This window comes from Paeniglutamicibacter selenitireducens, assembly GCF_051550675.1.
Classification (GTDB): domain Bacteria; phylum Actinomycetota; class Actinomycetes; order Actinomycetales; family Micrococcaceae; genus Paeniglutamicibacter.
Window position 1 is genome coordinate 1 of sequence record NZ_JBPULF010000001.1, and the last position, 57671, is coordinate 57671.

At 67.1% G+C, this 57671-nt stretch carries 43 protein-coding genes and 5 riboswitches (1 of these 48 running past the window's edge); of the genes, 22 read left to right on the forward strand and 21 right to left on the reverse strand.

What is annotated here, in order from left to right; all coding sequences use genetic code 11:
- Positions 1-173: 173 nt before the first annotated feature.
- The 3 genes from ACSYDW_RS00005 to ACSYDW_RS00015 all read right to left on the reverse strand — a co-directional run bounded on the left by ACSYDW_RS00005 (position 174) and on the right by ACSYDW_RS00015 (position 3038).
- Positions 174-671 (reverse strand): CoA-binding protein, encoded by a 498-nt coding sequence (locus ACSYDW_RS00005; protein ID WP_438336649.1) that lies wholly within the window; start codon positions 669-671, stop codon positions 174-176.
- Entirely contained in the window at positions 671-2044 is a 1374-nt protein-coding gene (locus tag ACSYDW_RS00010) for an O-acetylhomoserine aminocarboxypropyltransferase/cysteine synthase family protein (RefSeq protein WP_438336650.1), read from the reverse strand. Before ACSYDW_RS00010 ends, ACSYDW_RS00005 begins: the two co-directional genes overlap by 1 nt.
- A gap of 159 nt (positions 2045-2203) precedes the next feature.
- Positions 2204-2299: riboswitch (SAM riboswitch) on the reverse strand.
- 190 nt (positions 2300-2489) lie between these two features.
- Positions 2490-3038 carry a DinB family protein gene (locus ACSYDW_RS00015; protein ID WP_438336651.1) on the reverse strand — a complete coding sequence of 183 codons (549 nt, stop codon included), beginning with the start codon at positions 3036-3038 and terminating at the stop codon, positions 2490-2492.
- A gap of 90 nt (positions 3039-3128) precedes the next feature.
- Between ACSYDW_RS00015 and ACSYDW_RS00020 the strand changes: the two genes are divergently transcribed.
- From ACSYDW_RS00020 to ACSYDW_RS00030, 3 genes are read left to right on the forward strand one after another with little or no spacing between them, the layout of a single operon-like run.
- Positions 3129-4130: a helix-turn-helix transcriptional regulator gene (locus ACSYDW_RS00020; protein WP_438336652.1), complete on the forward strand. Its 1002-nt coding sequence runs from the start codon at positions 3129-3131 to the stop codon at positions 4128-4130.
- Positions 4123-4674: a histidine phosphatase family protein gene (locus tag ACSYDW_RS00025; RefSeq protein ID WP_438336653.1), complete on the forward strand. Its 552-nt coding sequence runs from the start codon at positions 4123-4125 to the stop codon at positions 4672-4674. The genes ACSYDW_RS00020 and ACSYDW_RS00025 overlap by 8 nt, the downstream gene beginning before the upstream one ends.
- A gap of 33 nt (positions 4675-4707) precedes the next feature.
- On the forward strand, positions 4708-5355 hold the full coding sequence (locus tag ACSYDW_RS00030) for a class I SAM-dependent methyltransferase (RefSeq protein WP_438336654.1): 648 nt from the start codon (positions 4708-4710) through the stop codon (positions 5353-5355).
- An 87-nt stretch (positions 5356-5442) separates the two neighbouring features.
- Here ACSYDW_RS00030 and katG read toward each other — a convergent pair whose 3' ends face one another.
- The 9 genes from katG to ACSYDW_RS00075 all read right to left on the reverse strand — a co-directional run bounded on the left by katG (position 5443) and on the right by ACSYDW_RS00075 (position 15715).
- Positions 5443-7620, reverse strand: a complete 2178-nt coding sequence (gene katG / locus ACSYDW_RS00035; protein WP_438336655.1) for a catalase/peroxidase HPI — start codon at positions 7618-7620, stop codon at positions 5443-5445.
- A 74-nt stretch (positions 7621-7694) separates the two neighbouring features.
- Positions 7695-8123: a Fur family transcriptional regulator gene (locus ACSYDW_RS00040; RefSeq protein ID WP_438336656.1), complete on the reverse strand. Its 429-nt coding sequence runs from the start codon at positions 8121-8123 to the stop codon at positions 7695-7697.
- 180 nt (positions 8124-8303) lie between these two features.
- The gene (acs, locus tag ACSYDW_RS00045) at positions 8304-10283 is read right to left on the reverse strand and encodes an acetate--CoA ligase (protein WP_438336657.1); all 1980 of its coding nucleotides are present in this window, start codon (positions 10281-10283) and stop codon (positions 8304-8306) included.
- Positions 10284-10288: 5 nt separating this feature from the next.
- Positions 10289-10378: riboswitch (SAM riboswitch) on the reverse strand.
- 14 nt (positions 10379-10392) lie between these two features.
- The gene (locus ACSYDW_RS00050) at positions 10393-11214 is read right to left on the reverse strand and encodes an ABC transporter permease (protein ID WP_438336658.1); all 822 of its coding nucleotides are present in this window, start codon (positions 11212-11214) and stop codon (positions 10393-10395) included.
- A complete protein-coding gene (locus tag ACSYDW_RS00055) occupies positions 11214-12242 on the reverse strand; it encodes an aliphatic sulfonate ABC transporter substrate-binding protein (RefSeq protein ID WP_438336659.1) in 1029 nt (342 codons plus the stop codon). The genes ACSYDW_RS00050 and ACSYDW_RS00055 overlap by 1 nt, the downstream gene beginning before the upstream one ends.
- Before the next feature lie 83 nt (positions 12243-12325).
- A complete protein-coding gene (locus tag ACSYDW_RS00060; RefSeq protein ID WP_438336660.1) occupies positions 12326-13150 on the reverse strand; it encodes an ABC transporter ATP-binding protein in 825 nt (274 codons plus the stop codon).
- A gap of 4 nt (positions 13151-13154) precedes the next feature.
- A riboswitch (SAM riboswitch) is annotated at positions 13155-13244 on the reverse strand.
- Positions 13245-13438: 194 nt separating this feature from the next.
- Positions 13439-14695: a formamidase gene (fmdA, locus tag ACSYDW_RS00065; protein WP_438336661.1), complete on the reverse strand. Its 1257-nt coding sequence runs from the start codon at positions 14693-14695 to the stop codon at positions 13439-13441.
- A 53-nt stretch (positions 14696-14748) separates the two neighbouring features.
- The gene (locus ACSYDW_RS00070) at positions 14749-15033 is read right to left on the reverse strand and encodes an FmdB family zinc ribbon protein (protein WP_438336662.1); all 285 of its coding nucleotides are present in this window, start codon (positions 15031-15033) and stop codon (positions 14749-14751) included.
- Between the two features lie 43 nt (positions 15034-15076).
- Positions 15077-15715 (reverse strand): AmiS/UreI family transporter, encoded by a 639-nt coding sequence (locus tag ACSYDW_RS00075; RefSeq protein WP_438336663.1) that lies wholly within the window; start codon positions 15713-15715, stop codon positions 15077-15079.
- 199 nt (positions 15716-15914) lie between these two features.
- Positions 15915-16011: riboswitch (SAM riboswitch) on the forward strand.
- Positions 16012-16018: 7 nt separating this feature from the next.
- On the opposite strand from ACSYDW_RS00075, the gene ACSYDW_RS00080 reads away from it, so the two are divergent.
- Both ACSYDW_RS00080 and ACSYDW_RS00085 read left to right on the forward strand, forming a co-directional pair.
- Positions 16019-17356, forward strand: coding sequence for an acyl-CoA dehydrogenase family protein (locus tag ACSYDW_RS00080; RefSeq protein ID WP_438336664.1), 1338 nt, complete (start codon positions 16019-16021; stop codon positions 17354-17356).
- A gap of 78 nt (positions 17357-17434) precedes the next feature.
- Positions 17435-18838 carry an LLM class flavin-dependent oxidoreductase gene (locus ACSYDW_RS00085; protein WP_438336665.1) on the forward strand — a complete coding sequence of 468 codons (1404 nt, stop codon included), beginning with the start codon at positions 17435-17437 and terminating at the stop codon, positions 18836-18838.
- Positions 18839-18895: 57 nt separating this feature from the next.
- Here ACSYDW_RS00085 and ACSYDW_RS00090 read toward each other — a convergent pair whose 3' ends face one another.
- Positions 18896-19546, reverse strand: a complete 651-nt coding sequence (locus ACSYDW_RS00090) for a DUF1345 domain-containing protein (RefSeq protein ID WP_438336666.1) — start codon at positions 19544-19546, stop codon at positions 18896-18898.
- A 251-nt stretch (positions 19547-19797) separates the two neighbouring features.
- A riboswitch (SAM riboswitch) is annotated at positions 19798-19890 on the forward strand.
- A gap of 102 nt (positions 19891-19992) precedes the next feature.
- On the opposite strand from ACSYDW_RS00090, the gene ACSYDW_RS00095 reads away from it, so the two are divergent.
- From ACSYDW_RS00095 to ACSYDW_RS00150, 12 genes are all read left to right on the forward strand, one after another.
- Positions 19993-21657 carry an ABC transporter substrate-binding protein gene (locus ACSYDW_RS00095; RefSeq protein WP_438336667.1) on the forward strand — a complete coding sequence of 555 codons (1665 nt, stop codon included), beginning with the start codon at positions 19993-19995 and terminating at the stop codon, positions 21655-21657.
- A gap of 6 nt (positions 21658-21663) precedes the next feature.
- Positions 21664-22623, forward strand: coding sequence for an ABC transporter permease (locus ACSYDW_RS00100; RefSeq protein WP_438336668.1), 960 nt, complete (start codon positions 21664-21666; stop codon positions 22621-22623).
- Positions 22624-22643: 20 nt separating this feature from the next.
- Entirely contained in the window at positions 22644-23552 is a 909-nt protein-coding gene (locus ACSYDW_RS00105; RefSeq protein ID WP_438336669.1) for an ABC transporter permease, read from the forward strand.
- A 12-nt stretch (positions 23553-23564) separates the two neighbouring features.
- Positions 23565-25205, forward strand: coding sequence for a dipeptide ABC transporter ATP-binding protein (locus ACSYDW_RS00110; protein WP_438336670.1), 1641 nt, complete (start codon positions 23565-23567; stop codon positions 25203-25205).
- A 50-nt stretch (positions 25206-25255) separates the two neighbouring features.
- Positions 25256-26491 (forward strand): acyl-CoA dehydrogenase family protein, encoded by a 1236-nt coding sequence (locus ACSYDW_RS00115; protein WP_438336671.1) that lies wholly within the window; start codon positions 25256-25258, stop codon positions 26489-26491.
- A 1-nt stretch (position 26492) separates the two neighbouring features.
- Positions 26493-27911, forward strand: coding sequence for an NtaA/DmoA family FMN-dependent monooxygenase (locus tag ACSYDW_RS00120; RefSeq protein ID WP_438336672.1), 1419 nt, complete (start codon positions 26493-26495; stop codon positions 27909-27911).
- Positions 27912-28034: 123 nt separating this feature from the next.
- Positions 28035-28463 carry a CoA-binding protein gene (locus ACSYDW_RS00125; protein ID WP_438336673.1) on the forward strand — a complete coding sequence of 143 codons (429 nt, stop codon included), beginning with the start codon at positions 28035-28037 and terminating at the stop codon, positions 28461-28463.
- Between the two features lie 316 nt (positions 28464-28779).
- Positions 28780-32967 carry a DUF5979 domain-containing protein gene (locus ACSYDW_RS00130; RefSeq protein WP_438336674.1) on the forward strand — a complete coding sequence of 1396 codons (4188 nt, stop codon included), beginning with the start codon at positions 28780-28782 and terminating at the stop codon, positions 32965-32967.
- Between the two features lie 627 nt (positions 32968-33594).
- Positions 33595-42006: a DUF7927 domain-containing protein gene (locus ACSYDW_RS00135; RefSeq protein ID WP_438336675.1), complete on the forward strand. Its 8412-nt coding sequence runs from the start codon at positions 33595-33597 to the stop codon at positions 42004-42006.
- A gap of 144 nt (positions 42007-42150) precedes the next feature.
- Positions 42151-42546 carry an MmcQ/YjbR family DNA-binding protein gene (locus ACSYDW_RS00140; protein WP_438336676.1) on the forward strand — a complete coding sequence of 132 codons (396 nt, stop codon included), beginning with the start codon at positions 42151-42153 and terminating at the stop codon, positions 42544-42546.
- Between the two features lie 23 nt (positions 42547-42569).
- Positions 42570-42893, forward strand: coding sequence for a putative quinol monooxygenase (locus tag ACSYDW_RS00145; RefSeq protein WP_438336677.1), 324 nt, complete (start codon positions 42570-42572; stop codon positions 42891-42893).
- A gap of 8 nt (positions 42894-42901) precedes the next feature.
- Positions 42902-44308: a DUF1990 family protein gene (locus ACSYDW_RS00150; protein WP_438336678.1), complete on the forward strand. Its 1407-nt coding sequence runs from the start codon at positions 42902-42904 to the stop codon at positions 44306-44308.
- Positions 44309-44357: 49 nt separating this feature from the next.
- On the opposite strand, the gene ACSYDW_RS00155 is transcribed toward ACSYDW_RS00150, so the two are convergent.
- Entirely contained in the window at positions 44358-46118 is a 1761-nt protein-coding gene (locus ACSYDW_RS00155) for a lipase family protein (protein ID WP_438336679.1), read from the reverse strand.
- A gap of 167 nt (positions 46119-46285) precedes the next feature.
- On the opposite strand from ACSYDW_RS00155, the gene ACSYDW_RS00160 reads away from it, so the two are divergent.
- Complete coding sequence (locus ACSYDW_RS00160) at positions 46286-46912, forward strand: dihydrofolate reductase family protein (RefSeq protein ID WP_438336680.1); 627 nt, start codon at positions 46286-46288, stop codon at positions 46910-46912.
- An 86-nt stretch (positions 46913-46998) separates the two neighbouring features.
- Here ACSYDW_RS00160 and purL read toward each other — a convergent pair whose 3' ends face one another.
- Genes purL through purS form a run of 3 tightly spaced genes read right to left on the reverse strand, consistent with a single transcriptional unit; the run spans position 46999 to position 50329 of the window.
- Positions 46999-49284, reverse strand: coding sequence for a phosphoribosylformylglycinamidine synthase subunit PurL (gene purL / locus ACSYDW_RS00165; protein WP_438337309.1), 2286 nt, complete (start codon positions 49282-49284; stop codon positions 46999-47001).
- Positions 49285-49322: 38 nt separating this feature from the next.
- Positions 49323-50078 (reverse strand): phosphoribosylformylglycinamidine synthase subunit PurQ, encoded by a 756-nt coding sequence (gene purQ / locus ACSYDW_RS00170; protein WP_438336681.1) that lies wholly within the window; start codon positions 50076-50078, stop codon positions 49323-49325.
- Complete coding sequence (purS, locus tag ACSYDW_RS00175; protein ID WP_210002491.1) at positions 50078-50329, reverse strand: phosphoribosylformylglycinamidine synthase subunit PurS; 252 nt, start codon at positions 50327-50329, stop codon at positions 50078-50080. Before purS ends, purQ begins: the two co-directional genes overlap by 1 nt.
- Positions 50330-50529: 200 nt before the next feature.
- Here purS and ACSYDW_RS00180 point away from each other — a divergent pair, with 200 nt between their 5' ends.
- The 3 genes from ACSYDW_RS00180 (at position 50530) to ACSYDW_RS00190 (ending at position 53645) form a co-directional block, all read left to right on the forward strand.
- Positions 50530-50931: a YchJ family protein gene (locus tag ACSYDW_RS00180; protein ID WP_438336682.1), complete on the forward strand. Its 402-nt coding sequence runs from the start codon at positions 50530-50532 to the stop codon at positions 50929-50931.
- A 112-nt stretch (positions 50932-51043) separates the two neighbouring features.
- The gene (locus tag ACSYDW_RS00185) at positions 51044-51970 is read left to right on the forward strand and encodes an NADP-dependent oxidoreductase (protein ID WP_438337310.1); all 927 of its coding nucleotides are present in this window, start codon (positions 51044-51046) and stop codon (positions 51968-51970) included.
- Positions 51971-52121: 151 nt separating this feature from the next.
- A complete protein-coding gene (locus ACSYDW_RS00190) occupies positions 52122-53645 on the forward strand; it encodes a bifunctional phosphatase PAP2/diacylglycerol kinase family protein (RefSeq protein ID WP_438336683.1) in 1524 nt (507 codons plus the stop codon).
- 59 nt (positions 53646-53704) lie between these two features.
- Here the strand turns inward: ACSYDW_RS00190 and ACSYDW_RS00195 are convergent, their stop codons facing one another.
- From ACSYDW_RS00195 to ACSYDW_RS00210, 4 genes are read right to left on the reverse strand one after another with little or no spacing between them, the layout of a single operon-like run.
- Positions 53705-54751 carry a sulfate/molybdate ABC transporter ATP-binding protein gene (locus tag ACSYDW_RS00195; RefSeq protein WP_438336684.1) on the reverse strand — a complete coding sequence of 349 codons (1047 nt, stop codon included), beginning with the start codon at positions 54749-54751 and terminating at the stop codon, positions 53705-53707.
- Positions 54748-55599: an ABC transporter permease gene (locus tag ACSYDW_RS00200; protein ID WP_438336685.1), complete on the reverse strand. Its 852-nt coding sequence runs from the start codon at positions 55597-55599 to the stop codon at positions 54748-54750. The genes ACSYDW_RS00195 and ACSYDW_RS00200 overlap by 4 nt, the downstream gene beginning before the upstream one ends.
- Complete coding sequence (modA, locus tag ACSYDW_RS00205) at positions 55577-56386, reverse strand: molybdate ABC transporter substrate-binding protein (RefSeq protein ID WP_438336686.1); 810 nt, start codon at positions 56384-56386, stop codon at positions 55577-55579. Before modA ends, ACSYDW_RS00200 begins: the two co-directional genes overlap by 23 nt.
- On the reverse strand, positions 56383-56793 hold the full coding sequence (locus ACSYDW_RS00210) for a TOBE domain-containing protein (protein ID WP_438336687.1): 411 nt from the start codon (positions 56791-56793) through the stop codon (positions 56383-56385). The genes modA and ACSYDW_RS00210 overlap by 4 nt, the downstream gene beginning before the upstream one ends.
- 231 nt (positions 56794-57024) lie before the next feature.
- Here ACSYDW_RS00210 and ACSYDW_RS00215 point away from each other — a divergent pair, with 231 nt between their 5' ends.
- Positions 57025-57671, forward strand: partial view of an HNH endonuclease gene (locus ACSYDW_RS00215; RefSeq protein ID WP_438336688.1) — the 5' portion only. The gene runs 352 nt beyond the window's last position; 647 of the gene's 999 nt are visible here — the first part of the coding sequence; its start codon is at positions 57025-57027; its stop codon lies off the right edge, out of view.

Here is a 57671-nt window from a genome sequence, read left to right on the forward strand (position 1 = left end):
GGGGGGGGGGGGGGGGGGGGGGGGGGGGGGGGGGGGGGGGGGGGGGGGGGGGGGGGGGGGGGGGCGGGGGGGGGGGGGGGGGGGGGGGGGGGGGGGGGTGGGTGGTGGTGGGGGGGGGGGGGGGGCGCCGGGGGGGGGGGGGGGGGGCCCCACCCCCGCGGAATCGCTTGCGGCTACGCCAGCAGCTGGCGCTTGGAGGAGATGACGCCGGTGTTGAAGCCGGCCAGGCGCAGGCCGCCGTGGAAGCGGGCGTGCTCGATCTTCACGCAGCGGTCCATGACCACATCCAGGCCGTTGGCCTCGGCCCGAGCCGCAACCTCCTCGTGCCAGGAGCCGAGCTGCAGCCACAGGGTCTTGGCGCCGGCGGCGATCGCCTCGTCCAGCACCCCGGGCAGGTCGTCGTGCTTGCGGAAGACCTCCACCAGGTCCGGCGCCTCCGGCAGGTCGGCCAGCGACTTGTACACCGGCTGGCCCAGGATCTCGTCGAGCACCGGGTTCACGAAGTAGACCTTGTACTTGGAGGAGGACAGCAGGTAGGTCGCCACGAAGTAGCTGGCGCGCGAGGGCTTGTTGGAGGCGCCGACGATCGCGATCGAGGTGGTCTTGCGCAGGATCTCCAGGCGCTCGGCCGCGTTCGGGCCTTCCCAGGTGCGGGTTTCGGTGGCGGTCATTACTTGGCTCCCGTCGTGGCTGCGGCGCGTGCCGCGTCGATGGAGCACGCGGCCCCGTCGTAAATTTCCTCGGCCGGCGCGGCAAGCACCTGCTGGGATGCGGTCAGGGCCTGGTCGAGGTCCCAGAGGATGTCCTCGAGGTCTTCCAGCCCCACGGAGAAGCGGATCAGGTCCTCCGGCACGCCGGCGGCAACCAGCTGCTCGGCGGTGAGCTGCTGGTGGGTGGTGGAGGCGGGGTGCAGCACCAGGGTGCGCACGTCGCCGATGTTGGCCAGGTGGCTGGCCAGCTGCAGCGCCTCGATGAAAGCGGCGCCGGCGGCGCGGCCGCCGTTGATGCCGAAGCTGAACACAGACCCGACACCCAGCGGGAGCAGCTCCCTGGCGCGCTCGTGGTGCGGGTGTGAGGGCAGGCCGGCGTAGTTCACGTAGGCGACGCGCGGGTCGGCCTCCAGCCATTCGGCCACGGCCTTGGCGTTGGCAAGGTGCGCGTCCATGCGCTGCGGCAGCGTCTCGACGCCCTGCAGGAGCTGGAACGCCGACTGCGCCGGAAGCGCCGGGCCGATGTCGCGCAGCTGCTCGCTGCGCAGCTTGGTCAGGAATCCGTACTCGCCGAAGTTGTCCCACCAGGAGACGTTGCCGTAGGAGGCGACGGGCTCGGTCATCGACGGGAACTTGCCGTTGCCCCAGTTGAACGTGCCGGCCTCCACGACGACGCCGCCGAGGGTGGTTCCGTGGCCGCCGAGGAACTTGGTGGCCGAGTGGATCACGATGTCCGCGCCGTGCTCGATGGGGCGCAACAGGTACGGCGGCGTCAGCGTGGAGTCCACGACCAGCGGCAGGCCGGCGGCGTGGGCTACCTCGGCCAGGCCCCGGAGGTCGGCGATGTCGCCGGAGGGGTTCGCGACGACCTCGGTGTAGACGGCCTTGGTGTTTTCCCGGATGGCCGCGGCGAACGCGGCCGGGTCGGTGGAGTCCACGAACGTGGTCTCCACGCCGAAGCGGCGCAGTGTCACGTCGAGCTGCGTGATGGTTCCGCCGTAGAGCTTGGAGGAGGCGACGATGTGGTCGCCGGCGCCCGCGAGGGCGGCAAAGGTGATGAACTCTGCGGCCATGCCCGAGCCGGTGGCGACGGCGCCGATGCCGCCCTCGAGCGAGGCGATGCGCTCCTCGAACGCGGCGACCGTCGGGTTGCCGATGCGCGAATAGATGTTGCCGTACTTCTGCAGGGCAAACAGGTTGGCGGCGTCGTCGGAATCCTTGAAGACGAACGAGGTGCTCTGGTAGATCGGGACGGCACGGGAACCGTGCTCTGCGTCCGGGGTGCCGCCGGCGTGCAGTGCGCGCGTGCGGAATCCAAACTGGTGTTCGGCCATGAGGGGGCTGGCTCCTTGCGTAGGAGGCGCGTGCGATCCGGGGGGCGGACTGCACGCGCCGGTGGGGCGGTGCGGCGCTTCTCCCGGGTCAATGAGGTGCCCTGCCCCTGGGATCGTTGTGGATCCCGCAGGGGCCGGCACCAAAGATTGCTTGCGCGCTCTCCATCGTTTCTGGCGGTAGCACCTTGTCCACCGGAGTGTGGAAGGTTGCTGCGGCGTCATGGAACCAGATCTCTCGGCCGCTCGGGATGGGGTCTTGCTCCATTGTGGCAAAAATCCGGCCGTCGTCCAAAGAATGTGAGCCCAGATTGCGTCCGGGGTGTCCCGAATCGAAGAATCTGCACCGTGCTCGGGTGGCCCGGGAGCTGCCGCACGTGGAGTCCTGCGTGGAGCTTCGCGCGCCCCCGGGCCACGCGGGCGTCGGGGTGTCCCGCCGTGGCGCCGGCTACCCCATGGACTTCTGGCCGTCCAGGGTTTCGCGGATGATGTCCGCGTGCCCGGAGTGCTGGATCGTTTCGGCAATGATGTGCAGCAGCGTGCGGCGCACCGACCAGTGGGTGTCCACGAACCACGGGGCCTGGGGCAGCTCGTGCACGGTATCCAGGTCGATCCCTTCCAACAGTGCGTCGGTCTGCTCCGCGATGTGCGCGTACTTCTCCAACAGGCCTTCGAGGTGTTCGCCGGGCTGCATGCTGAACTCGGCGGTGAAGGCCTCAAGCGCCTCGGGCGGCATGTTGTAGAAATCCACGTCACCCCAGTCCATGGCGGCCTTGCCCTTGACCATGAACTGCTGCCACTGCAGTTCGACGGCGCTTACGTGCTTGATCAGCCCGCCGACGGTCAGCTCGCTGGCGGTGGAGCGGGTCGAGGCCTGCTCGTCGGTCAGGTTTTGGGCGGTGAAGCGCAGGAAGTGGCGGGCGTTGGCCAGGGCCTGGTGCAGGTCGGCGCGTTCCCCGGTCAGCGTGGTGTTGGTGGCCTTCATGGTGGTGCTCACGGTGTTGCTCCTCGTTCTTGGTGGGCTGGTAAAACCACGATAGGAGCCATAAGTGACAGATTTTGTCCTAAATAGCGGGAGAATGTTCTTGTGAGTACAAGCCAACGATCGCTGCGCCTTCTGTCGCTGCTGCAGACCCGGCGCTACTGGGCCGGCGAGGAGCTGGCGAAGCGCCTGGGGGTGTCGCTGCGCACGCTGCGCCGGGACGTGGACCAGCTGCGCGAGCTGGGCTATCCGGTGCAGGCCGAACGCGGCGTGGGTGGCGGCTACCAGCTGGCCGCCGGTGCTGCGCTGCCGCCGCTGGTGCTCGACGACGAGGAAGCTGTGGCCCTGGTCATCGGTCTGCAGTCGACAATCCACGGTGGCGAGGACTCGCTGGCCGACGCGGGGCTGCGCGCCCTGTCCAAGGTGGTTCCGGTCCTTCCGGAACGTCTGCGGCAGCGGGCGCAGGCGCTGACCGCCAGCACCGTGCCGCTGGACTCGCGGCATTCCGCACCGGATCCGGTGGATCCGCAGGTGCTGGTGGTGTTCGCCCAGGGATGCCGCGACCGCGAGCGCGTGGCCTTCGAGTACCGCGATGCCCGGGGTGCCGCCAGTTCGCGTCGGGTGGAGCCCGCCAAGCTGGTCAACGTGGGCAACCGCTACTACCTGGTGGCCTACGACCTGGACCGCGCCGATTGGCGCAGCTTCCGGGTGGACCGGGCCGAGAACGCCCGGCCCCGGGCGCTGCGCTTCGCGCCGCGGGAGATCCCCGGCGGAGACGCGGCGCAGTTCGTCCGCACCGGGCTGCACGGTTCCGGGCAGCAACAGGCCAGCGCCCGGGTGCACGCCGGCGCCGAAGAGCTCACCTCGCGCATCGGCAGGTGGTTTGAGATCCAGCCGTTTGACGGGCACAGCTGCGTGGTGCGCACCGACGGCACCGATCTGCGCTGGGCGGCGTTCGGGCTGGCGCTGAGCGGGGCGGAGGTCAGCGACGTGAAACCTGAGGAACTGCGCGAGCTGCTCTCGTCGTGGTCCTCAAAGCTGGCACCGGGTGGTGGGCCGCCGGCGGGGGAGCGGGATCAGGCCGGGCTAGGCTTGGGGCATGAATGAAACACTGGTTCTGGTCCGCCACGGCGAGACTGACTGGAACGCCGAGGGGCGCCTCCAGGGGCAGACCGATATCCCGCTGAACGACGCCGGCCACGAACAGGCCCGGGCTGCGGGCCTGGAACTGGCCGGATCCCCCTGGGACGTGCTGGTGTCCTCGACGCTGGGCCGGGCCGTGGAAACCGCGCGGCACATTGGCAGGGCCGTCGACCTGGGGCCGGGCGAGGAAATCGACGGGCTGTGCGAGCGCCACTACGGAAACGCCGAAGGCAGGGTCGTCCGGGACCTGCCGCGGGAGGAGATCGACGTGCTGCTGCGCTCGGCCGAACCCGAGGACGCCGTGGCGGGGCGCGGGATCGCGGCGCTCAACGACCTGCTGCTGCGGCACGAGGGCAAGAACATCATTGCCGTCGCCCACGGGACGCTGATCCGGCTGGTCCTCGATGCGCTGGGCCCAGGACGGCGCACGCCGCTGCTGCGCAACGGGCAGGTCGTCGAGGTCGACGTCGCGGCCCTGCGGCGCCACCTGGCGGCCGCCGGGCGCTAGCGCGCACGCGGTTCCGGGCGGCACGATGGTTCGGTGAGCGAAAACTTCTTCGGGAAGCCCGGGTTCTACGACCGCCGGGCCAGGGCCTACGACGCGATGCTGGGTTCCCCCGCCTACAACAGGATCTGCTGGGGAACGCACCCGGAGCAGTACGCGGCCTTTGCCGCGCGGGCGATCGGCTCGGCCGGGGGCCCGCTGCTCGAGGTGGCTGCCGGGACGGCGCGGGCCACGGCGCTGCTGCACGTTGCGGGGCGCCGGCCCACGACGCTGGTGGACCTGAGTGCGCCGATGCTGGGGCTGGCCCGCGAGTCGATCCGGCGGGCCGCCGGCGGCGAGGTGCCGGGGCGGATCACCCTTGAATGCCGGGACATGCTGGCCCCGGTGGACGGGCGGCGCTACGAAACCATCCTGGGCCTTGGCCTGCTGCACCTCGTCCCGGACCTGGCACCGCTGTTCGCCGGGCTGGGTGCGCAGCTGGGGGAGCGCGGGTCGCTGCACCTGGCCTCGCTGGTGCGCGGCCCGGCCCGCTCCAACGCCTACCTGAAAGTGCTGAAATCCCACGGGGACATCGCAGCGATCCGCACGGCCGGCCAACTGCGCGAGGCAGCGCTTGCCGCGGGGATCGGCGAGGTCACTGTGGACCGCGAGGGCGCCATGGCCTACCTGGTGGTGTCGCGGTAGGGGCGTCAGCCGGAAAGGGCGGACCCCTGTTAACGGCGCATGCGGCCGCCCCCGAAGGGGACGGCCGCATGCAGCTTCAGGCGGTGGCTACTTCTTGAGCTCGAAGCGGTCGGCATCCATGAGCTTGGCCCAGGCTGCGGCGAAGTCCTTCACGAACTTCTCCTTGGCGTCGTCCGAGGCGTATACCTCGGCCAGCGCGCGCAGCTCGGAGTTCGAGCCGAAGACCAGGTCCACGCGGCTGCCGTTCCAGCGGCCGTCGGTGGTGGAGTAGGTCTTTTCCTCGGCGTCCGGGGTCCATTCCAGGCCCAGTTCCATGAGGTTCGCGAAGAAGTCGTTGGTCAGCGCGCCCGGGGTGTCGGTGAAGACGCCCAGGTTCGACCCGTCCCAGTTGTTGCCCAGCACGCGCAGGCCGCCGAGCAGCACCGTCATCTCCGGGGCGGAGAGGCCCAGCAGGTTGGCGCGGTCCAGCAGCAGGTACTCGCTCGGGATGTCCAGGAAGCCCGAGTCGTAGTTGCGGAAGGCGTCGGCAACCGGCTCAAGCCATGCGAACTGGTCGACGTCGGTCTGCTCCTGGGTGGCATCCACGCGGCCCGGGGTGAACGGCACGGTGATGTCCTGGCCGGCGGCCAGGGCAGCCTGCTCCACGCCCACGTTGCCCGCAAGGACCACGACGTCGGCGAAGGAGGCCTTCACGGCCGAGGTGGCGTTGAACCCGTCAACGATTTCCTCGAGCTTGGCGATGACCGGCTTGAGCTGCTCCGGCTGGTTGACCTTCCACGAAACCTGCGGTTCCAGGCGGATGCGGCCGCCGTTGACGCCGCCGCGCTTGTCCGAGGAGCGGAAGGACGCTGCGGCCTTCCATGCGGTGGAGACCAGCTGCTGGACGCTCAGGCCCGATTCGGCGATGAGGTTCTTCAGCGCCGCGGTTTCCGCCTCGCCCAGGGTCTGGGCCGGGGCTGCCGGCAGCGGATCCTGCCAGATGAGGTCCTCGGCCGGGACCTCGGTGCCGAGGTAGCGGGCCTTCGGGCCCATGTCGCGGTGGGTCAGCTTGAACCACGCGCGGGCGTAGGCGTCGGCGAACTTTTCCGGGTTGTTCTTGAAGTCCAGCGAGATCGCGCCGTAGGCCGGGTCGAAGCGCAGGGCCAGGTCGCTGGTGAGCATGCGCGGTTCGCGGGTCTCTTCCGGGTTGTGTGCCATCGGGACAAGGCCCGCGCCGGCACCGTTGACCGGGCGCCACTGCTGGGCGCCGGCCGCGGAGTGGAACAGTTCCCACTCGTAGGCGAAGAGGATGTGGAAGAACTCGTTGTCCCAGCGGGTCGGGTGGTAGGTCCAGGTGACCTCCAGGCCGGAGCCGATGGTGTCATCGCCGTGGCCGGTTCCGTAGCCGGACTTCCAGCCCAGGCCCTGCATTTCCAGCGGGGCGGCTTCCGGCTCGGCACCCTTGTGCAGCTCTTCGCTGGCACCGTGGGTCTTGCCGAAGGTGTGGCCGCCGGCGATCAGGGCGACGGTTTCCTCGTCGTTCATGCCCATGCGGCGGAAGGTTTCGCGGATGTCCACGGCCGAGGCCAGCGGATCGGCGACGCCCTCCGGGCCTTCCGGGTTCACGTAGATCAGGCCCATCTGGACGGCTGCCAGCGGTGCTTCCAGGTTGCGGGCGCCGGTGTAGCGTTCGCTTTCCAGCCACACCTTTTCCGGGCCCCAGTAGACGTCGTCGTCTGCTTCCCAGACATCCGGGCGGCCGCCGGCGAAGCCGAAGGTCTTGAAGCCCATGGTCTCCATGGCGACGTTGCCGGCGAGGATCATGAGGTCGGCCCAGGAGATGGACTGGCCGTACTTCTTCTTGACCGGCCACAGCAGGCGGCGGGCCTTGTCAAGGTTGACGTTGTCCGGCCAGGAGTTCAGCGGGGCGAAGCGCTGCTGGCCGGCGCCGCCGCCGCCGCGGCCGTCGTGGCTGCGGTAGGTGCCGGCCGAGTGCCAGGCCATGCGGATGAAGAACGGGCCGTAGTGGCCGAAGTCGGCGGGCCACCAGTCGTAGGACTTGGTCATGGTCTCGGCGAGGTCGGCCTTCACGGCCTCCAGGTCCAGGGCCTCGAAGGCCTTGGTGTAGTCGAAGTCCTCATCCAGCGGGTTGGAAACCGCGGTGTTCTTGGCCAGGATCTTCAGGTTCAGCTTGCTTGGCCACCACTCGGTGTTCGCGCTGCCGCTGGTGGGGTGGGTGCGGCCACCGTGCATTACGGGGCATTTGCCTGTCGAGGTCTCGGACATGGCTTCCTTTCAAGAGTGGGTTGGGTGCTTCTTGGTTTGGTGAAATCGGGGAGGGGCGTTGCGGGGCGCCGGGGTCAGGATTCCGCGGATCGGCAGGCGGTGCACAGGCCCCAGTAGATGACCTCCGCCTCGTCGATGGTGAATCCGTGGTCGTTCGAGGCATGCAGGCACGGCGAGCTGCCGACCGAGCAGTCGACATCCAGCACCGTGCCGCAGGAGCGGCAGACCAGGTGGTGGTGGTTGTCTCCCACGCGGGTTTCGTAGCGCGCGTTGTGCCCGTGGGGCTGGATCTTGCGCAGGACGCCAAGGCGGGTCAGCACCTTCAGGGAGTCGTACACCGCCTGGTGGGACACCGCGGGGTGCTCGGAGCGCACCGCCGCAAGGATGGCGTCGGTGTCGGCGTGCGGGTTGGCGGTGACAGCGGTGAGCACGGCGAGGCGCGGGAGCGTGACGCGCATCGACGCGTCGCGCAGCAGCTGTTCGAGCTCCACCGGGTTTGTCATGCTAAAAGTCTGCCCGCTTATCTTGAACTAGTCAAGATAGCCTCGGAAATGTTGCGGGATCCCGAGGGGCGCCCGTGAATACGCAGGTCAGGCCGGGGAACGCGAAGACCCGCCCGGCGCGGGCGGCAAGCGCCGCCGCGCCGGACGGGCCCCTGGGCATGCCCCCGGTTCCGCCCCGGCCTAAGCCTGGCCCGCGCAGATCTCCTTGATTTGCGCGATGCACGGCTCGTTCTGCAGGCTGGTGGTGTCCCCGAGCGTGCTTCCCTCGAAGAGCTGGGTCAGCAGCCGCCGCATGATCTTGCCCGAGCGGGTCTTGGGCACGTCCGGCACGAAGACGATGTCGCGCGGCTTGGCGATCGGACCGATCTGCCTCGCGACGTGGTGGCGCAGCTCGGCCAGCAGCGAGTGCTGCCGGGCCTGCGCCTCGTAGGGAAGGGAGGTCCCGATGAGGCTCTTGTCGAAGGGCACCACGAAGGCGGTTGCCGCATGCCCGGTCTTCGCGTCGACGGTGGGGCACACCCCGGCCTCCACGACGGCCGGGTGCGTGACAAGCGCGGACTCGATCTCGATGGTGGAGAGACGGTGCCCGGAAATGTTTATCACGTCGTCGGTGCGCCCGAGGATCCAGATGTCCCCGTCGTCGTCGAAGCGCGCGCCGTCACCGGCCAGGAACCAGCCCCGCTGCGCGTACTTTTCCCAGTAGGAGGTGTAGTAGCGCTCCGGGTTGCCCCACACGGTGCGGGCCATGGCCGGGCCGGTGCGGGTCAGCACGATGTTGCCCTGCACGTTCGGTGCCACGGCGGCGCCCTGCTCGTCGACGATGTCCACGGCGACCCCGGGCAGCGCCCGGGTGCCGCAGCCGGGCTTGAACGCGGCGTCGTCCTGCCGCGGGGAGAGGATCGTGGCGCCGGTTTCCGACTGCCACCAGGTGTCCACCATCGGGATGCCGGCGGGGGTGTCGCGGCCGACCTGGGCGCGCAGCCAGCGCCAGGCCTCCGGGTTCACGGCCTCGCCGACGGTTCCGGCCAGCCGGATGGAGGAGAGGTCGTGCGTCGCCGGGATCCCGTCCGGGAACCAGCCCATCAGCGAGCGCACCAGGGTGGGCGCCGTGTAGTAGCTGGTGACCCCGTAGCGTTCGATGATCTCGAAGTGCCGCCCCGGGTGCGGGGCATTGGGGACGCCCTCATAGATCACCTGGGTGACGCCGTTGGACAGCGGGCCGTAGATCTCGTAGGTGTGCGCGGTGACCCAGGCCAGGTCCGCGGTGCACCAGTGGACGTCGTTCGCGCGCTGCGCCGGGTCCGGGTGGGAGAAGAGGAACTCGTGGCTCCACGAGGCCTGCGTCAGGTAGCCGCCCGTGGTGTGGACCAGCCCCTTGGGCTGCCCCGTGGTGCCGGAGGTGTACATGATGAACAGCGGGGTTTCCGCGTCGAACGCCTCGGGGGTGTGCTCGGTGCTGGCGGTGTCGACCGTCTCGTGCCACCACAGGTCCCGGCCCTCCGTCCAGGGGATCTCGCTGCCGGTGCGGCGCAGCACCAGCACGTGTTCGATGCTGTTCTCCCCGGCCACCGCGGCGTCGGCGTTCTTCTTCACGGGCACGGCTGTGCCGCGGCGGAACTGCCCGTCCGTTGTGACAAGGAGCTTCGCGCCGGTGTCCTCCACCCGGAAGCGCAGCGCCTCGGCGGAGAAGCCTCCGAAGACCAGGGAGTGCACCGCCCCGATGCGCGCGCAGGCCAGGGTGATGACGACGGTCTCCACGAGGACGGGCAGGTAGATGACCACGCGGTCGCCCGTGCCGATGCCGAGCGCGAGAAGCGCGTTGGCGGCCCGGGAGACCCGGTCCTGCAGGTCCTTGTAGGTGACGGTGGTGCGGTCCCCGGGCTCGCCCTCGAAGTGCAGCGCCACCTTCTCCCCGCGCCCGGCCTCCACGTGGCGGTCCACGCAGTTGTAGGCGGCATTGAGTTTTCCGCCCTCGAACCAGCGCAGCTCGGGTCCGCGGCGCGCGGCCGGGTCCACGCCGGTGCTGCGGTGGACGGTGTGCCAGTCCGCGGCCCAGTCCAGGCGCCGGGCCGCGGCATCCCAGAAGGCCAGGCGTTCGTCCTCGTTCCACGGGTCTTCGGCGGGCAGGGTGGTCGCGGCGGGGGAAAGTGTTGCAGACATGTGGTTCTCCATCGGTCCTGGCGGTGGCACCGGCCTCGGCGAGGTGGTTGCTGCGGCGTCGTGGAGCCAGGTCTCTCGGCCGCTCTGGATGGGTGGTTGGTGCGGTGCCTCAGGCCCAGCGGTTGATGGCCTTGCGCTCGGCCAGCCCCAGCAGGGCGTCGGTGGTCTTGCCCAGCACCGCCAGCAGGATGATGGCAAGGACCAGGCGGTCGATCCGGCCGTTGTTCTGCGAATCCAGCAGCAGGAAGCCCAGCCCCATGGATGAGGCGATGAGTTCGGCGGCCACCAGGAACAGCCACGACTGGGCCAGGGCCAACCGCAGGCCGGAGAAGATCGCCGGGACCACTGCGGGCAGCTGCACGGTGGCCAGCAGCCTGGTTCCCTTGAGCCCGAAGGCCCGTGCCGCCTCGATCAGGTTCCTGTCCACGTGGCGCAAGGCCAGGTAGACGGTGGTGAAGACGGGGAAGAACGCGCCGATGACGATCAGTGTCACCTTGGAGTCCTCGCCGATCTTCATCCACAGGATCAGCAGCGGCACCCACGCGAGCGAGGGCACGGCTCGGATGGCCCCGATGAACGGCCCGAGCAGGGCGTCGGCGAGGTCGGACAGCCCGACGAGCGCGCCGACCGCCAGGCCCAGCAGGGAGCCGATGGCGAAGCCGACCAGCACGCGCTGGGTGGATATCGCCACGTGCTGTGCGAGCGTCCCGCCGTCGAGCAGTTCAAGGGCCGCTTCGAGCACCGACCCGGGGGTCGGCAGCTGGGAGGTGCTGACCCAGCCAAGCGTCGTGGACGCCTGCCAGAGCCCAAGCAGGACCACCGGGAGAAGGGATCCCAGGAAGATGCGCCCCGCACGGGTCGCCAGCAACGGGTTGCGCGGCCGCCCGGAGGCCCGGGCGACTGCGGGTGAAAGGTCGGAAGGGGCTGGCATTACGGCGTCTTGACCTTCGTGGCGTCCGCCTTCCGGGCGAAGCTGTCATCCACGAGCGAGCCGAGCGCGGTGTCGACGTCGGACTGGGCCTTGACGTCGTGTGATTCCACGAAGATGGGGCCGACCTTGGCGAGGACCTTGGTGAAGGCTTCCCCCGGCACGGCATCCACGCCGAGGTTCGAGCGCTCGGTGATCACCTTGGTGGCGACCGCGGCATCCAGGCCGGCGACTCCCGCGAGGATCTCCGCGGTTTCCTTCTGGTTCGCAGCGGCCCATTCGCGGGCCTTTTCGTAGGAGTCGACGACGGTCTGGGCGACCTCGGGCGACTTCTCGAGGAAGGACTCGGTGGCGTTCAGCGCGCCGTAGGTGTTGAAATCGAGGTTGCGGTAGATCAGCTTCGCGCCGTTCTGCTCGGCCCCGGCCATGATGGGATCCAGTCCGCTCCAGGCGTCAACGGAAGCGTTTTCCAGTGCGGTGCGGCCGTCGGCGTGCTGCAGGTTCTGGACCGTGACGTCCGAGGACTTCAGGCCGTTGGCCTCGAGGGACTGCAGCAGGAAGAAGTACGGGTCGGTGCCCTTGGTGGCTGCGACCTGCTTGCCCTTGAGGTCCGCCACGGAGGATATGGGTGAATCCTTGGCAACGACCAGGGCCGCCCACTCCGGCTGCGAGTACAGGGCGATGGTCTTGATGGGCGAGCCGTTGGATCGGGCCAGGAGCGCCGCCGAACCGGCGGTCGAACCCACATCGACGGCGCCGGCGCGGAGTGCCTCGTTGGCCTTGTTGGAACCTGCGGACTGCACCCAGTTGACGGTGATGCCCTGCTCCTTCAACGAGGCCTCAAGCCAGCCCTTTTCCTTGAGGACGAGGCTCAGCGGGTTGTATGTCGCAAAGTCGATGTTCAGGGTCTTGGCCTCGGCGGCGCTCGCGCCGCCGGAACCCTCGCCGGCGCAGCCGGTCAGGAGCGCCGCTGCGGTTGCGAAGACGGTTGCGGTCAGGACGAATCGGCGTGAAACGGGAGTTTTTGGCATTGGAAAGTTCCTTAAACGGGTGGAAAAGGGCGAACGTGAATGGCCGTCCGTGCGGACGGCGGGAAAGACGGGGCCTTGGCGGGCTAGTGGCGGTGGGGGTCGACGCCCAGCGAGGCCAGCAGGGAGCTGCGCATTCGGGTGACGTCGTCGTTGTTCCGGCCGCGCGGACGTGCGCCGGGAACCTCGAGGAGCTGGGTGACGGTTGCCGCATCGTCGCCCGGTTCCCGCCCCAGCACGACGATGCGGTCCGCGAGCTGCAGGGCCTCGTCGACGTCGTGGGTGACCAGGAGCACCGTGGTGGGGTAGGCCTTGTGGATGTCCAGCAGGAGGTCCTGCATCTTCAGCCGGGTGAGCGCGTCGAGTGCGCCGAAGGGCTCGTCCAGCAGCAGGACACCGGGCCGGCGGGCCAGGGCCCGGGCCAGCGACGCGCGCTGGGCCATCCCGCCGGAAATCTCTCGCGGCCGCAGGTTGCTGTGGCCGTCGAGTTCGACCAGGCGCAGGAGCTCGGCAACGCGGTCCTGGCGTTCGGTGCGCCCGGTTCCCTGCGGCAGGCCCAGCGCGACGTTCTTTTCGACCGATTGCCAGGGCAGCAGGCGCGGTTCCTGGAAGGCAAAGGAGCAACGCGGGTCCAGCCCGTCCACGGCCGTTCCGTCGATAAGGATGCTTCCCGTGCTCGGGGCGTCGAGGCCGGATACCGCCCGCAGCAGCGTCGACTTCCCGCAACCGCTGGGGCCGAGGATCGCAAGGACCTCGCCGGGTTCAACGACCAGGTCGACGTCCCGCAGGACCTGCCGCCGGTGCTTTCCGTCGCCGAAGCTGCGGCCGACGCCGCGGAAGGCCACGCCGAGTGCGGAGCCCGCAGCGACCGCCGCCGGGGCGGTGGGCGGACGCTCAAGTGTCGAAGTCATGTTCTCTCCATCGTTCCTGGCGGTAGCACCGGCCTCGGGGAGGTGGTTGCTGCGGCGTCATGGAGCCAGATCTCTCGGCCGCTCGGGATGGTTGTGTACCCAATCTACGGCGATCGGCCGTCACATGGCCAAACGTGGCGTAATGTGACGGAACGTTCGATGTAACCTGCCCAATGGCGCAAGTCGTCGAAGAATCTGCATTTGGGGCATGGTGGGTGCGCACGCGCGAAGGGCGCCCGCGGCACTGCGCGGACGCCCTTCTGTTGGTTGGAAACGGGTCGGAACGGGTTACTTGTTCGCCGCCATCGGCGCCCCCATCCCAGGGTTGATCTGGTGCGGTCCGCTGGCCGAGGGGCGCACGTCGAAGTCGAACATCGCCGTGGGCAGGTAGACGGTCGAGCAGGAGTTCGGGATGTCCACGACGCCCGAGAGCCGGCCCTCGATGGGGGCCGCCCCCAGCAGCAGGTAGGCCTGCTCGCGGGAGTACCCGAACTTCGTCAGGTAGTCGATCGCGTGGAGGCAGGCGCGCTGGTAGGACAGGTGCGAATCCAGGTAGCGCTGCTCGCCCTCGAGCGTGACCGAGGTGCCGGAGAATGCGATCCACTCGCTGAACTGCGGGTCGACGCGGCCCGGCATGAAGATGGCGTTCTCGGAAACCCCGTAGGTGTCCATGCCGCCACGGATGATGTCCACCCGCAGGTCGATGAAGCCGCCCATTTCGATGGCGCCGCAGAACGTGATCTCGCCGTCGCCCTGGGAGAAGTGCAGGTCGCCCAGTGACAGGTTCGCGCCGTCGACGAAGACGGGGTAGAAGATCCGCGAGCCCTTGGACAGGTTCTTGATGTCCTGGTTGCCGCCGTTCTCACGCGGGGGTGCGGTGCGGGCGGCCTCGGCGCCGACCCGTCCCCATTCGCTGGCCGGTACCCCGCCCAGCACCGCGTGCTCGGCCTCCGGCGGCAAGGCCAGCGGCGGGACGCGCAGGGGGTCGGTGGCAATGAGGTCGCCTTCGCGCTTGTTCCACTTGGCCAGCAGGGCCGCCGAAGGGGCGGTTCCCATCAGGCCGGGGTGGATGAGCCCCTCGAAAGAGACCTCGGGAACGTGCCTTGAGGTGGCGACCTGTCCGGTGAAGTCCCAGATGGCCTTGTAGGCGTCGGGGAACTGGTCCGTGAGGAAGCCGCCGCCGTTGTTCTTCGAGAAGATGCCCGTGTAGCCCCACCCCTGGCCGGCCAGGGGCCCGCTGTCTTCCTGGGGAATCGGTCCGACATCCAGGATGTCCACGACCAGCAAGTCGCCGGGCTTCGCACCCTCGATGGCGAAGGGTCCCGAGAGCTTGTGGACGCTCAGCAGCGGTGCATCGAGGATGTCCTGAGCCGAGTCGTCGTTCTTGATCGCCCCGTCGAACCACTCGCGGCAGTCGACCCGGAAAACGTCTCCGGGCTTGACCGTTGCCACGGGCGGAATCTCCGGGTGCCAGCGGTTGTGTCCTAGCTTCTCCTGGTCCTCAAACTTCTTGGTCGAATCGAGCGGAAATATCACTTCAGGCATGGGTGCTTCTCCTTAAACGATGTCGTACTTGGGTGGGTGGACCCGGCACCTGCTTAGGGGCGCGGGAGTTTCTGGTGCAGGGGGTTGCTGGTGTACCTCGTTGGTTTCTTGGCCGCCCCGGGAAGCCCCGAGACGACGGCTGGTTCGTGGGCGCTGCGCTTTGTCGAGTCCACGAGTTTGTAGGCGGCGGTGTTGGCGATCGACAGGCGCGGGGCACTCATTTGGCGCCGCGCCGGTTGCCGGCACTCCGGGCACTCGAGGGCATCCGGTACGTCCATCATCGGGAATGTTGACTCGAAGACAGTTCCTTCGGGGCAACGGAAATCATAGAGCGGCATGCTGCATCCTTTCGGTGCGGAGTGCGGAGTGCGGGGTGTGGGCTTAGGCGCGGGGAGCCACCGGGAGCTCGCCGGGGGCGGGGACCGTGGATCCACTGTTCCGCCGGGACAATGCGTAGGCGACCACAATGGCGACGACGCCCAGGACGGCCATGATGCCGGCCTCGAGGCTCGTGCTGGTGTAGCTGCCGCTGAGCAGCAGCAGCGCGGGGATCGTGCCTGTCAGGTGGGCGACAATGACGGTGAACCACCCGGTGAAGTCGTTCAGGGACGATTTGCCCAACGCCAGCAGAAGGAAGAAGAGCGTCCACAACAGTGCCCAAATGAACCAGATGACACCGAAGAGCGGGTCTCCGACCTGGGTGAACTGAAGGACCCCGAAGACCACGGCAACGCCGGCCACGAAGAGCGAGAACCAGCCGAGTCCTTCTCCCGGGAGGTCGAAGATCTGGTTCAGCCCCACGTACAGGTAGGTGAACCCGAAGAGGTACAGGCCGGAGGCGCCGAACACGACAGCGGGGTCCCCGTTGGACTGGATCAGGATGATGGTAGGGAACACCACCTGCATGATGCCCACCGCGAAGTTCAGGATTGCTGCCGACTTGCCGGGCACCTTTCCCAGGAGCATGAGACCGTTGATGAACAGCACGGCACCGACATAAAGCAATCCGACACTTGCCACAGCGTTTCCTTTCAGCGCACCGCAATTAGGCGAAAGCGCACGCTCCGCAGAACGGATTTTTGGCTTCTCACCTGACAATTTTGCTTAGGCTATCGTCGAAGGATGACGCAAGCAAGGGGTAGGACATGCCCTTCAGAAGAACAATTGTGACGGCGTTCGTTTGCGCCACATGACGCGGCTCTTGTAGAAATGTCATCAACAACCATCCAGAGCGGCCGAGAGATCTGGCTCCATGACGCCGCAGCAACCCCTCCCCTTCATTGGGCGGTAGGTGCTCACGCCAGAGTCGATGGAGATCAAATCATGGCTGCCGAGTCACCCCTGCACACCTTCGATGTCGAAACCGACCCCAACATCTTCGGGTCCGTCTCGCTGGAAGCGCTGGCAAGCAACGCGCCGGCCCGGCACCTGCTCAAGCTCACCCCCGGGGTTCCCGCCAACGGCCACTACGACGAACTCGCCGCAGTGTTCCGTCCCGTGTTCGCCCGGATTGCCGAGGGTGCCAGCCAGCGGGATGCCACCCGTACCCTGCCGTACGAGCAGGTCGGATGGCTCAACCGCGAGCGCTTCGGTGCCCTGCGCATCCCCGTCAGCGAAGGCGGCTACGGGGCAAGCCTGAGCGACCTCTTCCGCCTGCTCATCGAACTCGCCGAAGCCGACTCCCAGGTGGCCCACCTGTGGCGTGCGCACATCGCCTTCGTCGAATCCGCGCTCACCCTCCGGGACCCCGCGGTGCGCAGCCGCTGGACCGAACGGATCGCCGCTGGCCAGATCGTTGGCAACGCCTACACCGAACGCGGCGGAAACCCCCTGGGCTCGCTCAACACCACGCTCGAGCAGCGCGGCGACCACTGGTTCGTGACGGGCGAAAAGTACTACTGCACCGGCACCATCTACGCCGACTGGGTTGCCGTTGCGGCGTCCCACCCCACGTTGGCCGGCCGCCAGATCGCGCTCGTCTCCACGCAGCGTTCCGGCGTCAAGATCTACGACGACTGGGACGGCTTCGGCCAGCAGCTCACAGGCACCGGCTCCACGACGTTCCAGGATGTTCCTGTCGACACCCTGCTGCCCGAGGAGCAGCAGGTCAACGACCCGGAGTCCGCGATCTTCCAGCTGGTGCTGCTGGCTGTGCAGGGCGGAATCACCCGTGCGGCGCTGAACGACGTGCGCTCCGCGGTGCAGGCGCGAACCCGCACCTTCAGCACCGGCACCGGTGTCCCGCTGCGCAACGAGCCGCAGGTTCTGCAGCTTGTCGGCGAAATCTCGGCCACGGCCTTCGCCACGGATTCCATCGTGCTGTCCGCCGTCGCGGAGATCGAGGTGGCGCTCGCCGACGATTCGCTCAGCAACGCCGAACGCTTCGCGGTGTGTGAACTTGCCGCCAACCGGGCGCAAACCATCGTCCAGCCGCTGGTGCTGTCCGCCGCCACGAAGCTCTTCGACGGGCTGGGGGCATCCTCGACGGCAACCGGCTGCAACCTGGACCGGCACTGGCGCAACGCGCGCACCGTCGCCACCCACAACCCCGCGATCTACAAGGCGCGCATCGTCGGCGACTACGAGGTCAACGGGACGGCCCCCAAGCGCCTGAACGCCGTGGGCGACCTCGGCTCGAACACCTCGGCGCCCGGCCGCTAGGCCTTCCCGACCACCTGAACCTTCCCGGCAGGGTTGCCTCGGCAACCCTCGATGACCCCTATCCCGCAAAGGAATACCATGAGCACGACTCCTGCACCACGCCAGATCCGGTTCAACGCCTTTGACATGAATTGCGTGGGCCACCAGTCGCCGGGCCTGTGGCGCCACCCCGAAGACCAGTCCGCACGCTACAAGGACCTGACCTACTGGACCGAACTGGCCAAGACCCTCGAAAAGGGCAAGTTCGACGGCATCTTCATCGCCGACGTGCTCGGCACCTACGACGTTTTCGGCGGCACCAACGAAGTCCCGCTGCGCACGGCCGCGCAGGTCCCGGTCAACGACCCGTTCATGTTCGTCTCCGCCATGGCCGCCGTCACCGAGAACCTCGGCTTCGGCGTCACAGCCGGCACCGCCTACGAACACCCGTACCCGTTCGCCCGCCGCCTGGCCACCCTCGACCACCTGACCCAGGGACGCATCGGCTGGAACGTCGTCACCGGCTACCTGCCCTCCGCGGCACGGAACATGGGCCAGGAGGACCAGCTGGAACACGACGAGCGCTACAACCACGCCGACGAGTACCTGGAAGTCATCTACAAGCTGCTTGAGGGCTCGTGGGAGGAAGACGCGGTGGTCCGCGACGCCGCGCGCGGCGTGTTCACCGACCCGTCCAAGGTCCACGAGATCAACCACGAGGGCAAGTACTTCAAGGTCCCGGGCATCGCCATCACCGAGCCCAGCCCGCAGCGCACCCCCGTGATCTTCCAGGCCGGAGCCTCCCCACGCGGCCTGAAGTTCGCCTCCGAGAACGCCGAGGCAGTGTTCGTCACCGCCCCGACCAAGGAACTGCTCAAGGCCACGGTGTCCAGGATCCGCGACGAGGTCGAGGCCGCAGGCCGCGACCGCTACGACGTGCGCATCTACACCATGCAGACCATCATCACCGGCCCGGACAGCGCCGCGGCGCAGGCCAAGTTCGAGGACTACAAGTCCTACGCGGACATCGACGGGGCGCTCGCGCTGATCTCGGGCTGGATGGGCATCGACCTCTCCACCTACGCCCCGGACGACGTCATCGGCGACAACGTGAAGTCCAACGCGATCCAGTCGTCCGTGGCGACGTTCCAGAAGGCCAGCGGCGACGAGGGCAACCCGTGGACCATCCGCCAGCTCGCCGAGTGGGTCGGGGTCGGCGGTTTCGGCCCGATCACCGTCGGCTCCCCGTCCGAGGTCGCGGACCAGCTCATCGAATGGGTGGAGGAGACCGACGTCGACGGCTTCAACCTGGCCTACGCGATCACCCCGGGCACCTTCGAGGACATCGTGGAATACATCGTCCCCGAGCTGCAGGCCCGCGGCGCCTACCCGACCGAGTACGCCGGCGGCACACTGCGCAACAAGCTCTTCGGCAGGGGCGACCGCGTCCGGGACACGCACCGCGCCGCGAACTACCGCTTCGCGAACGCCGAATCCAGGTAGCGGCGCACGGCAAACCGGGTCCGGGCGGCGCGCCTGGGCTCCCCGCCCGGACCCGGTTCAGGCCACCAGCGTGACCACCAAGTTGATGGTTGTTGCCAGGATCCCGGTACCGAATACGAAGGACAGCAGGCTGTGCCGCAACACCGCCGAGCGCATCCGGCGGCTGGTGATGTTGGTGTCCGCCACCTGGTAGGTCATCCCGACGCTGAAGGCCATGTAGGCGATGTCCGTGTACTGCGGCGGCTGTTCCTGGTTGAACGAGATCCCTCCCGGGTCCCCCTCGTAGTAGATCTCCGCGTAGCGCAGCGTGAAGAGCGTGTGCACCAGCAGCCAGGACATTGCGGTGCAGGCCATGGCGAGCAATGCGAGCAGGAACTTGGCGCTGTCGGCGGCGTCCCTGCCGCCGGCCATGACCAGCACCACCGCTGCCAGCGAACCCAGCGCCGCCAACAGGATCAGCAGGTCCGAGGTGCGGTGACCGGGGTCCTCGGCCTGCGCGTGGTGCGCTGTCCTCGCGGCATCCATCGGCGCGATGTACAGCCACACGGAGAGGTTGTACACGAGCGCTGCCGCGGTCCAGCCCACGGCCGGCGCATAGGCCCACTGGCCCAGGAGCCCCGTGAGCAGGACTCCGGCGGCGCCGCCGGCTGCCATGGACAGCAGCCGGAACCGGCGGTGCCTGGTGCGTTGAGAACCTGTGGCTACCATGAAGCGATCATGCCACGGACTACGCCCGCCGGACTGCCGGGGCGCGCATTTTCCCCATGACGCAGCCATGACGCAAGCCGCCCGCGAGAGCGGTCGACACAATCGGACTTGTGACGGATTGTGTCGTGAATGCGTGCCCAAAGGCGGCCCATTGCGTCCATTTGTTTCACGGCGGGGCCTTGCGCCTTGGTTTCATCGAAGATCCTGCAGCAGACTTGAATTGTCCGAACGCGACATATTCCGCGACGGGCACACCATCCAGAGCGGCTGAGAGACCTGGCTCGTTGACGCCGCAGCAACCACCTCCACACGGGGGCCGGTGCTACCGCCAGGACCGATGGAGATAGCCAAACTCTGCGCGGTCCACACACTCCCCGTTTAACCACGGCCCGGTGTGCACTGCGCCGTGTCCCGGCATTCCTCGGGTCTACCGAGAGGACAACACGATGCGAAACACCACCCCGCCGGCCCGCCTGCGCCGCTCGGCCGCCCTGGCCACGAAGCTGTTCACCGTCCTGGGCGCCGCAACCCTGGCCCTGAGCGCCTGCGGTTCGGGAACCCCGGCTCCCGGTGCCGCAACGTCCCAGGACACCGCGGCAGCCGGCCCCGTCCAGGGTGGAACCTTCGTCTACGCCGAAGTCACCCCGATCAACAACTGGCAGACGCAGGCAGCCCGCTTCTACGAGAAGTCCAACATCCTGAACAGCGTGCTGGACCGGCTGACCTACTTCGATGCGAAGACGGGCAAGATCGTCGGCTGGATCGCCTCCGACTTCAAGGCCAACGACAAGCAGACCGAGTTCACCTTCACCATCCGCGACGGCGTGACGTTCTCGGACGGAAGCGCCCTCGACGCCGAGGCCGTGAAGGTGAACCTCGACGCCCTGGGGCTGGGCATCAAGGGTGCGCAGATTGCTCCAAACGTCGACTTCTCCGCCTACAAGTCCGCAGAGGTCATTGGAAAGAACCAGGTGAAGGTCACGCTGAAGGCCCCCGACGCGAACTTCCTGCGCGCCACCTCGTCCGTGACCTCCGGCCTGGTGTCCACGGCCACCCTCAAGCTCGACAACGCCGGGCAGTCCGCGATCGCCTCGATCGTCGGATCCGGCCCGTTCGTCTTCGAATCCGAGAAGACCGACGAGGAAGTCACCTTCGCCAAGCGCGCCGACTACAAGTGGGCCCCGGAGACCGCGGCCAACCAGGGCGCCGCCTACCTGGACAAGCTCGTCGTGAAGTACCTGCCGGAGGTCGCCCACCGTGCCGGCGCCGTGCAGACCGGCCAGGTCGACCTCGTGCGCGGCCTGCAGCCCGTTGACGAGCAGGCCCTGCAGGCAAGCGGCGACCTGGTGCTGCCCGCCCAGGGTGTCGACCTGACCACCAACATGGCGGCGGTCCGCATCGCCAGCGGCAAGCTCGCCGACCCCAAGGTGCGCCAGGCGCTGCAGGTTGGCATCGACCGCCAAAGCATCAAGGACACTGTCCTTTCCGACAGCTACGTGATCGCCGATTCGGTGTTGAACCACGCCGCCCCGGGCTTCATCGACCTCTCGGCCGACCTGGCCTACAACCCGGAAAAGTCCAAGACGCTCTTGGAGGAAGCCGGATGGAAGGCCGGTGCCGACGGCATCCGCGAGAAGGACGGGCAGAAGCTCGAGGTCACCATCACCAGCTCCAACAACTCCGTCGTCATCAAGCCGGCATTCGAGCTGATTGAGCAGCAGTGGCGCGAACTCGGCGTCAAGCTCGTCAACCGCGCCGCCGACAACACCTTCCTGGCCACCGCGATGATCGACCCGAACATCGAGTTCTTCGGCACCCGCCAGTTCGCCTACGGGGGACTGGGACCGGTCTTCGGCCCGGCAAACAACACCCAGACGCTCAACGCCGACCCGGAACTCAACGAGCTCTTCGCCAAGGAACGCGCGGCAACCAGCGAGAAGGAACACCTGGAACTCATCGCCGAGGAACAGCGCCAGCTGGTCACCGAGAAGGCGCTGTCGCTGGTGCTCTGGGACGAGGTGCAGGTCTACGGCGGCAACTCCGCGGCGCACGTCGAATTCACCTCCGGGACCGCACCGATCTTCCAGGGCGCCTGGAAGTCCGGGAAGTAGCGCACCATGGCCGCATATATCGCCCGCCGACTGGGACAGGCACTGTTGGTCATCTGGCTCGCCTACACGCTGGTCTTCCTGGCCGTGCAGCTGCTGCCCAACGACCCGGTGACGATCTTCCTGTCCGCGGACTCTGCGGCCACGCCGGAAACCATTGCCGCCATGAAGGCGCAGTACGGGTACGACCAGCCGCTGGCCGTGCAGTACCTGAGCCAGCTGGCCGGCCTGTTCCGCGGCGACTTCGGCTATTCGCTGGCCTCGGGCCAGCCGGTGGCCGAGCGGATCGGGGCCGTGGCCGGGTCGACCCTGGCGCTGGCCTCCAGCGCCTTCGTGGCTGCGGCGGCCCTTGCCGTTCTCCTGGTCGCCTCCGCCACGCTGGCCCGCCGGGCGTGGTCCAGGCGGCTGCTGGTCAACCTTCCCCCGTTGTTCGCGGCGGTGCCGGTCTTCTGGCTCGGGTTGGTCCTGTTGCAGCTGCTCTCGATCCGGCTGGGCGTGATGTCACTGTTCCCGGACGGGTCGTTCGCCTCCCTGGCCGTTCCGGTGCTGGTCCTGGCGGTCCACGTGTCCGCGCCGATCGCCCAGGTGCTGCTCAAGAGCACGGACAACGTCTACGCGCAGCCGTTCGTCGACGTGTTGCGGGCCAAGGGGGCCTCGCGGTCGTGGATCTTCTTCCGGCACGCCCTGAAGAACGCAGCGGCCCCGGCGATGGCCATCAGCGGCATCACGGTGGGCACCCTGCTGGCCGGATCCGTGATCACCGAAACGGTCTTCGCCCGCTCCGGCCTGGGCCAGGTGGTCCTGCAGGCCGTGACAGCGCAGGACGTGGCGCTCGTGCAGGGACTCGTGCTGCTCACGGCCACGGCGTTCGTCGTCGTGAACCTGATCGTTGACCTGCTCCACCCGCTGCTGGATCCGCGGATCCTCAAGTCCGGAATCCACGGGGCGCCACGCGCCCTCGCGGCCTAACCCCGAAAGGAGCGACGAGCATGAGCCTCGCCATCGACGAATCGCTGCCCGGAGCATCCGCCGGGACACCCGCACCCGAGCCGGCGCCGCGGGGGCCCGAAGCGGCATCCGCGCCGGCCGGGAAGCGCGGCGCGCTGCGTTCCGCGGGATTCTGGCTGACCGTGGCACCGCTGGTCGTGGTCCTCGGATGGGCATTGTTCCCCGCCCTGTTCAGCGGGTTCGACCCCATCACCGGCGTGCCTGCAGACAAGCTGCAGGCCCCGGGCGCCGCGCACTGGTTCGGCACCGACCACCTGGGTCGGGACGTCTTTGCCCGGGTGGTCCACGGAACCAGCCAGACGCTGCTGACCGCGGGGCTGGCGGTCCTGATCGGCCTTGTCGCGGGCACGGGACTGGGACTGCTTGCCGCGACGGCCGGACGCGCCGCCGACGTGCTCACCATGCGCCTTGTCGACGTGCTGCTGGCTGTCCCGGGGTTCCTGGTGTCCCTGATCATCGTCACGGCCTTCGAGCCGGGCCCCGTGTCCCTGGGCATCGGCGTGGGCATCGCCTCCATCGCCTCCTTCGCGCGTGTTGTCCGCACCGAGGTGCTGCGGGTCCGCAGCCTCGACTACGTCGAGGCCGCGTTCATGAACGGCGGCACCTACTGGTCGGTCGTGTTCCGGCACATCCTGCCCAACGCGTGCGGACCGGTGCTGGCGCTGCTGGCCGTCGACCTCGGTGCCGCCATCCTGGCGATCTCGGGGCTCGGCTTCCTCGGCTTCGGCGCCCCGCCGCCCACCCCGGAATGGGGCCTGCTGATCGCCGAGGGCCGCCAGTACCTGGCCTCGGCGTGGTGGCTGACCACCTTGCCGGGCCTTGTCATCGTGGTGGTGGTCCTCCTGCTGGCCGGCCTGGGCCGCCAGCTGCACAAGATCTTCCGATTCTAGAAAGGCGGCACCATGAGCACCGCAGAACCAGCTGCCACCTTGCTGGACATCCGTGACCTCAGCGTCCACTACGGCACCGGCGCACACGCCGTCGCCGCCGGGGACCGCCTGAACCTCCGCCTCAGGGCCGGCGAGATCGTCGCCCTGGTCGGGGAATCGGGCTCCGGGAAGTCGACGCTCTCCAAGGCGGTCATCGGCCTGCTCCCGGAAACCGCGACAGTCACCGCGGGCAGCATTGCCCTGGCCGGAGAGAACCTGTTGGAGCTTTCGCCGAAGCAGCTGGAAAGCATCCGCGGCCGACGCATCGGCATGATCCCGCAGGACCCGGGGGCCTCGCTGGACCCGGTGAAGACCATCGGATCGCAGGTGGCCGAGGTGTTCAGGCTGCACCCGCAGGGCCGCAAACGCTCCCGGGCGGAGTTGCGCGCCGAATCCGTCCGCCTGCTCGGCATGGTGGGCATCGACAGGCCCGAGCAGCGGCTCGGCCAGTACCCGCACGAACTCTCCGGCGGACTGAAGCAGCGCGTGCTGATCGCCATCGCCTTCGCCCAGAACCCGGAGCTGCTGATCGCCGACGAGCCGACCTCGGCCCTTGACGTGACAGTCCAGCAGACGGTGCTCGAGGTGTTCACGTCCCTGGCGCGCGAACACGGCACCGCGGTGATCTTTGTGACCCACGACCTGGCAGTGGCCACCGACATTGCCGACAGGATCGTCGTCATGCAGCAGGGACGGATCCGTGAGGACCGGCCGGTGCGCGAGATCCTCACGGCGCCGGAACACGAATACACCAGCCTGCTGCTGGCGGAGGCCTCGCCCGGCGCGCACGCGGCACCGGTTCCGGAAGCCGGCGGCGATGCCGGCGCAGTCCCCGCCATCGAGGTGTCGGGCCTGCGCAAGACCTTCGGCCACGGCAGCAGCGAACATGCCGCGGTGGACGGGGTCTCGTTCTCCGTGCGGCCGGGAACCACCTTCGCCCTGGTGGGCGAGTCCGGGTCCGGCAAGTCCACTACCGCGCGCATGGTCATGCGCTTGCTTGACCCCAGCGCGGGAACCGTGAAGATCCACGGCCGCGACGTCACGGGCCTGCGCGGTGCCGGCAAGCGGGATCTTTGGCGCGGTCTGCAAATGGTTTACCAGAACCCGGACTCGGCACTTGACCCAAGGCATTCGGTCGAGCGGATCATCTCGGAGCCGCTGAACAACTACGGGTACGGTTCCAAGGCGGAGCGCGGCGCCCGGGTGGCCGAGCTCCTGGAATCGGTCAACCTCCCGGCGCGGATGGCGGGTCTCGGCGCCAGGGAACTATCGGGCGGTCAGCGCCAGCGCGTGGCCATTGCCAGGGCCCTGGCGCTCGGTGCCAAGACCCTCGTCCTGGACGAGGCGCTTTCCGCATTGGACGTGCTGACCCAGGCACAGATCATCGACCTGCTGGCAGAGCTGCAGGCCAACCAAGGGCTGTCCTACCTTTTCATCTCGCACGACCTGCACGTGGTCGAGCGTATCTCCCACGACGTGGGCGTCATGCGCCGCGGCCGCCTGGTCGAGGTCGGCGACACCGCCCGCGTCTTCGGCAACCCGCAGAGCGAATACACGCGCCTCCTCCTGGAGTCGAACCCCGGGCACCTGCTCAGGGAACTGGCGCACACCTGAGAACCACCACCCACACAGTCCCGGACACCAGCAGCAGCAAAGGAAGAACATTGAGCACCACACCATTGCGCGAACGCACCGCAGAATCGCGCTACGCGGAACTGTCGGCCCGGTTTGCCCCGGTCTTCGAACGGATCGCCCAGGGCGCCGTCGAACGCGAAAACAACCACGTCCTTCCCTTCGAGCCCGTCGCCTGGCTCAAGGAATCCGGCTTCACCACCCTGCGCGTCCCCGCGGCGCACGGAGGCGACCCGGTCAGCCACGAGCACCTCTTCCGCCTGGTCATGGAGCTTTCGGCGGCCGACTCCAACGTCGGGCACCTGCTGCGCTCGCACTTCTCCTTCGTCGAGACCATCGCCCTGCAGCCCGAGGAATTCCAGCTCCGCTGGTTCCCGCGCGTACTCGCCGGGGAGATCTTCGGCAACGCCGCAACGGAGAAGGGCGGGAACGCGCTGGGGACGACCAACACCAAGCTGCGCCAGGAAGCGGGCCAGTGGCTGCTCAACGGCGAAAAGTACTACACCACCGGTTCGATCTTCGCGGACTGGGTCGTCGTCATGGCCAGCACCGAGGGCGTGGAGGGCCGCCAGTACGCGATTGTGAGGGCAGACGACGAGCGCGTGCGGATCATCGACGACTGGGACGGGTTCGGCCAGCCGCTGACCGGCACAGGGACCGCGGTCTTCGAGGACGTCGTGGTCCCGCACGGGGACATCATCCAGCGCAAGGTCTCCTCCACGCTTGAGCCCGCCTTCTTCCAGCTGGCCCTGCTCAGCGTCCTGGCCGGCATCGGGCGCTCGGCCTTGGCGGACGCCGCCACCCTGGTGCGCAACCGCACCCGGACCTTCAACACCGGGTCGGGGGAACTGTTCCGCAACGACCCGCTCATCCAGGAGCAGGTCGGACGGATCGCCGCAGCGGTGTACGCCGCGGACTCGATCGTCACCGCCGCCGCGCGCGACCTCGACGCCGCCGTCGACCCCTCGCTCGGGCTCGATCCGGCGGCCGCCTTCGTCCGCGCCGAACTGGCCGTGCAGCAGGCCCACGTGGCGGTGCCGAAACTGGTGCTCGATGCCACGAGCGAGCTCTTCGACGTCACGGGCGCCTCCTCCGTTTCCCGCGGCAAGTCGCTGGACCGCCACTGGCGCAACGCCCGCACCGTGGCCACCCACAACCCGGTGGTCTTCAAGGCACGGTCCGTGGGCGACTACTACATCAACGGCACGATCCCCACGGGCCTTCACTCGATCGGCGAGGCCACCGATGCACGGACGGAGAAGAAGTAGATTGGGTACCTTCGACGCGCGCCCGCGCCTGCTGCTCAGCGCCTTCCTGATGAACACCTCGAGCCACATCCTCGGCGGCCAGTGGCGCCACCCCGAGGCGCAGCAGCACCGCTTCAACGAGCTGCAGCTCTGGATCGACCTCGCCCGCCAGCTCGAGGACGCGAAGTTCGACAACCTCTTCTTCGCCGACGTCGTGGGTCTCTACGGCGACCACGAAGGCGGCTGGGCCTCCATGGTCCGCAAGGGCATGCAGGTCCCTTCCCACGACCCGATGGTGCTGCTCTCGGCCCTGGCCGCCACCACCAGGGACATCGGGCTGGCCATGACCAGCTCCGTGGTGCAGGCGCAGCCGTTCCAGTTCGCGCGCCAGCTCTCCACCCTTGACCATATTTCCAACGGCCGGGTGGCCTGGAACATCGTCACCAGCGTGCTGGAGAACTCGCACAGGAATTTCGGTGCCGCCGGGCTGACCGCCCACGATGACCGATACGACTGGGCCGACGAGTACGTTGAGGCGACCTACAAGCTGTGGGAGGGATCGTGGGACGACGATGCCTTGTTGGCAGACAAGGCCTCGGGAATCTACACGGATCCGGCCAAGGTCCACAAGATCCACCACCAAGGCAACCGGTACTCCATCGAAGGGCCGCACCTGGCGCTGCCGAGCCCGCAGCGCACGCCGTTCCTCTTCCAGGCCGGTTCCTCCGCACGCGGACGCCAGTTCGCCGCCGAGCACGCCGAGGCGACCTTCCTGTTTGCGCCGCATCCCGAGTACGTTGCCAAGCAGGTGGGCAAGATCCGCGAGCTGGAGGCCGCCGCGGGACGCGCGGTGGGGGACGTCAAGGTGTTCGCCGGGCTGTCGTTCGTCGTCGGAAGCACCGAAGAGGAGGCGAAACGCAAGGAAGCCGAGTACGACGAGTACCTGGACCTGCATGCAATTGTCGCCCACATCGGCGGGGGGATCGGCGTCGATCTGGGCGGTCTGGACCTTGACACCCCGCTGGGAGATATCGAAACCGAAGGCGCGCGGGGCGTGCTCGAGGCGGCCATCGCCTCGGTGCCCGGCGGCAAGCCAACCATCGGGGACCTGGCACGCTACAGGGCCAAGGCCCAGCAGATTTCGGGCACCCCGGAGCAGATTGTGGACGAGATCGAGCGCTGGCAGGATGCGGGAATGGACGGGCTGAACATCATGAACCAGATCTTGCCCGGTTCATACACCGACTTCATCGAGGGGATCCTGCCGGAGCTGCGTGCACGCGGCCTCGCGCAGACCGAGTACGCTCCGGGAACGCTCCGCGAGAAGGTGTTCGGGCGCTCGGCCCGCCTCGAGACAAGCCACCCCGCGGCACGATTCAGGGGTGCCTTCGCAGAACACTCGGCTGCCAACACCGAACGAAGGCTGCAAGACCTTCGATAGCCGGCGACGTCCGGCCCATGGGGTGGTGCTTTGCGACAGGTCCTGCCTGCCGCAGGGCACCACCTGCTCCATGGTGGCGGTGTGTGGGTTCCGGCCACCCGTTTCGCCTGTAGCGTTGGCTGCATGAGCACCCACGGCACCGAACGCCACACAAATGACCCGGCCGTCATCCGCCGGCTTTTGACCACGCCCGCGCGCTGGGCAGTCGTGGGTTTGAGTAACAATCCGATGCGTGTTGCGCCCCGCGTTGCGCACTTCCTTCAATCGCGCTTGGGCATGGAAATCGTCCCTGTTTCACTGCGTGGAGACAGTGTCTTGGGGGAATCCGGATACAAGGCCCTGGGGGAAATCCCGGGGCGCGTCGACGTGGTTGATTGCTTTGTGAATTCCCTGAAAGTCGGGGCTGTTGTGGACCAGGCCATCGCCATCGGCGCGTCGGCGGTGTGGCTGCAGTTGGGGGTCATCGACGAGGAAGCCGCCGCGCGAGCCAAGGCTGCCGGACTGGACGTCGTCATGGACACCTGCCCCATCATTGAATACCAGGATTTCTAGGCGCACGCATTAACCCCGTGGTCACAAAGCGTTTCGGTGGAAGGTAATCGAGATTGCGCCGCTATGCTCATACCTGCACATGCAATATCGATTGGGTGCTGGGGACCAAATGAATACTGGGGGACGTGCGGACTTGGGGTTCGGACGAAACTGCGCGGGCTGGATGGGATCGGCCCGCTAAAACAGTGCTTGTTGAGTGTTTGCCGCGCCCCTTGGGGTAATTGGGGTATAAATCGTGTTCGCCAAATCTGGGGATCAAGCCACACGTAAGCAAAAGGGCCGGCGTTCTGCCGACCAGAATTCATTCCTGGCGGGGATGTGGAAGAACGGGATCGTCCGTTCCACGGTTGCAGCCAGCGCGACGGCAGCGCTCGTTGCAGCGATGATGTTCGGCGGCGGAGGTTTCAACCCCGCTGTCGCGGCCCCGGCCGACACTCAGGAGTCCGGCACCGAGCAGCAGCTGCGTGACGCCGTTGAGGAATCCGGCACGACCGCAGTAACCGGTGCCGCCAAGGACAGCGCACAGCCCGGAATCCCGGCCGACGCCAAGAAGCCGGCCGCTGCGCCGAAGCCAACGGAAACGCCGGCTTCGGGCCCCGCGACGAAGGCGGCGGAAGAATCGCCGAAGTCGACGCCAGCGGCTTCGAAGAAAACGGATGAGCCGTCCACGGCCCCGAAGTCTGCCGGGAAGCCGGCTGCTTCGCTCGCTGGCGAGGCGAAGCAGGCCACCGCAAAGACTGAAGCCCCCGTCGAAAAGAAGAAGACTGAGGCTGCTGCTCGCACTGCCGGCAAGGCAGGGGTAAGCGAAGCCCCAGCGGCAGGTAGCCGAGGGCGCTGCGAAGCCAAAGCCGGAAAGTTCGAGCAGCGCATCGACGGGGGCAGCTACACCCCGGGCCTGGTGAACGTCGACGCGGGCTCCAATGTCTACCAGCGCGTGCCGCTGAGCGGCCTGAAAAGCGGCAGCAACGAACTTACCTTCCGCTACACGGCTCGTGCCGGTGGGGTAGACGCCATTGAATACATCGATGGCTACAGCCTGACCAACGGATCCGTCGACGTGACAAATGAAGCCACCGTTGGCGGAACGACCTTTGTCACGCTGAACCTGAATGCCACGTCCGCCGAGGCAACGCTCTCGTATGTCGTGCATATTTCCCCCGAAGCGGGCATGAACGGACCATCCAGCAATGGCGTGGATATTCAGGTTCAGCTGGATTCTTTGGGCTGCGCGACAATCGGAAACAAGACCCTCAACATCAAGGTCAAGCCTTCGACCGTGCAGCCGCCAAAGACAACTTCCGTGAAGATCAAGAAGGAACTCACCGGAGAAACGAAGGCCGTTGACCCGGACCGTACCTACTCGGGAACGGTGACCTGCACGTACAACGGAAAGACGGTTACAGGTACCTGGGAAAAGCAGGCCGGCGATGCCGCAACTGAAGTTGCCTTTGCCAGCGGCGCCAAAGCCGCTGTGGGTAGTGATTGCACGGCAACCGAAAGCGAACTGACCGCCCCGTCGACCGATCCGTCCTATGTTTTCGAGACGCCGGCGATTGCCGGGCTGAAGAACCTGGGCAAAAATGGCGGAACGATTGTCGTCACCAACAAGGTCAAGCGACTCGTTGGCGACCTCTATGTCACCAAGACCGTGGTCGACCCGTACAACGGATTCTGGGACTTTGGGCTCCCTGTATTTGAGGTCAACTACGTCTGCAGCAACCCGTCCGATACTGGGGCTCGGACCATTGAAGGCAGCCGTTGGATCCGAGCCGGTGGAACCCGGACGATTCAGGACATTCCGTTCGGTTGGAACTGCGAATTCAACGAGACCACTCCCTCCCAAAAACTCTTGCGGGGTAGCTCCTACACGTGGGGTTCCCCGGTAGTCGACCGCCCCGCAGTGACGATGGGCGCGAAGGCCGACGGTTCCACCGTTGCCGTGACCAACACCGTCGGCCGAGGCGCCGGCTCGCTGGAAATCAACAAGAGCCTGGAAGGCGACCTCGTCGGGAACATCGATGAGGGAATCACCTACACCGGGACCTGGTCCTGCACCTACGGCGAAACTGCCCAGCATGGTGATTGGTCCTTGGAAGCAGGCGATTCCGAGGTTGTCGCTACCGACCTGTTGGCCGGCAGCGAGTGCACGGTGGCAGAAAACGCAACCCAGCAGGGACCGAATGCCAAGGATGCTTCCTATGTCTGGCTGCCCGCGTCCTTCACCGGAAACCGTGCAAAGATCGCCGCCAACGAGACCTCAACGGTCGGCGTGGTCAACTCGGTTGAACGCAAGTTGGGCTCCCTGAACATCACGAAGAAGCTCAGCGGCGAAACCGCCGGATTCACCGGTGGCGAGAATGAAGCCTTCACCATTTCCTACACCTGCGTGAACCCGTTGGACGACAAGGCTGCACCGGTTGTCGGCAGTGTCCTGCTTGCCGCAGGCGGCACCAAGTCGGTCGGGTCGATTCCGTTCGGCTGGGATTGCGGTTTCTCCGAGACTGCCCCCGGAACCGACCTCTTGAAGGATGGTTCCTTCGCCTGGAACACTCCGGAGATTGATCGCTCCAAGGTGTCGATGGACGCGGGAACCAACGGTTCCGCCGTCACCGTCACCAACTCGATCGGCCGCGAACACGGCGAGCTGGAAATCGGCAAGCGCGTTGCTGGTGATCTGGCAGGGAACATCGACGAGGGGATCACCTACGCCGGAACCTGGACCTGCACCTACGGTGAGACGACCGAACGTGGCGACTGGTCCCTGGAAGCAGGCGAATCCGAGGTTGTCGCCAGCGACCTGTTGGCCGGCAGCGAGTGCACTGTCGCAGAGAAAAAGACCGAGCAGGCACCGAATGCCAAGGACGCTTCCTACTACTGGCTGCCCGCGGCCTTCGAGGGAAACAACGCCACGATTGGCGCCGACTCGAAGGCGCGCATCGATGTGGTCAACTCCGTCGGGCGCGAGCTGGGGGCGCTGAGCGTCACCAAGAAGCTCATCGGTGAGACTGCAGGATTCATCGGTGGAGAGACCGAAGGATTCCAGGTCAACTACACGTGTGCGAACCCGTTGGATGAAAAGGCTGCACCGGTTGCCGGAAGCGTCCTGCTTGCCGCCGGCGGCACCAAGACCGTTGGTTCGGTTCCGTTCGGTTGGGATTGCGAATTCGCCGAGAGCACTCCGGGTGCTGACCTGCTCGAGGATGCGTCCTTCATCTGGGGCACCCCGGAAATCGATCGGGCCGAAGTCTCGATGGATGGTGAAACCGACGGTTCCATCGTCACCGTAACCAACTCGATCGAACGCAATCTTGGCGCGGTCGATGTCGCCAAGTCCGTCGGTTCGACCGACTACTTGGGTGACGGCAAGTGGAAGATCACCTACGACATCACGGTGACGAACCAGCAGGCCGCCCAGAGCATCTACACCTTGACCGACAAGCTGAGCTTCGGCGAGGGCCTGGTCGTGGAGTCGGCTCGCTACCAGCAGTCGGGCGGCGATTGGGCCGATTGGCTGGATACCGGCGTGGAAGCAGTGCTCGCCGCGGATCGAAAGATCGAGCCCGCCCAGGGTGAGCAGGTTGCCCAGCACACCTACCAGGTTGAGGTCGTGGCTTCGGTCCCGGCAGGGATCATCGGTTCGGACGAAGCAACCTGCGATGCAGGCGACGAATCCGCCGGAGGCGGCTTCCTCAACATTGCTGCGGCAACCGCGGGAGAGCACAACTCCGTTGATACGGCTTGCGCCACCCCGATGCCGACAGACAGCAGCTACTCGCTGGAAAAGACCTCCGACCCGGCCAGCGGCGAAACCGTCTGGCCAGGCGAAGAGATCGTGTACACGGTTACGGTGAGGAACACCGGAGAGTTCGTCTACACCGGCGCCATCGTCACCGACGAGATGTCCGGCTGGGAGGATGCGGCGACCCTCGACGAGGAAAGCCTGAAGGTCTCCGGGGGCGAGATCACCATCGAGGGCAGCGAGATCATCTGGACCGTCGGCGACCTGGCGGTGGGGGAGAGCAAGACCCTCACCTACACGGTCACCGTCAACGCCGGTGCCTGGGACCAGATCCTGGTGAACACGGCCAGCGGCAACGGGGACGTCCCGCCGTCGACCACCACGCACCCGACGCCTGAGTACCACAAGCTGCCGGAACCGCCGGTCGTCGTACCTCCTGTCGTTGAGCCGCCGGTCACCGAGAAGCCGACCCCGGAACTGCCGGGTAAGGAAACAGAGGTTCCGGAGCCGCCAGTAGTCGCGGAGCCGAACCCGGAACTGCCGGGTGAGGAAACCGAGCTCCCGGCAGATCCTAAGGACGAGGGCGACGCGCCGACGCTGAAGGGCAAGGAAACACAGGTTTCGGCACCCGAACAGACGAAGCCGCTTGCGACCACCGGGTCATCCGAAGTCGCACTCTGGGTTGCCGGAAGCGCAGCGATGGTCATGCTCCTCGGAGCAGGACTCGTGGCCGTTTCCCGTCGCCGCAAAGGCAGCGAGAGCTAGCTAGGGCAACACCCTTCCTGGGTCGACGCACCCCATGTAGCCGGCCCAGGAGCAACGCAAGCCGGCCGGCATTCCTCGAATACCCCTCGAGGAATGCCGGCCGGTTGTTGCTTTGCCTGGAGAATTCAATGCCCCAGAAGTGTTGGTTTGATGAAGCGGAATAAGGCCGCTCGTCGCCATTGACTTTGCTTTCGGCAGGCCGACCATGGCTGCTTATGTGATGGCCCGAGCTGCGAAGGGAGAACGCAATTTTCCTCAGCTCCGAGAAATGGAAGAAACACATCTAGTGGTATTCGCGTTCGCCGGTTAGGCTGGCTCCAGCACAAGCAATATCAATTGGGTGCTGGGGACCAAATGAATACTGGGGGACGTCCGGACTTGGGGTTTGGACGAAACTAGCGGACTGGATTTGGGTCAGTTCGCTGAAACAGTGCTTGTTAAGTGTTTGCCGCACCCCTGGGGGTAATTGGGGTATTAATCGTGTTTGCCAAATCTGGGGATCAAGCTACACGTAAGCAAAAGGGCCGGCGTTCTGCCGACCAGAATTCATTCCTGGCAGCATTGTGGAAGAACGGGATTGTCCGATCCACGGTAGCCGCCAGCGCAACGGCAGCGCTCGTTGCAACCATGATGTTCGGGGGCGGGGGATTCAACCCCGCTGTCGCCTCTCCGGTGGACAGCACCGACCCGGCTGTCGAGAAGCAGCTGACCGACGCCACCGAAGAAACCGACCCAGCCGTCACCGCGAGCGCAGAGAAGCCAAGCGGCGAAACGGCTGAACCCGAGCCGGCACCGGCGCCCAAGGAAACCGAAGAGCCTGCTGCTGAGAAGCCTGCGGCGGAAGAACCTGCAACGGTGCAGGAATCCGCGGCCCCCGCTGAAGAAGCCCCGGCATCCAAGGCGCCTGCAGCTCCGAAGAAGCAGGCTGTCGCCCCGAGCGATGAAACCAAGAAGCCTGAGGCGGCGACAGCCGAGGCACCTGCCTCCGAACCGACGCCGGAGCCGGACAAGGAGTCAAAGGTCGCAGCGGCTCTTGCCGGGGTCCCGGGTGTATGCGACACGAACAATCGCACCGGAAAAGTCGATACGTTCATGCAGCGTTCCGACATCACACAGTTCGCGAACGGCAACCTCTCCCTGGGTCTCTATGAAGGAGGCTTCGTCCACCAGCGCATCGAAATGATCCAGATGCAGGCGGGCGAGAACGAACTGGTCTTCACCTACAAGGTTCGCGAGGCGGGCAAATGGGCATACGACTACCTCGCCCAGTACAGCATGACCGGCGGCACCATCACCAACACCGAAATCGTCCAGGGATCAGGCAATGAGCGGGTGGACACGGTCAAGCTCACCTTCGATGCAACAGCGTCATCGGTGACCCTGTTCTTCAGCGCCCATATCGCCTCCGAGCTTGATCACGGGCCGGGAACCGGCGCCTCTTCCATCCACGGTTCGCCGTACCACGTGAATCTGGTGTCGCTGAACTGTGCTTCGACCGGCAGCCGCGACAACCAGATCAAGGCCGGGGACGTCCAGGCCGGTTCCGTGACCATCGTCAAGGACGCAACTCCTGCGGACGGAACCGACTTCGACTTCAACCTTGCGTCCGCCAAGACCCAGAGTTCCGTGAATTTCCAGCTGGACGACAGCGCATCGTCGAACACCGGAGCAGTCCTTCCGGACCGGGTCACCTACACAGTTGCACCCGGCGGGGTCACGGTTTCCGAGAAGGACCTGCCGGCAGGCTGGAACCTCTCGGACCTGGTTTGCACGGGGGTGACGGCCACAATCAACAAGCCGGCCCGCACCGCAACCTTCGATCTCGCCGACAACGCGAACGTGACGTGTACCTTCACGAACACGAAGACGACCTACAAGGACCTGAAGGTTACCAAGACCGCCAAGGCGTCGTACGACCGCGACTACGACTGGACCATTGACAAGTCGGTGGCTCCGGGCCGGCAGACGGTGAATTCCGCAACCGCCAATGTTCCCTTCACCTACGGAGTGCTCGTCAAGGCAGGCGAACCGAAGGACAGCAACTTCAAGGTCACCGGAACGATCACCGTTGAGAACCCGAACCAGTCGGCCCTCAACGCAGTCACGCTGGCCGACAGCCTCCCCGGTGCCACGTGCTCTATCAGCACGGCCGGCGGAAACACCGTGAACGGGCCAATCTCCATTCCGTCGGGCACCTCGACGTTCGACTACACCTGCGCCATGCCCGCGGGAACCAACGGAAAAACCACGGGAACCAACACCGCCACGGCGACCTGGAACAAGGCCAGCTACTTCGGCACCAGCGGCCAGGCACAAGGCACCGCAGGCTTCGATTTCTCAAAGGTCACCCCGACCGTCACCGACGACAAAGTCACCGTCACGGACGACAAGATCGACCTGTCGAACCTGCCTGGTGGCAACGTGGTAACCGTCGCCCAGTCGCCGAAGACCTTCACGTACAACCTGACCTGGCCGGGCGTGGTGGGCGAGTGCACCGAGTACACCAACAACGCGAAGTTCGTGGAAGCCAACAGCAAGCGGACCGACGGCGACTCGCAGACGGTGGAGCTCTGCATCGGGGCACCGCTCGAGGTTTCCAAGAACGTCATTTCCAGCTTCGACAGGTCGTACCTGTGGGACATCACCAAGACCGCCAAGGGCGAGGGACCGTACATGGCCGACCCCGAGACGGGCGAGGTGACGGTCGGCTACGACGTGACCGTCAAGCCGAAGAACCCGGCATTCACCGACAGCACCTGGGCAATGTCCGGCGTCATCTCGGTCAAGAACCCCAACGACTGGCAGGACATCACGGCCACCGTGGGCGACTCCGTTGACGTCGGGGGCGGCGCCGTGTGTGCGGTCACCGGCGTGGTCGGCGGAGGAAGCGATGCAGACGGCACGGCTGAGGGCTTCCAGGCAGTGATCCCGAAGGGCAAGACCGTACAGTTCGACTACAGCTGCACCTTCACCGGGCAGCCTTCGTACACGGGTACCAACACCGCGACGGCAACCTGGGATGCAACAGCGGCCTCCACTGCAAAGGGTTCGGCACAGGGCACCGCCCCGGTCGATGAAACGACCTGGAGCCAGAACCCGCTGAACAAGACCATCACCGTCACCGACGATGAATTCACCTTCGATCCCGCCTGGGTCGTCACCTGGTCCAAGGACATGGCTCCGCAGACCCGTTCCTACGAACTGACCTGGACGGTGGAGGCGGCCGGCACGTGCCAGACCTTTACCAACACGGCTGCGTTCACCGGAAGCAATGACCTGACCGGCTCCGACTCCGCCGACATCGAGGCCTGCCGCAGCGCGGACCTCTCCGTTTCCAAGACCGTGGACGCGGCCTTCGACCGCACCTACCTGTGGGGCATCGAGAAGTCGTTGGCCCAGGGGCAGGACAACACCGTCACCACCGGTGCCGGCGGCGAGGCCGAGGTCGACTACGACGTCACCGTGACCAGCCAGGGCTACACGGATTCCAACAAGACCCTTGCGGGTCGGATCACCGTCACGAACCCCAACCGGTTCGGCGGTGAAACCCAGGTCACGGTCGCCGACCAGACGACGATCAACGGACTGGTCTGCACGGTCGACCCGGCGCAGGACGCCAACCCGGGCACCGACGGTGTCCAGCTCAACGTCCCGCGGGCCACCGAGGCCGCCGGCGTGTGGACCAACGGAACCGCGACCGTGGCGTACAACTGCGACGCTTCCTCGGTCCTCGAAGAGGACTACACCGGGAACACCAACACCGCGACGATCACCTGGAACGAGGGCCGGAACACGGCATCGAGCTCCGCGGTCGCCATCGACTTCACACTCGGTGAAACCACCGACGAAACAGTCGAGGTGTTTGACAACGAGGCCGTCACCGGCGGCGAAGGCAAGCTGCTGGGCACCGTTTCCTGGGATGAGGTCAAGGGCAAGGACCCGCGGTCCAAGACCTTCACCTACACGCTGACCCACACGGCCGAGGGCGGCACCTGTGCCCCGTTCACCAACACCGCTTGGGTCGAGCTGGCCGGAGAGGGCACTAACCCCTCGGGCGACGCCACCGTCACCGTGTGCAGCCAGCTTGGGCTGACGGCCCAGAAGACCGCAAACGCCTCGTTTGAACGGGAGTACTTCTGGAACCTGCTGAAGAAGGCGGACAAGACCAGGGTGGAGATCACCGATGGTTCGGCCCAGTTCAGCTACACCGTTTCCGCCACCCCCAAGGGGTTCGAGGATTCGAACTACGCCCTGACCGGCCAGATCACCCTTGTGAACCCGAACCGCTTTGCCGAAGGCGCGATCACCGCAACCGTCAAGGACACCGTCAACATCGGCGGCCTGACCTGCGTCATCAACGCCGAGGACACCGACCTCCAGGCCGAGGGCCTGCAGGTGCTCGTTCCCGCGGCCTCGGACGGCAACACGGGAGCCCTGGTGCTCGGCTACTCCTGCAGCGGAGTCCCCGCCACCTACACGGGCACCAACGTCGTGGACGTGACGTGGACCGACGTGGCCGGGGCGCACAGCACCTCGGCACAGGCTCCGGTGAACTACCTCGAGACCGCCTCGACGAACAAGACCATTGAAGTCACCGACGACAAGGTCTTCGACACCGAGAACCCCGAGTCGCTGGGAACCGCGGACTGGAACAGCAGCGGAACCGCTACCGAGTTCACCTACCAGCTGAGCTTCCCGGGCACCGCCGGGGCCTGCACCGACTACACCAACACCGCAGTGATCAAGGGAACCGAGACCTCGGATTCCGAAACCGTCACGGTGTGCGTGGAGAAGAAGCTGGCCCTCGGGATCGAGGCCTCGGCCTCCTTCGACCGGGACCACGACTGGAAGGTCGAGAAGGAAGCCGACAAGACCTCCTTCAACGTCGACGGCGAGGGCAAGGTGACCGCCGGATACACCGTCACAGCCACCGAAACCGGCCACGCCGACTCGAACTGGAAGCTCGGCGGCAAGATCACCGTGACCAACCCGAACGGGTTCGGCGAGATCCTGGCGACCATCGACACCGAGCTCAGCCTCGACGGGGTCACCTGCACTATCACCGACACGGATGCGGACGTCGCGGAGGGCTTCCAGGTACTGGTCCCGGCCGGCGAAACCAAGACGCTCACCTACACGTGCGACGTGTCCGCCGGTGTTGCCGAGGCCGACTACCTCGACCAAACCACCGCGGCGACAGCCACCTGGGCCGACGGCCGCAGCGCCGCCAGCGAGCCGGCGTCGTTCGACTTCGAGATGGACGGAGAAACCGACACCGAGGTCACCGTGACCGATGACAAGTACACGGAGAACGGCAACGTGCTGGGCACCGCCACCCTGGCGGAGTCGCCGAAGACCTTCACCTACGACGTTGAGTGGGAGGGCGTTGCGGGAACCTGCACCACCTTCACCAACACCGCGGTGCTCGCCGGTGACGACGACAACCCCTCGGGGAACTCGGACTCCGCCGACATCGAGGTCTGCGTCGAGAAGGGCCTGACAGTCGTCAAGACCGTCGACGCCCAGTACACGCGCGACTACAACTGGAAGGTCGAGAAGAAGGCCGACAAGACGTCCTTCACCGTCGACGGTGACGGCACTGTCCTCGCGGACTACACCGTGACTGCCACCCGGGACGGCCACACCGACCAGGACTGGGCGATGTCCGGATCGATCGACGTGTTCAACCCGAACCTCCAGGGTGAGATGGCTGTGGACGTTGCCGACGTGGCCGGCATCCCCGGCACGGTCTGCACCGTCGCCGGCGGCGGCCAGAACGTCACGGTCCCGGCAGCCATGCTTGACGGGGGATCCGTGGTTCCGGGCAAGGCCACCGTCACCTACGACTGCGACCTCCCGGAGACCGTGGATGCCGCGGACTACGAGGGCAAGCAGAACACCGCCACCATCACGTGGACCGGTGTGGACGGCAAGCCCCGCACCGCGGACTTCGCTGCGGACATCGAGTTCAAGCAGACCGAGAGCATCGATGAGACGGTCACCGTCGTCGATGACCGGACGGTCCCCGGTACCGAGACCGAGCTTGGCACCGTCGGCCTGGGGGACTCCCCGAAGGAGTTCACCTACCAGGTCGAGCTTGCCGGTGACGCCGGCAAGTGCACCACCTTCACCAACACCGCGGTGCTCCGGGAAGATGCCGGCGCCAACGACAACAACTCGGCCACGGCCGACGTCGAGGTCTGCGGCAAGATGGGCCTGGGTGTCTCCAAGACGGCCAACGCCTCCTTCGACCGCGAATACCTGTGGGACCTGAAGAAGAAGGTGGACGACGACAAGGACGGGCACGAGCAGGAGGGCGAGGAGCACTCCGAGGGCGAGCACGAGTCCGACGACGACCCGAAGTCCGCTGACGACCCGAAGGGTGAGGACCGGAAGGCCGCTGCCGCGTCGTCCGATGACGACGCGGAGGTGGAAGACGGCAAGCGGGCCGTGATCGGCCTGGATGGCGCAGCCACCTTCGACTACACGGTCATCGCCACCCCCGACGGCTACGTGGACTCCAACCACTCGCTGACCGGCCAGATCACGCTGACCAACCAGAACGAGTTCGAGGGCGGCGGCACCGTCGCCACAGTGTCCGACAACGTCGACATCGCCGGTCTCACCTGCGTGATCGACGCGGAGGACATCGACCCGGACACCGAGGGCCTGCAGGTCCTGGTTCCGGCCGGATCCACCGGGGACAAGGCGATCGTCCTGGACTACAGCTGCACCGGCGAACCGGAGAACGGGGACTACGAGGGCCTGAACACCGCGACGGCCACGTGGACCAACGTCGCCGGCGCCACGGACCGGGCCACCGGCACCGCAAGCGTCACCTACGTCCAGCAGGGTTCGACGAACTACACGGTCGACGTCTACGACGACAAGACCACGGACGAACCCCTGCTCCTGGGCACCGCCACCTGGAACCCGGAGGACACCCCCACCGAGTTCAACTACCCGTTGACGTTCACCAACACCGACATGGCGGCGGAGAACGGGACCTGCAAGACCTACACCAACACCGCGACGATCCCGGCGGCGGACAAGTCCGATTCCGAAGACGTCGAGGTCTGCGTCGAGGTCGGTGCCCCCACTGTTGAAAAGACCGTCACGGGCACCACACAGGGCGACGACGGAAGCTGGAGCGTCACCTACGACCTCGTCGTGACGGGCGATGCCTCGTTGCTGGGACGCTACTCGCTGGAGGACACCCTGCGCTTCGGCGACGGGATCGAGATCAACTCGGCGTCGTGGACGGGCCCTGGCGCCGCCCCCGGCGATGACTGGGATCTCGAAACCCCGAACTACACCGAGGTGCTGGCCACCGACAAGCTGATCGCTGCGGGAACCACGGAGAAGTACACGGTGACCGTCAACGCCACGGTCGCCGCGGGTGTCGCCGGCTCCGAGGCGGGGAACTGCGAGCTGGCCGAGGGCGAGGACGGCACCGGGTTCCTGAACTCGGCGACCATCACCGCCAACGGCAAGGACGCCGTCTCCGAGGACTGCGCCACCCCGGTGACTCCGACGTTCGAGAAGCGGGCCGTTGAACTGGTCCAGCACAACGGCGCGGACGGAAACTGGGACGGCACCTGGGATGCGCGCTACGACTTGGTCGTCGCCAACCCGGGCACCGACGGGCAGGCAGTGAACTACTCGCTGGCCGACTCCCCGGAGTTCGCCGGCGGCGTGGTCATCAACGACCGCTACGCGACCACCGAGGACGGCACCGTCAACGCCGCCTGGAACGGCAAGGACTCGACGGACACCCTGGTCGCCAAGCACGTCGAACTCGGGGCCGGGGAATCCGACACCTACCGGGTCACCGTCAACGTGACGCTGGGCGCCGACATCGCCACGGACGAGCGCACCTGCCCGGCCGAGGGCTCCGAAGGCGGCAAGGGTCTGTTGAACTCGGGCACGCTGACCAGCGGCAACGAGACGACCACCGACGAGGCCTGCCTGGAGATCCCGGCACCGGAAGCCAACGTCGTCAAGACGGCAACCGGCGCCACGGAGAACCCGGACGGCACCTGGGACGTCGGCTACACCGTCGTGGTGAACAACAACTCGGACGTCGAGACCCGCTACGACCTCACCGACACCCTGCGCTTCGGCGAAGGGCTGGACGCCACCGAGGCCACCTGGGTGCTGGAAGGCACAGACGTGCAGGGCGCCTGGGAGAACCCGGGCACCGAGAAGTCCGAGGTCATGGCCGAAGGGCGCATCCTGGGGGCACGCTCCAGCGAGACCTACACGGTCACCGTGAAGGTGACCCCGCAGGAGGGCGCCATCGGCTCGGACGAGGCAACGTGCGACTCCGGGGAGAACCCGGAGGACAGCGGATTCCTCAACGAGGCGACGCTGAGCTACAACGGTTCAACCACAGCATCGCGCGATTGCACGACGCCGGTCGAGAACCCGCGCGGCTACTCGCTGGAGAAGACCTCCGACCCGGCCAGCGGCGAAACCGTCTGGCCCGGTGACGAGATCGACTACACCCTCACGGTGAAGAACACCGGAGAGTTCGTCTACACCGGCGCCGTCGTCACCGACGACATGTCCGGCTGGGAGGATGCGGCGACCCTCGACGAGGAAAGCCTCGAGGTCTCCGGCGGCGAGTTCACCATCGAGGGCAGCGAGATCATCTGGACCGTCGGCGACCTGGCGGTGGGGGAGAGCAAGACCTTCACCTACACGGTCACCGTCGACGACGAGGCCTGGGACGAGATCCTGGTGAACGTGGCCACCGGCAACGGGGACGTCCCGCCGTCGACCACCGAGCACCCGACGCCTGAGTACCACAAGCTGCCTGAGCCTCCGGTCGACGAGGAAGAGGAACCGGAGCCGGAGGTCGAGTACCCGGACGAGGAAACCGAAGTCACGGTTCCGCCTCGCCGCCCGGTGGTTCCGCTGGCAGACACCGGTGCCTCCGATTCCACGCTGTGGATCGTCGGCGGGGGTGCAGTGGTACTGCTCCTGGGTGCAGGCCTCCTGGCGGTCGCCCGCCGCCGCAGGAACGAAGGCAACTAACCACCCGATAGACCCGTCCGCGGCCGGCATACCCAGATCGTCCGGCCGCGGACTCCCCTTCAACCGGCATGGGCCCGCGCCCCTCGCGGCCCGTGCCGGTTGTCGGGCTTAACGCCCGCCGCGGGCCCCGGGGGCGCGGCTAGGATGGGGAGCGTGGAATACGAATTGTGGCGCTCCCTCTGCCTGGCCATGCCTGGCGCCTACGAGGACTTCCCCTTCGGCGAGGAGGCGGCGGTCTACAAGGTCGCGGGCCGGGACGCGTCCAAAGCCAAGATGTTCGCGCTGCTCATGCTGCGCTCCGGCGTCGTGTCCCTGAACCTCAAGTGCGACCCGGCACTGGCCGAGCAGCTGCGCAACGCCAACCCGCAGATCACCCCCGGATACCACATGAACAAAAAGCACTGGAACACCGTCACCCCCGGCCTCGACACCGGGATGGTGCGCGACATGGTCGAGGACTCCTACGACCTGGTGGTCGCCTCGCTGCCGCGCGCCGAGCGCGAGGCGCTGGGCTGGAAGGGGCTCGTCGAGCGCGGATAGCGCACGCTCGGTAGGCTTGGGGCATGTACTTCATCGTCGTGAAATTCAAGACCAAGCCCGACTACACCGAACGGTTCATCGACATGGCCACCCCGTTCACCCTGGCCACCCGCGCCGAGGCCGGAAACCTCTGGTTCGACTGGTCCCGCAGCATCGAGGACCCCAGCGAGTTCGTGCTCGTCGAGGCGTTCCTTGACGACGATGCCGCCGGCGCCCACGTGAACTCCGAGCACTTCAAGGCGGGGCTCGAAGCCATGCGCCCGGCACTCGTGTCCACCCCGAAGATCGTCTCCCGCAAGGTCGAGGGCGACTCCTGGGGCGACATGGGCGAACTGCAGATCGACTAGCGTCCGGCATGCTCGGGCCGCTGCGGCGCAGGCTGCGCCAGACCCTCTCCGCCCAGGAAAACTACGATCCGGCCTGGGAACGGGAACTGGACCGCGGGGATGACGCGGGCTACTTTGCCCACGACTCCGCGGTCTGGGTGGTCCACGGCGGCATGAGCCCCATGGCCGCGGGCATCCGCGCGCTGCTGACCCAGGCGCTGCACCCCGCGGCGCTGGCCGGGGTGGCCGAGCACTCGAACTACCGAAGCGACCCGCTGGGGCGGCTCGCCGGCACCATCCGGTGGATCTTCACCCTGACCTACGGGGACACACAGGCCGCACGGGCCGCCTGCCGGTGGGTGCAGCGGCGCCACGTCCCGGTCACCGGCAGGTACACCACCGGTGCGGGCGGGGAAAAGGACTACTCGGCCAACGACCCGGACCTTGCCGCCTGGGTGCACATCGCCTTCGCCGACGCCTTCCTGCGCAGCCACGAGGCGTTCTCGGGGCCGGTGCCGCAGGGCGCCGACGCGTACGTGCGCGAGTGGGCCGTGGCCGGAGAACTCATGGGCGTGAAAAACCCGCCGCGCAGCGAATCCGAACTCCGGGCGGCCATCGCCGGGTACGAGTCCCGCGGCGAACTCGCCGGAGGGCCCCGGGTTGCCGAGGTGGTCTCCTTCCTGAGGAACCCGCCGCTGGACCCGATGATCCTGCCCGGCTACAAGCTGCTCTTTGCCGCTGTCGTCGACACCCTGCCCGAAAGCCACCGCAGGATGCTGGGGCTCGAACGCGCCGCGATCGGCCCGCTCCCGCTGCCCAGCAGACTGGGCGGCAAGGCGGCCTTGGGGCTTGCCGGCCGCGCGTTGGGTGCCAAGCGTCCGGCAGAACTTGCCGCCCGGCGCCGCCTGTTCCGGCTCGGGGTGCTCGGCGACCTGAGCTACCCGGAAACCGGGATGACCGAGCTCGACGAGGTGCCCGAAGGCTACAGCCAGCTGCACCTGCGCGAACGCGTGGGCCAAGGGCGCGCCGCCTTCGACGCACTGGCCGAGGGCATCCTGGGTTGGGAACTGCACAGGCGTTCGGGTCTGCGCACCCGCCCCGACACCCCGCGCGTCCAGCTGGGCAGCCGCGTCGAGTTGGGCTTCGGGATCGGCCCGGCCCGCATCACCGCGCCCTGCCGCGTGGTGCGGCTGATCGACGAGGCAACCCGCAGCGGATTCGCCTACGGCACGCTGCCTGGGCACCCCGAGACGGGGGAGGAGTCCTTCGCCGCGGTGCTTGACGCGGACGGGGGCGTGTACCTGGAGATCCGGGCGGCCTCCAGGCACGCCAACCGGTTCTACCGGCTTCTCTCCCCGGCGGCCGAGGCCGCCCAGCGGTTCGCCACCCAGCGCTACGTGGCGGCAGCCCGCGAGTTGGCAGCAGCCGCCGGCTGAGGGCGCCGGCCGGGTGCATTGGCCGTGTGCGCCGGCCGGGCGCGTTGGTTCAGGGACAGGTGTTGGCCGGCGCCGTGCCCTCGAGTCGGCCGTTGGCCCACGCGACCAGGTCCGGGATCAACGGCGAGTCGTCGCCCACCAGCGGCATGTGGTCCAGGCCCGCGTACTCGCGGTAGTCCATCCGCTGCCCGGCAGCGCAGCGCCCGGCGACCCAGTCCCGCTGCATCCCGGGAAGCACCAGCTGGTCGGCCAACCCCTGGCCCACAAAGAGCGGGTAGTCGATGTTCTGGTTCACCGAGTTCTCCCGGAGCTTCGCACCCAACGGGCCGTTGAGCGCGGATTCGGGGATCACCGCGTCGAAGAGCTGGGTGGCGCCGATGACAGCGGACAGGGCGTCCCGCCCGTCGAAGCACAGTTCGCCGATGCGACTGGCGGACCCGGCGTAGCCGGGGGTGACCTGCCCTGCCACGTCGAGCTCGGGGAAGACGTCGTTCCACGACTCGGCGATGTAGGAGGAGACCACCTTGCCCGCCGCGGCGTCCTTCGCGCCGAGTGCCAGCTCCGCCAGGTCGGTGGCAGGTGCGAGTGCCGCAACGCCCAGGACCTCGACCTCCGGAGCGTAGTCCTTGGCGATCGCCGCGCTCCACAATGCCCCGTGGCCGCCCTGGGAGTGGCCCCAGATGACGGTGTCCCCGCGCAGCGCGACTCCCTCGAGCTGGCGGGCGGCACGGAAGGCATCCAGCACGTTTCGCCCCTCGGCCTGCCCCACCAGGTAGGGGTGCGGCCCCGCGGTACCCAGCCCCACGTAGTCGGTCATGACCCCGGCCCAGCCCTGGCCGACAAGCTCGCGCAGCGCGGCGGCGGGCCCGTCGGAGAACGGAGCGGGGGAGAGCGATGGGGCGCACCCCGGGACGATGCCCTTGGTGCCGTGCGCTATGGAAACCACCGGCAGTGCCCTGGGCCCGCGGTTGGCGGGCACCACCACGGATCCGGATGCCACGGCGGGGGAACCGTCGGGGTGGGTTGTCGTGTAGAGGATCCGCCAGGCGTTCGCGTTCCCCGGGATGCCCTGTGCGAGCGGCTCGGCCCGCAGCAGCTTGCCCGGTTCGCTCGGCAGGTCGGTGGGCGGGGTGTAGAACGCATCGGGGACAAGGCGTGGATCCCCGGCATGGATGAAGGAGGTCGCCAGCACCATGGCAACGGCCACGAGCAGGGCCAACGCGGAACCGGAGACCTTGCCGAAGCCGAGTAGTTTGCGCTTTGCCGGCGTGGGGGAACCTTCCCTGCCGCGGGCAAGGAAATTGAGGATCAGGCGCAGGCCCGTGAAGACCAGCCAGCCGCCGAAGAACACGCCGAAGGCCCACACCGTCAGCTTGGGCCAGGCCAGCACCAGGGTGCCGGTGGCGATCGAGGCCAGCCCGCCGAGCAGGGAGTAGACGCGGCTGTTGTTCGCGGCCCGGAACAGCGAGACCAACGAGGCCACGCCGGAGAGAACCAGGAACAGCGCAACGGCCAGGGCCAACACCGGAAGGGTGGCGCCGCGCCATGCCGGCGCGGCGATTCCCATCCCGACGAGGAGTGCGCCGCTGGCGCCATTGATCCAGCGGTCCAACGCGCCGTGACCACCGTCGTGGTCCGCATCTTCGCCGAACGCCTCGATGACCCGGGCGGTGCCCACGACGGCCAGCGCCACGGAGAGCGCCAGCACGAATACCTTGATCGATGCCGAGGAGTTCAGCGCCAGGACTGCGCCGAGGACCACCAGGGCCAGGCCCAGGAACGGGCGCACCCGCAGTGGAATCCTCTTCATGCCCCCGAACATGCGCGCCCCCTTGTCTTGCAGGCGTCGTGCCTACACACGTAAACATTCTGCCGCACGGCCGGCTGCCTGCCGGGACATTCCCTTGAGCGGGGTTTAAGGCTCGGGTAGCTTTACCGCAGGATGCGCTGGACACCGAAGAGGAAGAACAGATACCCATGAAGCTGACATTGACGGAGTTCGTGAGCCTTGACGGCGTCTCGCAGGGCCCGGGCTCCCCGGAGGAGGACCCCAGCGGCGGTTTCACCCAGGGCGGCTGGCTGGTCCCGCACATGGACGAGGCGTTCATCGACCAGGCCGCGCAGTGGCTGGGCCAGGCCGACGGGCTCCTGCTGGGCCGGCGCACCTACGAGGCCTTCGCGCGGGACTGGCCGCAGATCACCGATCCCGGGGATCCCTTCACCGTGCTGATGAACGGCCTCCCGAAGTACGTCGCCTCGCACACCCTGGAGCACGGCACCTGGAACCCGACGACCATCCTCTCAGGGGACGTTGCCGCGCAGGTCGCCGACCTCAAGACAAGGTCCGGCCGGGAACTCCAGATCCACGGCAGCGCCAGGCTCGCCGGCTCGCTGCTGGCAGCGGGGTTGGTCGATGAAATGCGGCTCGTGGCGGCACCGGTGGTGCTCGGCCACGGCCGCAGGCTCTTCCCCGAGGGCGGATCCGCGGCCGGGCTGCGGCTGGCCGGCAGCACCACCACCCCGGGAGGGCTCGCGCTGCTGACCTACGAGCGCGCCGGTGATGCCAGCTACGCCACCTACACGGGCGTGTCCGACGTCCGCTGAAACACCCACGGCGGAAGTGCCGGCGCTTAACGAAAAGCGGGTCCCGGAAGGATAAATCCTTCCGGGACCCGCTTCGTCAAACTGGCTTAGCCGAAGTACTTCGGCAGCGTTGCCTCGTGCGCTTCGCGCAGCTCGGCGAGCTCCAGATCGAACTGACCCTGGATTTCCAGCGAGGTGGCCGAGGCATCAACCACACCGAGGCGGACCACGGGGAAGTTGCGTGCGGTGGCCATGTCGTTGAAGCGAACCTCTTCGGAACGCGGAACCGCGACGATGGCGCGGGCCTGCGACTCGGAGAACATGGCGGTGAAGGCGTCGATGCCGTCACGTGCGCACAGGTCGTCCAGGGCCACGCGGGCACCGACGTTGTAGCGCAGCGCCATCTCGGCCAAGGCCGCACCGATGCCGCCCTCGGAGACGTCGTGGGCGGAATCGATCATGCCGTCGCGCGAGGCGTTGATCAGGATCGCACCCAGGGTCTTCTCCGCTGCGAGGTCGACCTTCGGCGGCAGGCCGCCGAGGTGTCCGCGGATGTTCGCGAATTCCGAACCGTCCAGCTCGTCGAACGTGGTGCCCAGCAGGTAGATGGCCTGGCCGTCGGCGTCCGCGCGCCATCCCGAGGGGGTGCGGCGTGCCACGTCGTCCAGCTTGCCGAGCATCGCGACCACGGGGGTCGGGTGGATCGGGGTGTCGCCGGTCTGGTTGTACAGGGACACGTTGCCGCCGGTGACCGGGACGCCGAGTTCCATGCAGGCATCCGACAGGCCGCGGATGGCCTCCGCGAGCTGCCACATGACGTCGGAATCCTCGGGGGAACCGAAGTTCAGGCAGTCGGAGACGGCCATCGGGATGGCACCCGAGGTCGCGACGTTGCGGTAGGCCTCGGAGAGGGCCAGCTGCGCGCCGTGGTACGGGTCCAGGAAGGTGTAGCGGCCGTTGGCGTCGGTGGCCAGGGCCACGCCGAGGCCGGTCTTCTCGTCGACGCGGATCACGCCGGCGTCGTCCGGGGCCGCCAGCGCGGTGTTGCCGCCCACGTAGCGGTCGTACTGGTTGGTGATCCAGGACTTGTCGCACATGTTCGGGGAAGCCATCAGCTCGACCAGGGCGGCCTTCAGCTCCTCGCCGGTGGTCGGCAGGTTGGCGCCGGCCTCCGAGGACTTGAAGGTGTCCGCCTGCAGGGCGTCCTGCCACTCCGGGCGGGCGTACGGACGGTCGTAGAGCGGGCCGTCGTGTGCCACGGTTCGCGGGTCGACGTCGACGATGACTTCGCCGTCCCACTTGATGATCAGGCGGCCGGTGTCGGTGACCTCGCCCAGCCAGGAGTACTCCACGGCCCACTTGTCCATGGTCGCCTCGAAGGCTTCGATGTTCTCCGGGGAGACAACGGCCATCATGCGTTCCTGGGACTCGGACATCAGGATCTCGCCCGGGGTCAGCGAGGGGTCGCGCAGCAGGACGGAGGTCAGTTCGACCTCCATGCCGCCGTCTCCGTTGGAGGCAAGCTCCGAGGTGGCGCAGGAGATGCCGGCGGCGCCGAGGTCCTGGATGCCCTCGACGAGGGAACCCTTGAACAGCTCGAGGCAGCACTCGATGAGCACCTTCTCCGCGAACGGGTCGCCCACCTGGACGGCCGGGCGCTTGGAGGGCTTGGTGTCGTCGAAGGTCTCCGAGGAGAGGATCGATGCGCCGCCGATGCCGTCGCCGCCGGTGCGTGCGCCGAAGAGCACGACCTTGTTGCCCTTGCCCGACGCGTTGGCCAGGCGGATGTCCTCGTGGCGCATGACGCCCACTGCCAGCGCGTTAACCAGCGGGTTGCCCTGGTAGACGGAGTCGAAGACCATTTCGCCGCCGATGTTCGGCAGGCCCAGCGAGTTGCCGTAGCCGCCGATGCCGGCGACGGCACCGTGGATGACGCGGGCGGTGTCCGGGTGGTCGATCGCGCCGAAGCGCAGCGGGTCCATGACGGCGACCGGGCGGGCGCCCATGGAGATGATGTCGCGCACGATGCCGCCGATGCCGGTTGCAGCACCCTGGTACGGCTCGATCATCGTGGGGGAGTTGTGCGATTCGATCTTGAAGGTGACGGCCCAGCCGTCGCCCAGGTTTGTCACGCCGGCGTTTTCGCCGATGCCCACGAGCATGTCCTTCTTCATTTCCTCGGTCACCTTGTCGCCGAACTGGCGCAGGTGGTTCTTCGAGGACTTGTAGGAGCAGTGCTCGGACCACATGACCGAGTACATGGCGAGTTCGGCGGCGGTCGGGCGGCGGCCCAGGACCTTGACGACCTCTTCGAATTCGTTCTGCTTCAGGCCGAGCTCGGCCCACGGAAGTTCGGTGTCAGGGGTCGCGGCGGCGTTGGCCACGGTGTCCATGTTGAACTTCTTCTGTTCTGCGGTCTGTTCTGCGGCGCTCACTTCTTGCCTCCAACAAGGTGGGTCAAAACGGAGGTGAAGAAGCCCAGTCCGTCGGTTCCGGTGTGGTCGGGGCCGAATCCGGCCTCCGCTGCGTGCTCCGGGTGCGGCATGAGGCCCACCACGTTGCCTGCGGCATTGGTGATGCCGGCGATGTTGCGGCGCGAACCGTTCGGGTTCCATCCGACGTAGCGGAAGGCCACGCGGCCCTCGGCCTCGAGGGCGTCGAGGGTCTTCTCGTCGGCGACGTACTGGCCGTCCTGGTTCTTCAGCACGATGGTGATTTCCTCACCCTGGGCGTACTGGTTGGTCCAGGCGGTGGTGTTGTTCTCCACGCGCAGGACCTGGTCGCGGCACAGGAACTTCAGGTGGTCGTTCTTCACCATGGAGCCCGGCAGCAGGTGCGATTCGGTCAGGATCTGGAAGCCGTTGCAAATGCCCAGGACGGGCAGCTTGGCATCGGAGTTCGCGGCGTCGATGATGTTGCCCATCATCGGGGCGAAGCGGGCGATGGCGCCGGCGCGCAGGTAGTCCCCGTAGGAGAAGCCGCCCGGGATAACCACGGCGTCGACGTCCTGCAGGTCGTGGTCCGCGTGCCACAGGGACACGGCCTCGGCGCCGGTCAAGCGGATGGCGCGGGCCGCGTCGCGGTCATCGAGGGTTCCGGGGAACGTGACGACGCCGATGCGGGCGCCGTTCAGCTCTGTGCCCGGCGTCGAGTAGTCGCCGATCAGGGGGAGTTCGGTTGCGCTCATTAGTCTGCGACAACCTCGACGTTGACAACGTCCTCGATGACCGGGTTCGAGAGAAGGGTCTCGGCCGCGGTGCGGGCCTGTGCCAGGATCTCCTCGGTCACCTCGCCGTCGACGGTGAGTTCGAAACGCTTGCCCTGACGTACTTCGCTAAAGGCGGTGAAACCAAGACGGGGCAGTGCTCCGACGATGGCCTTGCCCTGCGGGTCAAGAATCTCGGGCTTGGGCATAACATCAACAACGATCCGGGGCATCCGGGTTCTCCTGTGCGCGAAGGGTGGTTTGACGCTGCGGAGGTGCCGTCTCACGCCAAGGTGTCGGCGCTCCGCGAGCTTGCTCACTAAGTCTACCGGCAAGCTTTCAATCCATTGATTCGAGCGTCCCGCGGGGCGGAGGCTCCGCTCGATGGCTACCGGCGGGTATCTGCGGATCGGTGTGCGCATAAGCTGTTTAAATGGATAAAGACGAACGCTGCCCATGCAATTCGGGGGAAATCTACGGTTCCTGCTGTGGCCGATATCACCTTGGCTACGCGGACCCGCAGGCCCCGGCGTGGCCCGCGACGGCGGTGGAGCTGATACGTTCGCGCTACAGCGCCTTCGCCCTGATGCTCCCCGGGTACCTGCTTGCCACCTGGCACCCCACCACGCGCCCCGAAGGGCTGGAGCTTGACGAGGCGATCGTGTGGAAAAACCTGGAAATCGTCAGCACCGAGGCCGGAGGCCCCTTCGACTCCACCGGTGTCGTGGAGTTCAATGCCCGCTACGTGCTGCTCGGGCAGCGCGCGTACCAGCACGAGGTCAGTGATTTCGTGCGCGAGGGTGGCCGCTGGTACTACCTCGACGCTGTGGAATAGGTCTCAGGCGAGAATAATTTGGGTTCTGTACCGGTTGGTACAAATGAGGCAGGTGCTGCTTCGCCCACAATCTTCCACACCGAAAGAGGTCGCCGCGATGAGTGAACAGACGATGAAGGCCATGGCCTACGCAAGCTACGGAGGCGTCGAGAAGCTGGAGCAGCTCGAGCTTCCCCGCCCCAAGGTCGGGCCCGGCAGCGTGTTGATCCGCATCAAGGCGGCCGGGGTGAACCCCGTGGACTGGAAGGTCATGGGTGGCTACCTTGACCCGATCATGGACGTCACCTTCCCCGTCATCCCCGGGTGGGACGTGGCTGGCGTCGTCGAGGCCGTCGGATTCGACACCCCCGAGTTCAAGGTCGGCGACGAGGTCTACGCCTACGGCCGCCGCGACAGCGTGCACTTCGGATCGTTCGCCGAGTACATGGTGCTTCCGGCCGCCACGGTTGCCCACAAGCCCGAACTTCTGTCCTGGGAGGAAGCCGCGGCGCTTCCGCTGACCGGCGGCACCGCCCAGCGCACCCTGGACTCGCTGGACCTCAAGGCCGGACAGACGCTGCTGATCCACAACGGTTCCGGAGGGGTGGGCCAGACAGCCATCCAGCTGGCAGTGGTTGCCGGGGTCCGAGTCCTGGCCACCGGTTCGGAGAAGAACCACCGAACCCTGGCGGCGCTCGGCGCCGAACCCGTCACTTACGGCGAAGGCCTTGTCGAGCGCGTGCGCGCCCTTGCACCCGAGGGCGTCGACGCGGTGGCGGACTTCCACGGCGGGGCGCTCGAGGACACCCTCGCGGTGCTCAAGGAATCCGGCACCCACGCGTCCATCGCCGACGGAACGGTCATGGGCCACGGCGGACACTTCATCTGGGTGCGTTCGAACGGCAAGGAGCTGGACCGCCTCAGTGCGCTGGTGAACGACGGCAAGCTCAAGATCAACGTGGTCTCCACCTACCCCATGCAGGAGGCCGCCGCGGCCTTCGGTGAAAGCATGGCCGGGCACGCCGGGGGCAAGATCGTGCTGACGGAGTTCACCAACTAACCTCCTGCGGCAGGCACCCGGCCCCGTTTCCGCACATGGCGCGGACACGGGGCCTTGCCATGTCCGGGCCGCGGTGTGGCGCCGACCTGTGCCCGGGCAAAGTTCCGCCATGGTGCAGACGCACCCCGACCGGCGGACCTATGGTGGGTGAATGCGAGGCATATTGCGCAAGGGCCCGGGCAGGGTGGCCGCATTCGACAGGTTCCTGGTTCGCGCCGTCTCGCGGCAGCCGTCGGGCCCGCAGGACGTCTTCTTCAGCACGCTCTCGGCGGCAGCCACGAAGGGCAAGCTCTGGTTCGCCCTTGCCGGGGGCTTCGCCATGGTCCACGGGAAACCTCGCCGGGCAGCATTGCACGGCCTGCTGGCGCTGGGAACGGCCTCCGCAGCCACGAACCTCCTCTTCAAGACCCTGCTGCCCCGGGCACGGCCGGTGCCCGGCGATCTCCCGGTCTTCCGGTTCGTGCATCCCCAGCCCACCAGTTCCTCCCTGCCCTCGGGACACTCGGCGTCCGCCGCGGCCTTCGCCCTCGGGGTCGGTCTGGTGTCCCCGGCGTTGGGCGCTGCCCTTGCGCCCCTCGCGGTTTCCGTGGCGTACTCGCGGGTCCACACCGGGGCGCATTGGCCCTCCGATGTCTTCTTCGGTTCGGCCATCGGCGTGGGTGCGGCCCTGTTGACCCGCCACTGGTGGCCGGAACGGGAGGAAACACCGCCCGGCGTGCGGACGCCGGCGGGGGCACCCGCCCTCGACGGCGGCGCGGGCCTGGGCCTCGGGGTCAACATCCGGGGCGGGTCCTATGCGCCGGAGACCCTGGCACAGCTCCACGAGGCCTTCCCGCAGGCGCGCATCGTCGAGATCGGCGAAGGCGAGGACCTGGCCGCGGCGTTCCGGGAGTTGTGCGACGGGCCGGGGGTCCGCGCCGTGGGGGTGTGGGGCGGGGACGGGACGGTCGGGACCGCGGCCGGCGTGGCCGTCGAGCGGGGTCTGCCCCTGCTGGTGTTGCCCGGCGGCACCCTCAACCACTTCGCCCGGGACGCTGGTGTGGCGACCCTCGAACAAGCCGCGGCCGCCGCCGGCGCCGGATCGGCGATCCGCTCGGACCTGGGGTTTGCCGTGGTGGGCCGGGGCCTTGAGGGTTCAGGCGAAACGCTCGGACTGGCCATGCTCAACACGGCGAGCATCGGGGTCTATCCCAACCTTGTCCGGCGCCGCGAGCGGCTCCAGCCGTCCCTGGGCAAGCCGCTGGCCGGAGTCATGGCGGGCCTGCGCACCTTCACCGCGGACGCACCGACCACGCTGGACATCAACGGGGTGCGGCGGAGGCTGTGGATCCTCTACCTGGGCAGGGGACGCCACTACCCGCGGGACGTGGCGCCACTGGCCCGGCCGGTGCTCGATGACGGGGTGCTGGATGTCCGCATGGTCACCGCCGACGGTCCGCTCGCCAGGGTCCGGCTGCTCTGGGCGGTGCTCACCGGCACGGTGTCCTCGAGCGCAGTGACGCACCTGGGCGAGGCAACCCGAATTTCGATCGAGGCGGTCGACGGGCCCCTGGTCCTGGCCGTGGACGGCGAACCGCTGCCGGGGGTCTGGTCCGCGGAGTTCTCCGTGCGGCGCGGGGCGCTGCGCGTGTACTCCCCGACGGGCGACGCGGCGGCTTCCGCGGATCACCGGTAGGCGACAGCTGGCGGGACCCGGCGGATCGCGTTCGTGTCTGCACCCGCCGGGTGCCCGGTTCAGGCCGGGTAGATGGTGACTGCGGTGGCCTTGACCACGAAGTGCGCCCGGGTGCCGGGTTCCAGCCCGAGGTCGGCCACGGCGGCCGGGGTGATGTCCGCGGCCAGGTCGCCGGCGCGGACCCTGATGTGGCCGCCGTGCGGCTCGAGGTCGGTGACCGTCGCCTCGAAGGTGTTGCGCGGGCTGCCGTGCGGGGGATCGAGGAACACCGAGACGGCCGAGGGCGGGAAGGCCGCAGTGGCGGTTTCGCCGGGAACCAGCGGTTCCTCGCCGGTGCCGGACACCTCCCCGTAGGAAGTGCTGATCCCCTCGGAGCTGGCGGTCCCGCTGAGCACGTTCAGGCCGGCAAGTCCGGCGGCGAACCTGCTGCGCGGCCGGTTGAGGACCTCCCGGGTGGGGCCGGCCTCGATCATGCGGCCGCCTTCCAGGATGACCACCCTGTCGGCGAGCATGAGTGCATCGAGGATGTCGTGGGTGATGATGATGGCGTTTCGGTGCTCCAGCACGTGCTTGAGCAGACGGCGCATCTGCGGGGCGGCATGGATGTCCAGGGCGGCCATCGGCTCGTCGAGCAGCAGCAGGTCGGGGCCCGCGGCGAGGGCCCGGGCCAGTGCCACCCTCTGTGCCTGGCCGCCGGAAAGCTCGCCCGGACGCCTCGCGGCAAGCTCCGTGGCGTTGGTTGCCTCAAGCCAGGTGGCGGCTGTTGCCCTGGAAGCCGCGCGCGTACCGCCCTTGCTGCGCGGCCCGAACGCCACGTTTTCCAGGACGTTCAGGTGCGGGAACAGGAGTGGTTCCTGGGCCAGCAGCGCGGTTCCCCGGGAGTGGGGCGGTTCCCAGTGCGGGGTGCGCGAATCCAGGTCGAACAGCGTACGGTCCCCGATGGACGCGCGTCCGGAATCCGGGCGGAGCAGCCCGGCAATGACGGAGAGCAGCGTCGATTTCCCCGCCCCGTTGGGGCCGAGGACCGCCAGAGTTTCCCCGGGGCCGAGGTCGAGCGAGACCTCGAAGCCCCGGGAGGCGAGGACAGCGTCGAAACGGAAGCTCATGGCGCCGCCCGCATCGATGCCACGGTCCTGCGCGGGCCGCGGTAGGCCAGCCCGACCACCGCGGCGGCCACGGCCACCAGGACCAGGGAAAGGGCGACGGCAGCGTCGGGGTCGGTCTCCCGCTGCAGGTAGATTTCCAGCGGCAGCGTCCGGGTGACTCCCTGCAGGCTTCCGGCGAAGGTAAGCGTCGCCCCGAACTCGCCCAGGCTGCGCGCGAAGGAGAGCACTGCGCCGGAGGCAAGGCCGGGCAGGACCAGCGGCAGTGTCACCCGGCGCAGGACAGTCGTGGGGCGGGCGCCCAATGTCGCGGCGATGGCCTCGTACCGGCTGCCAGCGGTGCGCAGGGCACCCTCGAGGCTCACCACCAGGAAGGGCAGTGCCACGAAGGTCTGCGCCATGACCACGGCCGTGGTGGAAAACGCGATCTGGATGCCGGCCAGCTCCAGGCTCTTGCCGAGCAGTCCCTGGCGGCCGAAGGTGTAGAGCAGTGCGATGCCGCCGACCACCGGAGGCAGCACCAGCGGCAGCAGGATGAAGGCACGTACCAGCCGTTGGCCCGGGAAGCTACCGCGGGCCAGCACCAGCGCCAGCGGAACGCCGAGCACAATGCACAGGGCGGTGCTGGCCGCGGAGGTGCGCAGGCTCAGCCCGAGCGCCGCAAGCGACGATTCGGAGGTGATCAGCGGGATGAACTGGGACCAGTCGACCCGCGCCACCATGGCGGCCAGCGGCAGCATGACAAACAATGCCCCGGCCACGGCCGGAAGGTAGATCCAGCGCGGAACCGCTGTGTAGCCGGCGCCGCCGCGCCGGTGGGCCGGGGACCTAAGGAGTGCCGAATCCGGCATCGCCCAGGACCTTCTTTCCCTCGCTGCCTGTCACCGAGTCGATGAAGGCCGCGGCCAGCTCCTTGTTCTTGCTGGTCTCGACAGTGGCGATCGGGTAGGTGTTCACGGCGGTGTCCGATTCGGCGAAGGTGATCCCCTCGACCTTGTCGCCGGCGGCCCTGACGTCCGTCACGTACACCAGTCCGGCGTCGGCTTCGCCGGAGGTCACCTTCCCCAGTACGTCGGTCACCGAGGATTCCTCGCTGACCGGCTTCAGAGTGGTTCCGGCGGCTTGTTCAACGGTCTTGGTCGCGGCGCCGCAGGGAACCTGCGGCGCGCAGATGACGACCTTGGTGCCCGGCTTTGCCAAGTCGGAGAAGGAGGTGATGGATGCGGGGTTGGTCGGGGGGACGGCAATCTGCAGGGTGTTCGTCGCGAAGTCGGTGGGGGCGCCGCTGACGAGCTTCGCGTCGGAGAGCTTTGCCATGTTCTTGGTGTCGGCCGAGGCGAAGACGTCGGCTGGCGCGCCCTGGGTGATCTGGGTGACGAGATCCGAGGACCCGGCGAAGCTCAGGGTGACGGTGGTGCCGGGGTGGGCGGCCTCGAACTCGGAGGCCAGTTGGGTGAAGGTCGATTTCAGCGAGGCCGCGGCGAACACGGTGATCGATCCCGACAAGCCCGCCGAGGCATTCGATCCGGAGGTGCCCGGGGCCGGACTTCCGGCAGTGGGGGACGAACATCCCGCCAGGCCGGCGACCAGGGCGCCGGCAGCGAAGACGGCCGCGGTGTTCTTGCGAAGGATTCTCATACGATGCTCTTTCCCTGGGGTGTTTCGATGATGACGGTGGTTGCTTTGACGACGGCAGTGGCGATGGAACCGAGCTCGAGTCCCAGTTCCCGGACGGCTTCGCTGCTCATGAGCGATACGACCCGGAACGGGCCGCACTGGAGCTCGACCTGGGCCATGACAGTGTCTGCCGTGATGCCGGTGACCAGACCGACGAACCGGTTCCGGGCCGAGGAGACAACCTGGGCCGGGTCGTCGGGGTGTTGGGCCTGCTTGCGTGCAAGGTGTGCCAACTCCAGGCCGTCCACGGCCAGACGCCCGGAACCGTCCTTGTGGGCTTCGAGAGTCCCGTTCTCCGTCCAGCGGCGAATCGTGTCGTCGCTGACCCCCAAAAAACGTGATGCTTCGGAAATTCGAATTTTCGGCATGGACCCATACTCTCCCAAATGCGGAGAAAAGTGGTAGTCGATCCCGCAAATTATAGTGAATATTGCCTTCGTTGGCGCAAATGCGATCCAGCGTCGTTCGGTCGGGCCTGCGGATCCGGATGGCTAGGTTGGACTGGTCACCTGGCACGATCGGGGGTTCTAGTTACTTACTTGTCGTATCTCTATGCAAAAATCAGTTTGTCCCTGCTTAGACAACTGGAAGATTTTAGTATGCCAACTCCACTCCTTTTCGTCCTACTTATATCAGTCCCATTTTTGATCGGGACAATTACAAATAGCTTTGGTCTTGGGTTCCTCTCGTTCGTCTTGCTACTCATTGCGAATCCCATCGTTCGCATAATTCGTAAGAATCGCTATTTTGGGTCAGAACATTTCCAGGGACTAAAGGCTGAGGTCAGCGCGGTTGTCGCTGAGCATAATGAGGTCGTTAATTACGTCCAAGAGATCCGTGACCAAGGTTCGTTCGAGCTCGGTACATCGTCGACAGGGCAGCACGCGCACCTCGCAACGTTTGAGAACACATCCGCGTGGAACAATAAACGAGACCGCAACGTTGCGGAGTATGCCCCCCATGTGCACAACGCCTCCTTGCAGGTTGTGCGCAATGCGAGTACTGATCCGATTAAGTACCTGATGAAGTACTTCTCAATCAAAGCCGATCAAGAGACCCTCGCCGACGTCCAGCGAGTTGCTGATGATATCTCGCGTCTGGAAGAGGCGGTGGGCAATGTAAGGGAACGTGAGATGGGTATCACCGCGAAGATCAACCCGCCAGAATTTATTCTCAAGCACTATAGTGGCGAGTTTTGGAATCAAATTGGCGTTGACCTATCACCTATTACGGTCCCGTATCCGCA

Coding starts and splice junctions, on each gene's coding strand:
- ACSYDW_RS00110 (WP_438336670.1), top strand. CDS start 23,565: ATGAGCACCGCAGAACCAGCTGCCACCTTGCTGGACATCCGTGACCTC.
- purS (WP_210002491.1), bottom strand. CDS start 50,329: ATGCCCCGGATCGTTGTTGATGTTATGCCCAAGCCCGAGATTCTTGAC.
- ACSYDW_RS00195 (WP_438336684.1), bottom strand. CDS start 54,751: ATGAGCTTCCGTTTCGACGCTGTCCTCGCCTCCCGGGGCTTCGAGGTC.
- ACSYDW_RS00055 (WP_438336659.1), bottom strand. CDS start 12,242: ATGCCAAAAACTCCCGTTTCACGCCGATTCGTCCTGACCGCAACCGTC.
- ACSYDW_RS00025 (WP_438336653.1), top strand. CDS start 4,123: ATGAATGAAACACTGGTTCTGGTCCGCCACGGCGAGACTGACTGGAAC.
- ACSYDW_RS00125 (WP_438336673.1), top strand. CDS start 28,035: ATGAGCACCCACGGCACCGAACGCCACACAAATGACCCGGCCGTCATC.
- ACSYDW_RS00005 (WP_438336649.1), bottom strand. CDS start 671: ATGACCGCCACCGAAACCCGCACCTGGGAAGGCCCGAACGCGGCCGAG.
- ACSYDW_RS00155 (WP_438336679.1), bottom strand. CDS start 46,118: ATGAAGAGGATTCCACTGCGGGTGCGCCCGTTCCTGGGCCTGGCCCTG.
- purL (WP_438337309.1), bottom strand. CDS start 49,284: ATGGACACCGTGGCCAACGCCGCCGCGACCCCTGACACCGAACTTCCG.
- ACSYDW_RS00050 (WP_438336658.1), bottom strand. CDS start 11,214: ATGCCAGCCCCTTCCGACCTTTCACCCGCAGTCGCCCGGGCCTCCGGG.
- ACSYDW_RS00145 (WP_438336677.1), top strand. CDS start 42,570: ATGTACTTCATCGTCGTGAAATTCAAGACCAAGCCCGACTACACCGAA.
- ACSYDW_RS00040 (WP_438336656.1), bottom strand. CDS start 8,123: ATGACAAACCCGGTGGAGCTCGAACAGCTGCTGCGCGACGCGTCGATG.
- ACSYDW_RS00135 (WP_438336675.1), top strand. CDS start 33,595: ATGATGTTCGGGGGCGGGGGATTCAACCCCGCTGTCGCCTCTCCGGTG.
- ACSYDW_RS00090 (WP_438336666.1), bottom strand. CDS start 19,546: ATGGTAGCCACAGGTTCTCAACGCACCAGGCACCGCCGGTTCCGGCTG.
- ACSYDW_RS00095 (WP_438336667.1), top strand. CDS start 19,993: ATGCGAAACACCACCCCGCCGGCCCGCCTGCGCCGCTCGGCCGCCCTG.
- ACSYDW_RS00070 (WP_438336662.1), bottom strand. CDS start 15,033: ATGCCGCTCTATGATTTCCGTTGCCCCGAAGGAACTGTCTTCGAGTCA.
- ACSYDW_RS00100 (WP_438336668.1), top strand. CDS start 21,664: ATGGCCGCATATATCGCCCGCCGACTGGGACAGGCACTGTTGGTCATC.
- modA (WP_438336686.1), bottom strand. CDS start 56,386: ATGAGAATCCTTCGCAAGAACACCGCGGCCGTCTTCGCTGCCGGCGCC.
- ACSYDW_RS00010 (WP_438336650.1), bottom strand. CDS start 2,044: ATGGCCGAACACCAGTTTGGATTCCGCACGCGCGCACTGCACGCCGGC.
- acs (WP_438336657.1), bottom strand. CDS start 10,283: ATGTCTGCAACACTTTCCCCCGCCGCGACCACCCTGCCCGCCGAAGAC.
- ACSYDW_RS00200 (WP_438336685.1), bottom strand. CDS start 55,599: ATGCCGGATTCGGCACTCCTTAGGTCCCCGGCCCACCGGCGCGGCGGC.
- ACSYDW_RS00085 (WP_438336665.1), top strand. CDS start 17,435: ATGAGCACGACTCCTGCACCACGCCAGATCCGGTTCAACGCCTTTGAC.
- ACSYDW_RS00190 (WP_438336683.1), top strand. CDS start 52,122: ATGCGAGGCATATTGCGCAAGGGCCCGGGCAGGGTGGCCGCATTCGAC.
- ACSYDW_RS00130 (WP_438336674.1), top strand. CDS start 28,780: ATGTGGAAGAACGGGATCGTCCGTTCCACGGTTGCAGCCAGCGCGACG.
- ACSYDW_RS00060 (WP_438336660.1), bottom strand. CDS start 13,150: ATGACTTCGACACTTGAGCGTCCGCCCACCGCCCCGGCGGCGGTCGCT.
- ACSYDW_RS00180 (WP_438336682.1), top strand. CDS start 50,530: ATGGATAAAGACGAACGCTGCCCATGCAATTCGGGGGAAATCTACGGT.
- purQ (WP_438336681.1), bottom strand. CDS start 50,078: ATGAGCGCAACCGAACTCCCCCTGATCGGCGACTACTCGACGCCGGGC.
- ACSYDW_RS00150 (WP_438336678.1), top strand. CDS start 42,902: ATGCTCGGGCCGCTGCGGCGCAGGCTGCGCCAGACCCTCTCCGCCCAG.
- ACSYDW_RS00210 (WP_438336687.1), bottom strand. CDS start 56,793: ATGCCGAAAATTCGAATTTCCGAAGCATCACGTTTTTTGGGGGTCAGC.
- ACSYDW_RS00080 (WP_438336664.1), top strand. CDS start 16,019: ATGGCTGCCGAGTCACCCCTGCACACCTTCGATGTCGAAACCGACCCC.
- katG (WP_438336655.1), bottom strand. CDS start 7,620: ATGTCCGAGACCTCGACAGGCAAATGCCCCGTAATGCACGGTGGCCGC.
- ACSYDW_RS00105 (WP_438336669.1), top strand. CDS start 22,644: ATGAGCCTCGCCATCGACGAATCGCTGCCCGGAGCATCCGCCGGGACA.
- fmdA (WP_438336661.1), bottom strand. CDS start 14,695: ATGCCTGAAGTGATATTTCCGCTCGATTCGACCAAGAAGTTTGAGGAC.
- ACSYDW_RS00140 (WP_438336676.1), top strand. CDS start 42,151: ATGGGGAGCGTGGAATACGAATTGTGGCGCTCCCTCTGCCTGGCCATG.
- ACSYDW_RS00185 (WP_438337310.1), top strand. CDS start 51,044: ATGAAGGCCATGGCCTACGCAAGCTACGGAGGCGTCGAGAAGCTGGAG.
- ACSYDW_RS00160 (WP_438336680.1), top strand. CDS start 46,286: ATGAAGCTGACATTGACGGAGTTCGTGAGCCTTGACGGCGTCTCGCAG.